This is a genomic window from Muribaculum sp. An289 (assembly GCF_002159555.1).
Taxonomy (GTDB): domain Bacteria; phylum Bacteroidota; class Bacteroidia; order Bacteroidales; family UBA932; genus Merdivivens; species Merdivivens faecigallinarum.
The window spans coordinates 1-57,252 of record NZ_NFIV01000011.1; the positions used below are offsets into that span (position 1 = coordinate 1).

At 49.3% G+C, this 57,252-nt stretch carries 55 protein-coding genes (1 of these 55 only partly in view); 35 read left to right on the forward strand and 20 right to left on the reverse strand.

The features are described from left to right. On the forward strand, positions 1-249 hold a 249-nt coding region (locus B5F83_RS10715; RefSeq protein ID WP_204207366.1), incomplete at its 5' end, for a hypothetical protein. Between the two features lie 70 nt (positions 250-319). On the opposite strand, the gene B5F83_RS08620 is transcribed toward B5F83_RS10715, so the two are convergent. The 3 genes from B5F83_RS08620 to B5F83_RS08630 all read right to left on the reverse strand — a co-directional run bounded on the left by B5F83_RS08620 (position 320) and on the right by B5F83_RS08630 (position 3,511). Beyond that, positions 320-1,687, reverse strand: a complete 1,368-nt coding sequence (locus B5F83_RS08620; protein WP_087277401.1) for an AAA family ATPase — start codon at positions 1,685-1,687, stop codon at positions 320-322. A gap of 552 nt (positions 1,688-2,239) precedes the next feature. Continuing rightward, positions 2,240-2,845, reverse strand: coding sequence for a hypothetical protein (locus tag B5F83_RS08625; RefSeq protein ID WP_143822511.1), 606 nt, complete (start codon positions 2,843-2,845; stop codon positions 2,240-2,242). 60 nt (positions 2,846-2,905) lie between these two features. Then, on the reverse strand, positions 2,906-3,511 hold the full coding sequence (locus B5F83_RS08630; RefSeq protein WP_143822512.1) for a hypothetical protein: 606 nt from the start codon (positions 3,509-3,511) through the stop codon (positions 2,906-2,908). 73 nt (positions 3,512-3,584) lie between these two features. Here B5F83_RS08630 and B5F83_RS08635 point away from each other — a divergent pair, with 73 nt between their 5' ends. Both B5F83_RS08635 and B5F83_RS08640 read left to right on the forward strand, forming a co-directional pair. After that, positions 3,585-5,312: an AraC family transcriptional regulator gene (locus B5F83_RS08635; RefSeq protein ID WP_087279849.1), complete on the forward strand. Its 1,728-nt coding sequence runs from the start codon at positions 3,585-3,587 to the stop codon at positions 5,310-5,312. A gap of 115 nt (positions 5,313-5,427) precedes the next feature. Next, positions 5,428-7,311, forward strand: coding sequence for a BACON domain-containing protein (locus tag B5F83_RS08640; RefSeq protein ID WP_087279846.1), 1,884 nt, complete (start codon positions 5,428-5,430; stop codon positions 7,309-7,311). 109 nt (positions 7,312-7,420) lie between these two features. Here B5F83_RS08640 and B5F83_RS08645 read toward each other — a convergent pair whose 3' ends face one another. Then, positions 7,421-8,059 (reverse strand): 4'-phosphopantetheinyl transferase superfamily protein, encoded by a 639-nt coding sequence (locus tag B5F83_RS08645; protein ID WP_087279843.1) that lies wholly within the window; start codon positions 8,057-8,059, stop codon positions 7,421-7,423. 337 nt (positions 8,060-8,396) lie between these two features. Between B5F83_RS08645 and tyrS the strand changes: the two genes are divergently transcribed. The 12 genes from tyrS (at position 8,397) to B5F83_RS08700 (ending at position 19,586) form a co-directional block, all read left to right on the forward strand. Further along, positions 8,397-9,683, forward strand: a complete 1,287-nt coding sequence (gene tyrS / locus B5F83_RS08650; RefSeq protein ID WP_087279840.1) for a tyrosine--tRNA ligase — start codon at positions 8,397-8,399, stop codon at positions 9,681-9,683. Continuing rightward, the gene (gene rbfA / locus B5F83_RS08655) at positions 9,684-10,040 is read left to right on the forward strand and encodes a 30S ribosome-binding factor RbfA (protein WP_087279837.1); all 357 of its coding nucleotides are present in this window, start codon (positions 9,684-9,686) and stop codon (positions 10,038-10,040) included. Next, a complete protein-coding gene (locus tag B5F83_RS08660; protein ID WP_087279834.1) occupies positions 10,037-11,290 on the forward strand; it encodes an FtsX-like permease family protein in 1,254 nt (417 codons plus the stop codon). The genes rbfA and B5F83_RS08660 overlap by 4 nt, the downstream gene beginning before the upstream one ends. 1,199 nt (positions 11,291-12,489) lie before the next feature. Next, the gene (gene trxA, locus B5F83_RS08665) at positions 12,490-12,804 is read left to right on the forward strand and encodes a thioredoxin (protein ID WP_087279831.1); all 315 of its coding nucleotides are present in this window, start codon (positions 12,490-12,492) and stop codon (positions 12,802-12,804) included. Between the two features lie 85 nt (positions 12,805-12,889). After that, on the forward strand, positions 12,890-13,492 hold the full coding sequence (locus tag B5F83_RS08670; RefSeq protein ID WP_158094202.1) for a porin family protein: 603 nt from the start codon (positions 12,890-12,892) through the stop codon (positions 13,490-13,492). A 21-nt stretch (positions 13,493-13,513) separates the two neighbouring features. Continuing rightward, positions 13,514-13,636, forward strand: coding sequence for a hypothetical protein (locus B5F83_RS10855; RefSeq protein ID WP_255376121.1), 123 nt, complete (start codon positions 13,514-13,516; stop codon positions 13,634-13,636). 57 nt (positions 13,637-13,693) lie between these two features. Continuing rightward, positions 13,694-14,665, forward strand: coding sequence for a polyprenyl synthetase family protein (locus B5F83_RS08675; RefSeq protein WP_087279825.1), 972 nt, complete (start codon positions 13,694-13,696; stop codon positions 14,663-14,665). 13 nt (positions 14,666-14,678) lie between these two features. Continuing rightward, entirely contained in the window at positions 14,679-15,809 is a 1,131-nt protein-coding gene (locus B5F83_RS08680) for a hypothetical protein (RefSeq protein WP_087279822.1), read from the forward strand. A 5-nt stretch (positions 15,810-15,814) separates the two neighbouring features. Continuing rightward, positions 15,815-16,984 carry a regulatory iron-sulfur-containing complex subunit RicT gene (ricT, locus tag B5F83_RS08685; RefSeq protein WP_087279819.1) on the forward strand — a complete coding sequence of 390 codons (1,170 nt, stop codon included), beginning with the start codon at positions 15,815-15,817 and terminating at the stop codon, positions 16,982-16,984. Continuing rightward, positions 16,953-17,435, forward strand: coding sequence for a hypothetical protein (locus B5F83_RS08690; protein WP_143822513.1), 483 nt, complete (start codon positions 16,953-16,955; stop codon positions 17,433-17,435). Before ricT ends, B5F83_RS08690 begins: the two co-directional genes overlap by 32 nt. Next, the gene (gene trmB / locus B5F83_RS08695) at positions 17,405-18,172 is read left to right on the forward strand and encodes a tRNA (guanosine(46)-N7)-methyltransferase TrmB (protein WP_239383849.1); all 768 of its coding nucleotides are present in this window, start codon (positions 17,405-17,407) and stop codon (positions 18,170-18,172) included. Before B5F83_RS08690 ends, trmB begins: the two co-directional genes overlap by 31 nt. A 13-nt stretch (positions 18,173-18,185) precedes the next feature. Next, positions 18,186-19,586 carry a C1 family peptidase gene (locus tag B5F83_RS08700; protein ID WP_087279809.1) on the forward strand — a complete coding sequence of 467 codons (1,401 nt, stop codon included), beginning with the start codon at positions 18,186-18,188 and terminating at the stop codon, positions 19,584-19,586. A 38-nt stretch (positions 19,587-19,624) separates the two neighbouring features. On the opposite strand, the gene B5F83_RS08705 is transcribed toward B5F83_RS08700, so the two are convergent. Both B5F83_RS08705 and B5F83_RS08710 read right to left on the reverse strand, forming a co-directional pair. Next, entirely contained in the window at positions 19,625-21,526 is a 1,902-nt protein-coding gene (locus B5F83_RS08705) for a U32 family peptidase (protein ID WP_158094203.1), read from the reverse strand. 18 nt (positions 21,527-21,544) lie between these two features. Continuing rightward, entirely contained in the window at positions 21,545-22,486 is a 942-nt protein-coding gene (locus B5F83_RS08710; RefSeq protein WP_087279804.1) for a tetratricopeptide repeat protein, read from the reverse strand. A 210-nt stretch (positions 22,487-22,696) separates the two neighbouring features. Here B5F83_RS08710 and B5F83_RS08715 point away from each other — a divergent pair, with 210 nt between their 5' ends. Both B5F83_RS08715 and B5F83_RS08720 read left to right on the forward strand, forming a co-directional pair. Then, on the forward strand, positions 22,697-25,273 hold the full coding sequence (locus B5F83_RS08715; protein WP_087279801.1) for a hypothetical protein: 2,577 nt from the start codon (positions 22,697-22,699) through the stop codon (positions 25,271-25,273). Position 25,274: 1 nt separating this feature from the next. Continuing rightward, complete coding sequence (locus B5F83_RS08720; protein WP_239383850.1) at positions 25,275-25,859, forward strand: DUF3109 family protein; 585 nt, start codon at positions 25,275-25,277, stop codon at positions 25,857-25,859. Here B5F83_RS08720 and B5F83_RS08725 read toward each other — a convergent pair. Beyond that, complete coding sequence (locus B5F83_RS08725) at positions 25,851-26,345, reverse strand: hypothetical protein (protein ID WP_087279797.1); 495 nt, start codon at positions 26,343-26,345, stop codon at positions 25,851-25,853. The two genes, B5F83_RS08720 and B5F83_RS08725, sit on opposite strands and share 9 nt — an antisense overlap. A gap of 84 nt (positions 26,346-26,429) precedes the next feature. On the opposite strand from B5F83_RS08725, the gene B5F83_RS08730 reads away from it, so the two are divergent. Together B5F83_RS08730 and hemW are read left to right on the forward strand one after the other, a co-directional pair. Next, on the forward strand, positions 26,430-27,293 hold the full coding sequence (locus B5F83_RS08730) for a hypothetical protein (RefSeq protein ID WP_087279794.1): 864 nt from the start codon (positions 26,430-26,432) through the stop codon (positions 27,291-27,293). 11 nt (positions 27,294-27,304) lie between these two features. After that, positions 27,305-28,414 carry a radical SAM family heme chaperone HemW gene (hemW, locus tag B5F83_RS08735; RefSeq protein WP_087279791.1) on the forward strand — a complete coding sequence of 370 codons (1,110 nt, stop codon included), beginning with the start codon at positions 27,305-27,307 and terminating at the stop codon, positions 28,412-28,414. An 89-nt stretch (positions 28,415-28,503) separates the two neighbouring features. On the opposite strand, the gene B5F83_RS08740 is transcribed toward hemW, so the two are convergent. Further along, positions 28,504-28,989, reverse strand: a complete 486-nt coding sequence (locus B5F83_RS08740) for a DUF456 domain-containing protein (protein ID WP_158094204.1) — start codon at positions 28,987-28,989, stop codon at positions 28,504-28,506. A gap of 8 nt (positions 28,990-28,997) precedes the next feature. Then, positions 28,998-30,419 (reverse strand): aminopeptidase P family protein, encoded by a 1,422-nt coding sequence (locus B5F83_RS08745; protein WP_087279785.1) that lies wholly within the window; start codon positions 30,417-30,419, stop codon positions 28,998-29,000. Between the two features lie 108 nt (positions 30,420-30,527). Here B5F83_RS08745 and B5F83_RS08750 point away from each other — a divergent pair, with 108 nt between their 5' ends. Next, the gene (locus B5F83_RS08750) at positions 30,528-32,399 is read left to right on the forward strand and encodes a DUF4954 family protein (RefSeq protein WP_087279781.1); all 1,872 of its coding nucleotides are present in this window, start codon (positions 30,528-30,530) and stop codon (positions 32,397-32,399) included. On the opposite strand, the gene murA is transcribed toward B5F83_RS08750, so the two are convergent. Both murA and murB read right to left on the reverse strand, forming a co-directional pair. Then, positions 32,370-33,677, reverse strand: coding sequence for a UDP-N-acetylglucosamine 1-carboxyvinyltransferase (murA, locus tag B5F83_RS08755; RefSeq protein WP_087279777.1), 1,308 nt, complete (start codon positions 33,675-33,677; stop codon positions 32,370-32,372). The genes B5F83_RS08750 and murA overlap by 30 nt on opposite strands. 14 nt (positions 33,678-33,691) lie before the next feature. Next, positions 33,692-34,726, reverse strand: a complete 1,035-nt coding sequence (gene murB, locus B5F83_RS08760; protein WP_087279774.1) for a UDP-N-acetylmuramate dehydrogenase — start codon at positions 34,724-34,726, stop codon at positions 33,692-33,694. A gap of 107 nt (positions 34,727-34,833) precedes the next feature. Between murB and B5F83_RS08765 the strand changes: the two genes are divergently transcribed. The 8 genes from B5F83_RS08765 to rpsC all read left to right on the forward strand — a co-directional run bounded on the left by B5F83_RS08765 (position 34,834) and on the right by rpsC (position 40,978). Next, positions 34,834-36,954: a prolyl oligopeptidase family serine peptidase gene (locus tag B5F83_RS08765; RefSeq protein ID WP_239383851.1), complete on the forward strand. Its 2,121-nt coding sequence runs from the start codon at positions 34,834-34,836 to the stop codon at positions 36,952-36,954. A gap of 119 nt (positions 36,955-37,073) precedes the next feature. After that, positions 37,074-37,697 (forward strand): 50S ribosomal protein L3, encoded by a 624-nt coding sequence (gene rplC / locus B5F83_RS08770; RefSeq protein WP_087279771.1) that lies wholly within the window; start codon positions 37,074-37,076, stop codon positions 37,695-37,697. Between the two features lie 3 nt (positions 37,698-37,700). Continuing rightward, positions 37,701-38,330, forward strand: coding sequence for a 50S ribosomal protein L4 (rplD, locus tag B5F83_RS08775; RefSeq protein ID WP_087279769.1), 630 nt, complete (start codon positions 37,701-37,703; stop codon positions 38,328-38,330). Positions 38,331-38,342: 12 nt separating this feature from the next. Then, complete coding sequence (gene rplW, locus B5F83_RS08780; protein WP_087279766.1) at positions 38,343-38,633, forward strand: 50S ribosomal protein L23; 291 nt, start codon at positions 38,343-38,345, stop codon at positions 38,631-38,633. Positions 38,634-38,638: 5 nt separating this feature from the next. Continuing rightward, a complete protein-coding gene (rplB, locus tag B5F83_RS08785) occupies positions 38,639-39,463 on the forward strand; it encodes a 50S ribosomal protein L2 (protein ID WP_087279763.1) in 825 nt (274 codons plus the stop codon). A gap of 21 nt (positions 39,464-39,484) precedes the next feature. Next, positions 39,485-39,754 (forward strand): 30S ribosomal protein S19, encoded by a 270-nt coding sequence (gene rpsS, locus B5F83_RS08790; protein ID WP_087279760.1) that lies wholly within the window; start codon positions 39,485-39,487, stop codon positions 39,752-39,754. A 20-nt stretch (positions 39,755-39,774) separates the two neighbouring features. Further along, positions 39,775-40,188 carry a 50S ribosomal protein L22 gene (gene rplV / locus B5F83_RS08795; protein ID WP_087279758.1) on the forward strand — a complete coding sequence of 138 codons (414 nt, stop codon included), beginning with the start codon at positions 39,775-39,777 and terminating at the stop codon, positions 40,186-40,188. 4 nt (positions 40,189-40,192) lie between these two features. Then, positions 40,193-40,978, forward strand: a complete 786-nt coding sequence (rpsC, locus tag B5F83_RS08800) for a 30S ribosomal protein S3 (RefSeq protein ID WP_087279754.1) — start codon at positions 40,193-40,195, stop codon at positions 40,976-40,978. 95 nt (positions 40,979-41,073) lie between these two features. Here the strand turns inward: rpsC and B5F83_RS08805 are convergent, their stop codons facing one another. Both B5F83_RS08805 and B5F83_RS08810 read right to left on the reverse strand, forming a co-directional pair. Continuing rightward, complete coding sequence (locus B5F83_RS08805) at positions 41,074-41,754, reverse strand: MIP family channel protein (RefSeq protein ID WP_087279750.1); 681 nt, start codon at positions 41,752-41,754, stop codon at positions 41,074-41,076. Positions 41,755-41,797: 43 nt separating this feature from the next. Further along, positions 41,798-42,679 (reverse strand): LytTR family DNA-binding domain-containing protein, encoded by an 882-nt coding sequence (locus B5F83_RS08810; protein ID WP_087279746.1) that lies wholly within the window; start codon positions 42,677-42,679, stop codon positions 41,798-41,800. 291 nt (positions 42,680-42,970) lie between these two features. Between B5F83_RS08810 and B5F83_RS08815 the strand changes: the two genes are divergently transcribed. Genes B5F83_RS08815 through fabZ form a run of 3 tightly spaced genes read left to right on the forward strand, consistent with a single transcriptional unit; the run spans position 42,971 to position 45,677 of the window. Further along, entirely contained in the window at positions 42,971-43,939 is a 969-nt protein-coding gene (locus B5F83_RS08815; protein WP_087279744.1) for a ketoacyl-ACP synthase III, read from the forward strand. 39 nt (positions 43,940-43,978) lie between these two features. Further along, positions 43,979-45,238 carry a beta-ketoacyl-ACP synthase II gene (fabF, locus tag B5F83_RS08820; protein ID WP_087279742.1) on the forward strand — a complete coding sequence of 420 codons (1,260 nt, stop codon included), beginning with the start codon at positions 43,979-43,981 and terminating at the stop codon, positions 45,236-45,238. Between the two features lie 28 nt (positions 45,239-45,266). Beyond that, complete coding sequence (gene fabZ / locus B5F83_RS08825) at positions 45,267-45,677, forward strand: 3-hydroxyacyl-ACP dehydratase FabZ (RefSeq protein ID WP_087279739.1); 411 nt, start codon at positions 45,267-45,269, stop codon at positions 45,675-45,677. 180 nt (positions 45,678-45,857) lie between these two features. Here fabZ and cysS read toward each other — a convergent pair whose 3' ends face one another. After that, a complete protein-coding gene (gene cysS, locus B5F83_RS08830) occupies positions 45,858-47,333 on the reverse strand; it encodes a cysteine--tRNA ligase (RefSeq protein WP_087279736.1) in 1,476 nt (491 codons plus the stop codon). A gap of 157 nt (positions 47,334-47,490) precedes the next feature. Continuing rightward, entirely contained in the window at positions 47,491-47,832 is a 342-nt protein-coding gene (locus B5F83_RS08835; protein WP_087279734.1) for a single-stranded DNA-binding protein, read from the reverse strand. A 183-nt stretch (positions 47,833-48,015) separates the two neighbouring features. Between B5F83_RS08835 and B5F83_RS08840 the strand changes: the two genes are divergently transcribed. Together B5F83_RS08840 and B5F83_RS08845 are read left to right on the forward strand one after the other, a co-directional pair. Then, complete coding sequence (locus tag B5F83_RS08840; protein WP_087279732.1) at positions 48,016-48,363, forward strand: hypothetical protein; 348 nt, start codon at positions 48,016-48,018, stop codon at positions 48,361-48,363. Then, on the forward strand, positions 48,360-50,426 hold the full coding sequence (locus tag B5F83_RS08845) for a M3 family metallopeptidase (protein ID WP_087279730.1): 2,067 nt from the start codon (positions 48,360-48,362) through the stop codon (positions 50,424-50,426). Before B5F83_RS08840 ends, B5F83_RS08845 begins: the two co-directional genes overlap by 4 nt. A 286-nt stretch (positions 50,427-50,712) precedes the next feature. On the opposite strand, the gene B5F83_RS08850 is transcribed toward B5F83_RS08845, so the two are convergent. From B5F83_RS08850 to B5F83_RS08860, 3 genes are all read right to left on the reverse strand, one after another. Beyond that, complete coding sequence (locus B5F83_RS08850) at positions 50,713-51,111, reverse strand: OsmC family protein (protein WP_239383852.1); 399 nt, start codon at positions 51,109-51,111, stop codon at positions 50,713-50,715. Positions 51,112-51,144: 33 nt separating this feature from the next. Continuing rightward, on the reverse strand, positions 51,145-52,506 hold the full coding sequence (gene miaB, locus B5F83_RS08855; RefSeq protein WP_087279725.1) for a tRNA (N6-isopentenyl adenosine(37)-C2)-methylthiotransferase MiaB: 1,362 nt from the start codon (positions 52,504-52,506) through the stop codon (positions 51,145-51,147). Between the two features lie 116 nt (positions 52,507-52,622). Beyond that, positions 52,623-53,573 (reverse strand): IS30 family transposase, encoded by a 951-nt coding sequence (locus tag B5F83_RS08860; RefSeq protein ID WP_087279722.1) that lies wholly within the window; start codon positions 53,571-53,573, stop codon positions 52,623-52,625. A 778-nt stretch (positions 53,574-54,351) separates the two neighbouring features. On the opposite strand from B5F83_RS08860, the gene B5F83_RS08870 reads away from it, so the two are divergent. After that, on the forward strand, positions 54,352-54,819 hold the full coding sequence (locus B5F83_RS08870) for an LEA type 2 family protein (protein ID WP_087279716.1): 468 nt from the start codon (positions 54,352-54,354) through the stop codon (positions 54,817-54,819). Continuing rightward, entirely contained in the window at positions 54,816-55,517 is a 702-nt protein-coding gene (locus B5F83_RS08875) for an SPOR domain-containing protein (protein WP_087279712.1), read from the forward strand. Before B5F83_RS08870 ends, B5F83_RS08875 begins: the two co-directional genes overlap by 4 nt. On the opposite strand, the gene B5F83_RS08880 is transcribed toward B5F83_RS08875, so the two are convergent. After that, positions 55,477-56,472 carry a GNAT family N-acetyltransferase gene (locus B5F83_RS08880; protein WP_087279708.1) on the reverse strand — a complete coding sequence of 332 codons (996 nt, stop codon included), beginning with the start codon at positions 56,470-56,472 and terminating at the stop codon, positions 55,477-55,479. The genes B5F83_RS08875 and B5F83_RS08880 overlap by 41 nt on opposite strands. Continuing rightward, positions 56,469-57,252 carry the 3' portion of a 1-acyl-sn-glycerol-3-phosphate acyltransferase gene (locus B5F83_RS08885; RefSeq protein ID WP_087279705.1) on the reverse strand. Its footprint extends 47 nt past the window's final position, so 784 of the gene's 831 nt are visible here — the last part of the coding sequence; the start codon falls outside the window, past its right edge — the gene reads right to left on this strand; the stop codon is at positions 56,469-56,471. The genes B5F83_RS08880 and B5F83_RS08885 overlap by 4 nt, the downstream gene beginning before the upstream one ends.

The following is a 57,252-nucleotide window of genomic DNA, read 5'->3' on the forward strand; positions in this document are numbered from 1 at the left end:
TGCATCAGCACTAAGGAACCGCCGTATGCCGAACGGCACGTACGGTGGTGTGAGAGGTCGGAAAACGAAAGTAGGAAGAAAACTACTTCGTTTTCCTCCTACTCGATTGGGAAACATCACGGAGCCCCGTCCGGCTTTCAATCGCATCCTGACGGACTACAGCTCGTTCAGATAAATGTTGTCTGCCTCTTCATGCAAATGAGGCAGGAACTGATAGAAGGGCTTTCAGACTGCTATGAACTATGTTGATATAACGATTAGGATGTTATAACCGCAATACTTTCTGCATCCTTGTCGCTTGCGAGGACGGCATACCTACTCAGACGAGGGAGGACATATATGCCGGCAGGCATAGGACATCTTTGTCTTTCTTCAGGTCTTTCGTGTATATCAGGTAGCGTTGCCGGATTCTGTTTGAGTATTTTTCCTGGAATCTGTCAAGGGACTTATGTGAATTGTATCCTGATGATTTGATTTCGACAGGACATATCTTATTGTCCCTTGATAGCAGGAAGTCAATCTCATAATTGCGAGTAATGCACTCCGTCCCAATGTCGGATTGCTGTTTTGTCTCCTTGAAAGTATAATAGAAAAGCTCGTTCCCGGCACTTTTCAGCATTTGCGCCACGGCGTTTTCATACACATAGCCTAAATCTGTACCGAGTCTGTCGGCCCAAAGCTTTCGGTATATCTCATTTTCAGTATAATCCTTGTCCATGAAGGCTAAAGTTACGAACAGTCCGGTATCTGCGAGGAACATTTTGAAACGATTGTAGTCGGCATGAAGAGCGAGTCCGACATTCGGATCGTTTGCGTGATAGGCAAAGTTCACACACATGGAGTCGGCCATGTCCATTAAAAGTTCGCTTATTCTCGATGCTGTGGCGTTTTCAATAACACTGCCTACCTTGTACCGCATGGCATTGCGCGACAGTTCTGCCGGTATTGAAGAAAACAGGCGTGAAATACGCCCTGACGGATCTATTTTCCGGAAATCATCGATATACAGTTCGAGGATGTTCCGTTTTATGTTGTCGACGGTCGAGAAGTCGTTTGATTCAAGATAGGCGTTCACCGCCTGCGGCATTCCGCCGACAAGCATGTACAGGCGGAATTCCTTCATCATTTCGCGGTTTACAGCTTCACCCAATGCCTTGGAATTTTCGAATGAATGTCTTATCAGGTCGTATGAGTTTGTCTTTCCAATTGCCCATAGAAATTCTTCATAATCCATGGGATACATGGAAATCCGTGTTTCTTCACTCGGTATTAGTATGTTTTTTATGTTTTTCTTGATCGAAAGCAGTGACCCGGTTTCAATATAGTCGTATCTGCGATCTTTTACCAAATGTTTGATGGCCTGACGGGCAAGTGGATAAAGTTGCACTTCATCAAAGATGATTACGGACTTCCGTCGGTGCAAGGAAACTCCGGTCAGTGATTGCAACCGCAGGAAGAAAAAGTCAAGATCCGAAATGTGCAGAAAAAGTTCTTTGACAGCATTGTCCGCAATGGAAAAATCGATGATTATGTATGATTCATATTCTTGCCTGGCAAACGTTTCTGCAATGGTTGATTTTCCTATGCGTCTTGCTCCTTTTATCAGAAGGGCGGTTTGGCCGTCACTTTCATGTTTCCACTTTAGCATCCGCTCATAAATCTTACGTTTGAATATCCTGTTACCCATATATGTTTCGGAATTTTTTGCAATACTACCAATTTTGTCGGAAACGGCAAAGTGTTTTGGATGTTTTTTGTCGGAAACAGCAAAATGTTTTGGGTGTTTTTTGTCGAAAAATGCAAAATTCTGCACCACCTGGACTTTCACCCCCTCCAGCGTGAAGGGGTGGAGTCGGCGCAAGGTTCAGGAATCTCGTGAGATGTGGCATAGACAGGTGGCGGGCTTGGCAATGGGCCAATACCCGTGGTGGATATTGGAACACGGCAGGAAGTCCGATACTATGCCGAGCCATGAATAACGAGAGGCTAAAACTTCAAGGCTACCCTTGCCTTGTGGACTTATATGTCAAATTGCATCAGCACTAAGGAACCGCCGTATGCCGAACGGCACGTACGGTGGTGTGAGAGGTCGGAAAACGAAAGTAGGAAGAAAACTACTTCGTTTTCCTCCTACTCGATTGTCCTGACGTGTCTGAAAGTGTGGCGCGTGGATGGCTTTGGAGAGCGGTGTGACAGCATTCATGGACACTGTTCCAAAAAGCGTGCAGGATTGAACTGCCTACAACTCTTCGAGCCATCCGTATTTTGCTTCTTTCTTCAGCTTCTGGTCGTAGTATGTCAAAAATACATAATAGTACATCTCTCCGCTGCTTGCCGCTTCGTATGAGTACCTCAGCTCGCATGTCATCCCGTTGTTCCCCGTGAAAGTGGTCGAAATCGACAGGTCGTCTTCCCATAGTATATCTTCTGTCATTTCAATGCCTCTCTGTCCGTGATATTTCGACTTCAGGTCTTTTAGCAGGTTGTCGTAAGTGCGCCGTGTGGCTTGCGGTTCTTTTGCCCCGTCATAAAAACGTATTTGGTAAAATGTCTTGTCGTCATTGAAATAGTATTCGCAGTATGCCCATCTTCTCCCTCCGAAAGACATGTTCGAAAAACGTACTTTTTCCTCCTTGTTATTCACCCAGTCATACGCGTGCCGCCTCATCCAATTAAAATTGCGGTATTTGTCGTTGATTACTTTGCGAAGTTCCCGGCAGTTTTTCATCTCATTGTAGCTTGAGCGGATTTCCACTCCGTAGAAACAGTTCTGAATACGTGTCTGCCCTATGGCAGGAATGGCCGTCAAGACAGCCAGTGCCATTGATAAAATAATATTCTTCATGTCCTTAACGATTTATATGATTCATGACTTCACAAGATATGCCCTTGAATTGGCGATGTGTCAGAGTTCTTCCATGTAGGCGTATTTGGCTGCTTCTTTCATTTCGGGATCATAATAGTACAGTAAACAGTAATAGTACATTTTTCCGTTGTTTGCCGCTTCGTATGAGTACTTCAGTTCGCATGTCATCCCGTTGTTCCCCGTGAAAGTGGTCGAAATCGCCAGATCGTCTTCCCATTCGCTGTCTTCGTTTATGTCGATACCCTTTTGCCCGTCGTATTTTTTCAACAGATCTTTTTGAAGGGAGTCATACATGCTACGCGTGGTTTCCGGTTCTGTTTTGCCGCTGTAAAACCTGATTTGGTAGAACTCCATATCATTGTTGAAGTAGTACTCGCAATAATCCCATGTCCTTCCCCCGAAAAGCATTCTTGGAAAACGTAACCGTTCTTTTTCCCCGTCGACCCAGTCGTATGCGTGCCGGTAGCCCCAATTGTCGTACTTGTAGATATCTCTTATGATCTCTCTTAAATCTTCCGATGCTTTCAAATCATCGTAGCACGAGCGTATTTTTACCCCGTAAAACGTATCCTGCACTTTTGTCTGTGCCAATGCACTGATGCTGACTAACAGTGACAATAAAGAAAACAATAAACGCATTTTCATATCAAAACTTTTTTAAAATTGGAAACGCAATATACAAAAATATTAATTTAGTGCCGGATTTTTAAGTGAAAAGATGATAGAAAGAAAGCAGATATTGTTTTACAGGACTCTGATGATTCAGTCCCTTTTTTTATTTGCTGTTTTTATTCCGTTCGAGGCCGAAGCCTTTTCCGGCCGGTGCTACACTGCGGAACTTGACTCTTTCAGGGCGGTATGGAATGAATACAACAAAGAAGGACGGTATACGGATTTGGTAGATGATACGCGGGAGTATTTCCATGCTTCTTTGGATAACAAAGACACTACTGCTTTCCTGTATTCCGGGATTACGATGTCCATGGCTTTTCTGTCTTTGGAAGAGCCTGATTCAGTAAGCAAATATATGGATGCCGTATCCCCGTTCATATCCGTGAATACTGACCCGAGGATGTTGCTTACATACAATTTCGTGCGCGGCACGTATTCGCTCAAGCGCGATTACAATTATCCGTTGGCACTTGACTATTATCAGAAATGCCATGACATAGCTAAGAAATCGGGCGATGTGGACAATTCGATAGCGGCTTTGCTGAACATAGTTCATATATATTATGTGCGGTCAGACAAGCGCGGGCTGGGATACGCCGTGGATGCATTCAATCTTTCGCATTCTCCCGGCACCGACAGCCTTGCGGTATGCATGGCCAATGTCGCCATGGGAGAGATGCTCTTCCTTTCGGACAGCCTTGATTCCGCTTTGGCTTATTCCGAGGAGGCATTGCGGCTTGCGTGGGAGTCCGGCTATGAGTCTGTCTATTCCGATCTCCATCTGTTATTGGCCGACATATATGCTGGGATGGATTCGTCCTCGGTAGGCGGAGCAGCCGCAGACAAGGCGCGGAAACATTATGATGAAGCTATTGCGTATTCAGCCAATGCCGAGGCCGGAACTCTTACCATGCTGTATCTGCATTACGGCCGTTTTGCGGAGCGCAAAGGGATGATGGACAAGGCTATTTCTCTTTATCATAAGGGGCTGGAGATTTCGTTGGAGTCTGGAAACATGGAATTTCGCAGAGAGCTTTACAGGAGGGTGGCAGACCTTTCCTACAGTGAGGGCCGGATGAAGGAAGCTTTGGATTTTTACAAATCATACGCATTCCTGATCGACAGCGTGGCAAGCCAGTCCATGGAGTTCCGTTTCGACAGCCTGTTGCTGGCCAATCAGAACATGGCGCATCGCGAAGACATGAATCTGAAAGAGATAGAACTTCTGAAGGCTAACAGAAACAACCTTATGATTGCCTCAATAATGGTACTGGCTGTTTTTACTGCCTTTTTTATCTGGGTTATGTACAGGAGGCAAAAGAATATGTACAAAGTGCTTTTCGACAGGTACAGGAATTATGCCGCGCGTTTCAATGCAGGGTCTTCGGCGCAGTATGATTCCGGGCAGGTCGTAAAGTCCCTTTTCTCACGACTCGAAGATAAAATGAATGAGGAAAAATTGTATCGCCGGAAAGACATCTCTATTGAAAAGGTGTCTGAAATATTGGGGACTAACCGTACATATCTGTCAAAGGCCGTGAATAAATGCGCCGGGATTTCTTTCCCGGCATATGTCAATTCTTACAGGATAAAAGAAGCTGCCGACATTATTTCACAACATGGAGACCAAGTCCAGTTGAAAGTCCTCGCGGAAGAATTGGGCTTTAACTCAGTGTCCGTATTTATTAAAGTGTTCCAGAAGGAGACTGGGCTGACTCCGGCTAGGTACAAGAAAGAGATGAATTCGTCGAAAATGGGCGGTGAGGATTTGTAAAATTGTTAAAATATCTATTTTTCCCATGTCCGTTCATGTTTCATGCGTTGCCATTTTGCATAAATTTGCAGAAACAGCATTTGAGATTCATTAATTCTTAATCCATTAAATTAATATGATAAAAAGATTCTTTTACCCAAGCCTTTTGTTGTTCTCTTTCATGTTTGCCGGGTGCAGCCCTGAAAAATCCGATCCGGACCCATATCCGGAGCCTCCGACACCGGTTGCTCCGGTAATATCCGTGGACCCCGTACAGTTTCAGGTTCCTGCGGAAGGAGGGGATTTTTCGTTTGCGTATTCAATAGATAACCCTTCGGACACCGCAGAATTGTCCGTTTCATGTGCGGAGGACTGGGTCTCCCTTTCGGACAATGGAGGGACTGTCGGTTTCTCCGTTTCCCCGTGGGAAAGCATGGAAGGTGTAAGGACGGCTGAAATACTTCTGTCTTACACAGGTGCTGAAGACGTGACAGTGTCCGTCGTGCAGTCTCCGGCTGAATTGCCTGCATGTCCTGTTGAAATGTACATAGTACACGAGAGTTATTATTATGCTAGGATAACATGGTTGCCGGAAAATGACGATCTTGCCTATATTAGTTTTATCATGGACAAGGAAACTTTCGATTCGTATGAGAGTGAAGACGCACTGTTTGCGGACGATGTCGCCTTTTATCAGGAAAGGGCCGACGCTTTGGGAGTCTCGCTTGAAGAGTATATCACGGCTTTCGATGTTCTTTATCAAGGAGGGATGACTGAGGATGTAACCGGGCGCACGCCGGGAACAGAGTATGTTGTATATACCTATGCGGCAGTCCTTCAGGATGGCGCTTTGGTTAGAACCAGTGCCATTGGTACTCAGGAGTTCCGTACCAAAGAGCTTGTGATTAAAGAAGCCGACTTTACGATTGAAGCGGAAGAACTCCGTTCCAACAGGATGACATTGAATGTATCCACGGATGATACCGATTTCAGATTTGCCATGACACTATTCAGCGAAAGCGACTTCTCCCAATTCCCGGATGAACAGTCCGCTGCGGAAGAAATGATCAGGCTGTTGGAAATTGCCATATACAATAACGGACTTTCCTGGGAAGATGTGACGTATTCGGGTGAAGGCAGAGCGCATTACGATGATCTGATAGCGGGCGGCAAATATTACGCTGTCGCTTGCGGTGTGGACGATGCCGTCATAATATCAAATGTGGCCATTCGCGAATTTGTCGTACCTATGCCGGAAATAACGGATGCATGCACTTTCAGCGCGGAATTTACCAATGTCACTCAGACCGAGATGGATGTTACGGTCGTTCCATCCGACGGCTCCACAAGATATCTGGCCGTGATTGAGGAATCTTCTGCCTTCACGTCGGTTAATACTCCTGAAGTTTATGTGGCGAGGCTGCTTTACAATCTCGTGTATTTTGATGCAGTGGATTGGAGCAACACTCCGCTTCTGCATTCCGGGACGCATACGTTCAATTCGAATACGGATGTCGTGAATCCGGAATACCTGAAAGCCGACACGGATTATACTTTATTGGTATTCGGCGTTGATGAGTATGGCGAGCGGACTACGCAAATAGCCGAATTCGAGCAAAGGACCCCGTCCGCGCAACAGGAGGATCTGGAAATCGGCATAGAGATCACAAGCGTCGAGGAAAAGGCGATAAACGCGGTATTCACTCCTTCGGCTGACAATGTCAATTACCATTTCGATGCATATCCGTTAGAGGATTATGAGGGCGAGACTCCTGAATCTTTCATGGAATATGTTATCGCCATAAACGGGGAGTACCTTAAATTGTACCAGGGCCGGCAGGAATATTCCTTTACGTACTATTTCCCGCGTCCTGAATATGTCGTGTTCGCTTTCGGTTATAACGGTGAGATTACTTCCGATCTGTATATGAAACGAGTAAACATGTCTACCGGCGAAGTTACGGACATGGGCATAGTCCCTCGCGAAACGGCGCAAAAATATTTTGAGAGTAGGCGTTAAAAGACTGTTTCAATAATAATTGGGGGTGGCTAAAAAGCTTGCAAAAAAGTGAAAGCCATCCCCCTTTTTTCTGTGCGTATGCTGGAATCGGAAGATGATAGTCGCTTGTTCATCCTACCAGCCATACCAGCACATGCCCGTCGAAAGTCATGTACTCCAGCTCGAATTCGTCTTCGTAGCCGTCCTTGTGTATGAAGGTGGCTTCGAGTTCGCCTTCGCCCCTCGGATAGAATTTTTCCACTTCTATCTGTTCCGCGAAATCCACGCGGCTCTGCGACATCCTTTTGTAAATGGCCTCCTTGGCGCACCAGTAGATTGCAAGCTGCTTGTTGCGTTTTTCGTCATCCGCAAGGTCGTCTATCTCTTCTTCGGACAGGGCTTTCTGTTCCACGGCCGAGAAATCGCGGCTCAGGCTTTCGATGTCGATGCCCACGTATTCGTCCGGATGCGTGATTATCGCCACGTATTTCTGCGTGTGGGTTATGCTTATTTCACAAGGGTTGTTTTCAAGGAAAGGCTTTCCGTTGTCATGGTGCTCAAGATAGACCTTCTCCTCGAAGACTTCGTTGAGGAGCGCCCTTACGGCAAGTTTTTCTTTTCTTCTCTGCTCGTTCTGGATGAACATTATTTCCTCCAGTTCGTCATCCGGAACGGAGCATATCTTCAATAGTTCTTCTTCTGTCTCTTCTATCTTCCAGACTGCTATTTCAGCCTTCTTCTGTACTCTCTTTCTAAAATATAGTGCCATTTCTGTCAGATGTTCGAATAGTTATGCCGGACGGATATAATAAAACCTCCTTCCGACACCATGTTGCCGGAGGATGCAGGAACGGTAAAAAATGTTGATAATCTCGGTGCGGCGATTTCCGTACGCAGGTAAAGGGTCATCCTTGCGCGTATGACCCGGGTCTTTTTCAAGATTGCCTATTTCACTGGGAGGTTCCAAATCCTATAATTTTATGTTCAGCGATGCAAATATAATGATTTTTATAAAAACAAATCTTTTTTTCCTATTTTTGTAATCCTTTCCGCTTTTCGCGGAGGCCGAACTGGATAATTTTAGAACTTAATATTTGGACAAATCGATGAAGAATTTCGTTAAAGAACTTGAATGGAGGGGGATGATTCATGACATTATGCCCGGGACAGAAGAAAAACTCATGGAAGGCTGTACGTCCGCTTACGTAGGCATAGACCCGACGGCGGACTCGCTTCATGTCGGACATCTTGTGAGCGTGATGATGCTGAAGCACTTCCAAAACTGCGGGCACAGGCCTGTGGCCCTTGTCGGAGGGGCTACAGGGATGATAGGGGACCCTTCAGGAAAGTCCGCGGAACGTAATCTTCTGGACGAGGAGGCACTGCGCCACAACCAGGAATGCATCAGGAAGCAGCTGGCCCGTTTCCTCGACTTCGATTCCGATGCCCCGAATCGCGCTCTCCTTGTGAACAATTACGACTGGATGAAGGATTTTTCTTTCCTTTCATTCATAAGGGATGTCGGCAAGATGATAACCGTCAATTACATGATGGCCAAGGATTCCGTCAAGAAAAGGCTTAACGGGGAGGCCCGCGAGGGAATGTCTTTCTGTGAGTTCTCTTACCAGCTGATGCAGGGATACGACTATCTGCATCTGTATCAGACCGAGGGTGTCAGGCTCCAGATGGGAGGAAGCGACCAGTGGGGCAACATCACTACCGGTACCGAAATGATACGGAGGGCAATAGGCGGAGAGGCCTTCGCCCTTACCTGCCCTCTGATAACGAAGGCCGACGGCATCAAGTTCGGGAAAACTGAGAAAGGCAACGTGTGGCTCGACCCGGAAAGGACTTCGCCTTATGCATTCTACCAGTTCTGGCTTAACGTTTCCGATGAGGATGCGGAAAGATATATCAAGATATTCACCATGCTCTGCAGGGAGGAAATCGACCAGGCCATTGCGGCCCACAGGGATGCCCCTCATCTCCGCTCGCTCCAGAAGCTTCTTGCAAGGGAAGTTACAGTCATGGTTCACGGGGAGGAGGAGTATCAAAAAGCCGTGGACGCTTCGGCGGTGCTTTTCGGGAACGCTACTTACGAGGCCCTCGCCGCTCTGGACGAGCGCACCTTCCTTCAGGTTTTCGACGGTGTGGAAAGCTACAGCATATCGAAGGACAGGCTTCCTTGCGGCGTAATCGACCTGTTGTCTGTCGAGACCTCCGTTTTCCCTTCCAAAGGGGAGTGCCGCAAGATGCTCCGTGCCGGAGGGGTTTCAGTCAACAAAAGGAAAATGTCCGAAAACGACACTGTTTCTTCCGACATGCTTCTGAACGGAAAATACATCCTCGCCCAGAAGGGGAAGAAAAATTATTATATGATAAAGGTGGAATAAATGAAAAACAATACTGGAGAAGAGAGTACGCGCCAGTTGAAAGTGGCGCGGGAAATACAGCGGGACATGGCGGAAATCATCCGCAGCAAGGGCATGGGCCATTTTGCGCAGTGCATGGTTACCGTGAGCAAGGTCAGGGTGAGCCCGGATCTGTCCTACGCGAAGATTTACATAAGTATTTTCCCGTCATCCAAGGCCCAAGAAGTCATGGATATAGTCAATTCGGAGGCAAAAGTGTACCGCGGGGAGCTCGGCAGGCTTATGGCAAAACAGCTGAGAATCATTCCTGAACTTGCGTTTTTCCTCGATGATTCCCTTGATTACGTGGAACATATCGAAGAGCTTCTGAAAAAATGACCCGGTTGCCGCTTTTCGTAGCCCTGCGCTATCTGTTCGCACGCAAGTCGCATAATGTCATAAACATTATATCGGCCATCAGCGCTACGGGCATGGCGGTGGGTACGGCGGCTCTCATACTCATACTTTCGATTTACAACGGGCTCGATTCCATTGTCCGCTCCGGCGAAGGCATGGTCGAGCCCGATGTACTGATAGAACCCTCCCGCGGCAAGACTTTCGTCTTCTCGGACTCCCTGTTGCAAGCCCTGGAATCCCTTCCTGGAGTGGCTTCGGCGGAGCCGGTCGTCGATGAAATCGTGTTCATCGATTATGAGGGCCGGCAGTCCGTGGCCCGGATGAAAGGGGTGATGCCGGATTATTTCGAAAGCCAGCCTTTGCAGGATGCATTGGTGGAAGGCTCGCTCGACCTCGGCAAGGGTTCCCTTGATTTTTCCATAGTGGGGCGGGGACTTGCCCATTCCCTCGGGCTTTCTTCCCGTTTCGTGGCCGGAATGGATGTGTATTATCCCAAAACGGACAGGGACATATCCCTTACCGACCCCCTGTCGTCCCTCAATTCTGCCAGATTTTTCCCTTCCGGTGTCGTGTCCGTGAATTCTTCTTTCGATGAGAGGTATTTTCTGGCACCTTATGTGGCTGCCGTGCATCTGCTCGGGCTTCCTTACGGATGCTGCTCGTCGATAGAACTGAGGTTCGACATCGCGGTTACCGGCCCTTGGGGGGACCGCAGTTATGACAAGGCGGTATCGTCGGTAAAAAAGGCTGCCGGTAGCATTCTCGGAGACGGATACGATTTTAAAAACAAGGAAGAGCAGAACGAGACTCTGTACAGGATGCTCGAAGCTGAGAAAATAATGATTTTCCTGATTCTGTTCTTCGTGATAATCATAATAGCTTTCAACATTTTCGGCTCGCTTTCTATGTTGATTATGGAAAAATCCGATGACATAGGGACATTTGCCGCCATGGGGGCCGACCGGCGTACCATAAAACGTATTTTCGTATATGAGGGTTGGTCGATTTCGCTTCTCGGGCTTGTCGCGGGACTTGCCGTGGGAGTATGCCTTGTCCTTCTCCAGCAGCATTTCGGCCTTCTGAAAATGCCCGGGAACTACATAGTTACTGCTTATCCTGCCGTGCTGGAACTGCGTGACGTGCTCATCTCCGCCGCGGGGGTCGGCCTCGTGGGCTATATCGTCGCCCTCCTTCCGGTCCGCTCGTATTTCAAGCGGATGAATGTTTTGTGAAAAAACAGAAAAATTTTCGGTTCGCGTGCAACGTTCCGGCATCCCGTTGCATCTTAGAAGCAGGTTTAGGTTTTAGTACACGTTATTCGGGCCGAGCTTGTGAAAGCGAGGCCTTTTTTATTTATGTGTCCGAAGCCGCTGCATTGATGTTGTTGCTTGACATTGCTGCTTTGATGTTGTTGCCTGATGTCGTTGCCTGATGTGTCATATTTTCAATTGTTTGGAGCGAGCAATGGGTTTGTAAATAATAGATTGTCAATTGTTTAAGAAAATAAGGCTCACTTTCGACTATGTTCGCATACTGCCCAAAAGCGAGTTTGATTTTAGTAAATCATTGATTATTAATAACTTAACAAAATACAACTCGCTCCCAACTTTTGTTTTTTACGGCCAGAGAAACAACATCTCTGCATAAGTCTTGACGGCAAGGTGACAAAGGAAGGAAAATTTGATTTTGCTTGCTGATTTTTACCGCATTCCCGTTTTCGTGACCGAAAAACAATTTCCCGGCAAATTTTCCACCTCATAGCCAGCCCTATTTCCTGGGGCCGCTGATAATCAATAATTTACAAAAACAGGGCTGTCTTTGGGTACTTTTTGAGGCACCCAAGCGCAGGGTTAATTGTGGTAACTTATTGATTGTTAATAATTTGTGAAAATACCTACTGGCTATGGGGTGGAAACCGGTGCTTGCAGACGGGCCGGAACAGGTAGCAGGTAACAGGTAACAGGTAACAGGTAACAGATAGCAGGTAGCAGATGTGTGGCCGCAGCTACAAGTCTTCCGCCACGCCCCACTCGTTCCAGCCCCGCCCGTTCCGGTCCGTTCCAGTCCGTCTCGTCCCGCCCGTTCCAGTCCGCCCCGCTCGCCCCAGTCCGTCCCGGCTCGGCACGCCCGCCACTTCCATTCCGCCACGGCCCACCATACAGGTGCGACAGAAACACTGCCCAGCGCCCCGGAATACAATCCGGCAAAGCAGATTGAATGTGCCGTTGATATGCACGTTGATGCACGTATGTGTGATGTTTGGAATTATTTTATTATCTTCGCACCTTGAAAGGTTTGCCGTTTCAGGAAACCGGCTTTCCGGAGCGGAGACAGAGGGCTTTTTGCCCGGAACTGTAGGCCTGTTCGGTTGTAAATGATGAAAATTAATATATAACGAAAATTAATATTATAAAGATAAGGAGACAATATTATGGCAATAGCTGTTAATGAAACTAATTTTAAAGAGATTATTTCTTCCGATAAACTGGTAATGGTGGATTTCTGGGCTACATGGTGCGGTCCGTGCAGGATGCTTTCACCGGTGGTCGACGAGATTTCCGAAGAGATGGCGGACAAGGTGGTCGTTGCGAAATGCAATGTAGACGAGTGCGACTCCATTCCAATGGAATATGGCATCAGGAACATTCCGGCGCTGATATTCTTCAAGGGAGGTACGGCGGTCGACAGGCTCGTAGGCGCCGTTCCGAAAGCCACCATAGTCGAGAAGATAAATTCCCTGTTGTAAAGGCGTTTTTTTGATGGACAGTCCGGCCTCGTTGGCTCCTGTTCGAATGTCGTACACAAGTGTAATACATAAATAAATGCATGTTATGAAAAAGTTTTTGTGCGCCATAGCCGTCGTTTCCGCGATTTTCATTGCGGGCGCCAGCAATGCCTATGCCCAGATAGGACATTTCGGTGTCGTGGGCGGCATGACATTCTCGAAAGCCAATTTCGATGAAGTCAAGAATATGAATTATACGGGTTTCCATGCAGGTGTGACATATCAGCTCAACCTGCCTCTCGGTTTTTCCATACAACCGGAACTCCTTTATCAGCAGCGCGGTACGAAATACAATGATGCTACAAGGGGTGCCGGAAGGACTGCCGTAGGCTTTATCGAGCTGCCTGTCAATGTGCAGTGGGGTCCGGATTTGGTTCTGTTCCGTCCGTATATCGAACTGTCGCCTTATGTCGGTTATGCCGTAATGAACAAGTATACCATAGGAAATACTTCGTTCAATGGCGATTGGGGCGGGATGAACCGCTGGGAGTACGGTATCGGTCTCGGTGTGGGTGTCGAGATATGGAAGTTCCAGCTTTCGGGAAAATACTGCTGGAGTTTCGGAAGCAACCTGCCTGACGGGGTTTCCGACATGTTCAAGGATGCCAAATTCGGAGGCTTCGAACTGTCGTTGGCCGTGCTTTTCTGATAAAACCGCTCTGTGTCCGCGATGACGGTTGCGATGACGGTTGCGATGACGGTTGCAATGCCGCGGAAGCTGCATTCAGAAAAGGCTGATGCCGTCTGGAGCGAGAGCGGAAGCGGAAACGGAAGCAGATTTTCAGACCTATAGTCGCCCTGAAACCCGGGGGCGGCTTTGTTTCGTAATAGCCCATTTGGGATTTAATGTATGGATTTAGACAGAGTTAAGATATTTCTCGGCGACGTATGGCGCTGTTTCGAAAGTAAATTCACGGAGGTGCTCCACAGTGATGTGAAACTGTTGAATTCCGTCAATAAACGTATCTTCGACAATGGCGGGAAACAGTTGAGACCTTTGTTGTGCCTGCTTTCGGGAAAGGCCTGCGGAGAACTTACGGAATTGACCGTGGATTGTGCAGTTACTTCGGAACTTATACATACGGCGACACTGCTGCATGACGATGTTGCGGACAACAGCTCCGTGAGGCGCGGGGCGCCTACTGTAATGTCGCTTTTCGGGCCGAGCGTGTCGGTGCTGATAGGCGATTATTGGCTTTCAAAGGCAATCGCGCTGTTGGTAGGCAATGCCGGGAATGAGATAATCCTCGCCTTTTCAACGGCTCTCGAATCGCTTGCAAGAGGTGAAATGCTCCAGTTGCAGAAAGCTTCGGAATGCGATACGGAAATGGATGATTATCTGAAAATCATATCCTGCAAGACGGCGGCCCTGTTCAGGGCTGCGGTAACGAGCGGCGCATATTCGGTGAAAGCTCCCGGGAAGTATGTAAAAGCCATGTCCGATTATGCCGAATATCTCGGGCTCGCCTTTCAGATGAGGGACGACATATTCGATTATGTCCCGAAGATGGATGTCGGGAAAAAGCTCGGCGTGGACATACTGGAGCAGAAGATAACCCTCCCTCTGATAGAGGCCCTCAGGCATTCGTCGCCTGAGAAGAATGCCAAGATAAGGGGCATGGTCAGGGATATTGCGGAACACAATGAGTATAAGGACTGGATTATGGACTTCGTAAATGCCTCCTCTGGCGTTGCCCGTGCGGAAGAAACACTTGCCGGATACAGTGCCAAAGCGGTTGAATGCCTTGAGGCGCTTCCCGAGTCGGAAGAAAAGTCCATGCTTCGTGAACTGGCCCTGTATGTGGGCGAAAGAAGAGTTTGAAAGGGATTGACGGATGAGATTTGCAGATGTGATAGCAGATGGTGGAATAAAGGCCAGGTTGTCCGAAATGGCCGACAGCGGCATGCTCGGACATGCCCTGATGCTCCATGAAGACGAGGGAGGCGGGGCACTTGCCCTTACCGTAGCCCTTGCCCAATATCTGCTCTGCAAGGACCATAAGGACGGGGATTCCTGCGGGACGTGCAATACGTGCAGCCGGGTGGAGCGCCTGATATATCCTGACCTTCATTTCGTTTTCCCCGTCAATTCGGGGACAAAGCGCGGGACAGACAAAAAACCGACCTCGGATACGTATATGGCCGAGTGGAGGGCTCTGTATGCGGCCAATCCATATTTTTCCGAGCAACAGCTTTACAATGCCCTCGGAATCGAAAACAAGTCCGGAGTAATAGCTGTGGCCGAGTCCAGGAAAATCATAGAAAAACTGACTCTGACCGCATTGGAGGGCTATTATAAGATAATGGTGGTCTGGCTTCCCGAAAGGATGAATGCCGAGGCGGCCAACAAGCTTCTGAAAATTCTTGAAGAGCCATATAACGGTACTCTGTTCGTGCTGATTACCCATGCTCCGGAAAAGGTCATGACTACGATAGCCTCGCGCTGCCGTTGCCTTCGCGTTCCTCCGATGGATACCGGGGAGCTGGCGCGGATATTGGCCGGACGTAACGGCATATCTTCCGAAGAGGCCCTTTCCATTGCCAGGATGGCGGCCGGAAGTTACGGGAAAGCCTGTGACATACTGTACGGACAGACCGATGTTTCCGAATACCTTGATATAATGCGCGCCCTTTTCGATTCGGCGCTTTCCAAAGATCTTTATGGCGTGCTGGAGGCGGGGGAACGGGCTGCCGCCCTGGGCGGGAGGGAGAAGCAGAAGGCTTTCTGTACGGCCATGTCCTCGTATGTAAGGAACCTTTTCCTTGTTTGCAACGGTATGGAAGCCATAGCCGATGCCGACTCTTCCACGATGGATTATTTTCTCAGGATATCGAAAAGGGTGAAGACGGATTTCTTCGACAGGATATTGCCCCGGATTGACAGGGCATATATGCTGATTGACAGAAATGTAAGTGCCAAGACAATATTTTGCGACCTGTCCGACAGGTTTTATGTTTATATGTGATTTTTATGGAGAACAGAGAAGTCGAAAGTAAAAGATATGATTGCTCGCGCGGGTGCGTGGTAGAGAGGGACAGGGAAGGCAGCCTGGTGTGCACCTACCGCCCCGGGTGTTGCAAGCTCGAAGTGTACGACTGGCTTTCGGGCATACACGAGGAGCAGAACGAAGAGTTTTTCGAAGTAAGGTTTAAAAACACCCGTAAAGGGATATACAGGAATGCTTCGGGCCAGTCCTTGAAGACGGGGGACCTGGTGATAGTCGAGGCGGCAAACGGCCATGACCTCGGTATAATAACTCTGGAAGGCCCGATTATCGTGAAACAGATGGTGTCTCGGCGCATCAATCCCGAAACTTACGAGTTTAAGAAGATTTACCGGCGTGCCAAGGTTTTCGATATAGAAAAATGGCAGGAAGCCATAGCGAGGGAGCATGGTGTCATGATACGTGCAAGGCAGATTGCCGCCGATTTGCAGTTGGATATGAAAATCGGGGATGTCGAATTCCAGGGAGACGGTACCAAAGCGATATTCTACTACATAGCGGATGCCCGCGTGGATTTCAGGCAACTAATCAAGGTCTTTGCGGAAGAGTTCCGTATAAGGATAGAAATGAAGCAGATAGGTGCCCGTCAGGAAGCCGGGCTCATCGGTGGGATAGGTGTTTGCGGAAGGGAATTGTGCTGTTCGAATTATATTTCCAACTTCAAATCCATAACCACCCAGACAGCCCGTTGCCAGGATTTGTCACTGAATCCGCAGAAGCTAGCCGGACAGTGCGGAAAACTCAAATGCTGCCTCAATTACGAGGCTCCCGTATATTCCGATGCCCTGACACGCATACCGCGGGTGACCCAGCCTCTTGAACTTGAGGACGGACAGGCTTTCCTGATAAAGACGGATATCCTCGGAGAGACGATGTGGTTCTCTTACGACAGTTCGTCTCTCGCAAACCTCATCCCTGTTCCTGCCTCCAAGGTCGCGGAATATATAAAGATGAACAGGAAGGGTATCAAGCCGGAATCGTTGTTCTCCCATGCCGAGACCAAGGAAGAGGAGACAGGTTTCATTACTGCCGTAGGCGATGACAGCATCACACGTTTCGACGAGGCCAAAAGGAAGAGGAAGAAGAAACGCAAACCGAGGAAAGATGCCAAGGACAATAACCCTAAGCAGCGGTAGATTGCTGGCCGCGGTGCTGTTCTGTGCGGCAGCGGTTTTTCCGGTCTCCTGCAATACCGGGAAAGAGAGTTATTTTTTCGACCTCACTGACGGGGCGGACGATTCCACTTATGTGTTTTCTTTCGGCATGAAAGGTTTTCCGTCCGTCTACGATGTGTCTTTCTACACGCGGCTGGAGGGAAAGAATATGGATTTTTACAATTCGCCGGCGGTATCGATGGATATTCTGCTCGTTTCCCCGTCGGAAAAGGATTACCGTGAACATTTCGTTTTTGTCCCCGGAGATGTGCGCAATGCCTATTCCGGCATACGGGATATCTCCATTCCGTACAGGGAAGGGGTTTCCGTAGACGAGCCGGGGGAATGGAAGATGACGGTCACAGTGGACAGGCCGGACGCTTACATGGCGGGGCTGGGCCTGTGTCTGAAAGAACGGGAGGAGGAGAGATGAGCGGAAAGGACAAATTGAGAAAATTCAGGGAAAACGAGACTTTCCCATGCCTGGTGCAGCCGGCTACGGAAGAGGTCCTCGGCCGTGATTATCATTTGAAAGGCAGGTGGGGGGAGGAGTTTTTCCACAATTCCAATCCTATAGTTATGGAACTCGGTTGCGGAAAAGGCGAATATACCGTCGGACTTGCACTGAAGAATCCTCAGGTGAATTATATCGGGATGGACATAAAGGGCGCCCGCCTTTGGAAAGGGGCCAAGTACGTTACGGAGCATTCTTTGCCAAATGCGGGATTCGTCCGCACGCGCATAGAGTTCATAGACTCGGTTTTCGCTCAGGGAGAGATATCGGAGATATGGATAACTTTTGCCGACCCGCAGATTAACAAGGAGCGCAGAAGACTGACTTCCCCGCTGTTTCTCGAACGTTACAGGAAAATCATGCCTCCCGGAGGCATCGTCCACTTGAAGACGGACAGCGAATACCTGTATTCGTATACGAAGGCCCTCGTTGCGCATAACGGGCTTCCGGTGGTTGCAGATATCGGGGACCTGTATTCCCATGGAGAGCCGGACGGCGAACTTTCGATAAAAACATTTTACGAGTCGCATTATCTCAGGCTGGGAGTGCCGATCAATTATCTGGCCTTCCGTCTGGAAGGCGGTGTCCCGCTATGTTCTCCTCCCGACTGGGACGGGAGCGATGCGGCTGCAAGGCATGTCAGAATAAAATTTTAATAGTTTTTGAGTTATGAATAAAATCTTTTCGTTTTTTGTTTTGTCCGCCCTCGTATTTTCGGGCGGGATGGCTTATGCGCAGAACGGGAATGGCGGGATTACTCCCGAAATGCTTTCACGCATAAGCGAAGGTTATTCAGGAACCCCTGAGCAGAAGGCTGTCAGGAACGCGCTTGCTTCCAATCCGCTGTCGGCCGTGGCTGTAAATGCCGAGAATCTGGCAATGATGGACACCCATTTTTCGGATGTTGTCAAGACAGAAGGAATCACCGACCAGAAAAGTTCCGGCAGATGCTGGCTCTTTACCGGTCTGAACGTACTGAGGGCCAAAATGATAGAAAAATACGACCTCGGGGATTTCTACCTGTCGCAGAACTATCTGTTTTTTTATGACCAGTTGGAAAAATCAAACCTTTTCCTTCAGGCGATAATAGATACCCGCAACCTTCCTTGGGATGACAGGACAGTCGACTGGCTGCTCAGAAACCCGCTCAGCGACGGAGGTCAGTTTACGGGAGTAAGCAACCTGATTATGAAATACGGCATGGTGCCGGCAGAAGTGATGCCGGAGACGTATTCCGCCAACAATACTTCGCAGATGGCAGGCCTCATCAAGCGCAAGCTCCGTGAGTATGCCTTGGAAATCCGTGAAAATGCCGGAATGAAGGAGAAGGCTTTGGGTAACCGCAAGGAAGAAATGCTTTCGGAAATATACCGCATGCTCGTGTATTTTCTCGGGGAACCTCCTGTTTCATTCGAGTGGTCCATGTGGGATAGAAATGGCAATCTATTGAGTACCAAAGAGTATACACCTAAGTCGTTCTATGACGAATATATCGGGGAAGACCTTGAGGACAATTATATCATGGTGATGAACGACCCTTCCCGCGAATATGGAAAGGTGTATGAGATAGAGTACGACCGCCATGTCTATGACGGACATAACTGGCTGTTTGTCAATCTGCCGATAGAGAAGATAAAGGAAATGGCCATAGCTTCCATCAAAGGCGGATGCGCGATGTATTTCTCCTGCGATGTCGGAAAATTCCTCGATTCCCGCCGCGGAACACTCAATCTCGACAACTATGATTATTCTTCCCTTCTCGGGACCGATTTCGGGATGGACAAGGCCGAGAGGATACGCACATACGATTCGGGAAGTACGCATGCCATGACACTCATCGCCGTAGACATAGATGAAAACGGCAATCCGGTAAAATGGATGGTGGAAAACAGCTGGGGCCCGGCAGCCGGTTATCAGGGCAAGCTCATCATGACCGACGAGTGGTTCGACGAATACATGTTCAGAGTAGTGGTCGAGAAGCAGTTCGTGCCGGAGGATGTCATGGAGATGATGAAGCAGCAGCCAATAAAACTGCCGCCTTGGGATCCTATGTTTGTTCCTGAGATGTAATAAGCTGTTCTAAGTCCTTTTCCGGGGGAGTCCCCGGTTCAGGAAGTCACAATCATTTCACAGCGGGTGCAGTCGAAGCTCAGGCGGAGTCTGCGCCCGTTGTTTGTAAGAAAGAGGTCTCCTGTGATATCTGACGGGAGTTTTCCTCCGTGTTTTGGGCATATTCCGAGTTCCCTTTTTATGCAATACCGGGTTCTCATTAGTTCCGCTCCGTCCCTGTGGGTGATTTCGTAAGCCGGTTCGGGCCTGTGCCCCCATGCCTTTCCGTATATGCCGGCGGCCACGGCATTGGAGCAATTGGCCTTGTATTCCATGCCGGCCGCGTATTCCGGGGTGCTCTCCGGATATGCGGGCGCCTGTGTGGATATTCCCCGGCCCTGGTCTTCCGGTGTCCGGGATGTTTCAAGGGAAAGTTTTTCGGCAAGGGCCCTTCTGATGGAGTTTATCGATGATGCCGGTACGAACGGCATATCGCCGGCGCATGCCAGATTTTCGAGGCTGAAACTGTAAATCCCCGAAGTCTTGCGGATTTGCTTGCGGAAATTTTCTTCCATGAGGCTGCGGTTAGCGGCTTTCCCGTATTCCCCTTCCAGTACTGTTGTCGCCGTTTGGCCGTTCTCGCACAGAGCCGTGGCGGTGATTCCGTATTTTCCGTTTTCTTCCGTGCCTCCGCAGGGGCCTCCGGTTATCCTTATCGACGTTTTTACTTTCAAAAGCCTTGGAGGACAATTGTTTTCAATCTCTTTCTCGAAAACGGTGTCGTAGTTCCTGTATATCTCGGTCCCCTTGCGAAGTCCTTCCGTGTATTTTGCGGTTACGAGGTTGCCCTGGCAGACATCAGCCCTGAAACCGGTAACTCCGGATGTTCCGATGAAGCAAAGCCCGTCCCCGTTATGCAGAGGCGTTTTGCCGGCGATGCGTACCTGCATGGAATCTCCCTTCCTCGCGACACTTTCCGCTTTTCCGATTCTTTCTCCGATTGCGGTAGCGTTGTCCATGGAATTCCAGTTGCGGTCCGTTCCCTTGTTCCCCCTGCCCCAGTCCAATGCGAGTTCGGTGTAGCCCCGGTTGAACGTCTTGTCCAGATCGGGGATGAAGCCTCCGGAGACCTTTCCGAAAGACTGCCTGCGGAACCCTTCGTGTGATGATATCATCCTGTCGAGGGCTTCGCTGTAGGCTTTGACAGTATTCCTGACGTAGGATATGTTTTTCAGGCGGCCTTCTATCTTGAAGGATGTGATTCCTGCATCGGCGAGGTCTTCCAGCCTGTCTATCAGCGACAGGTCTTTCAGTGACAGCAGGGCCTTGTCCTTTACTATGATTCTGCCCGTGCTGTCTGTCAGGTCGTACCTTGAGCGGCAGGCCTGGATGCATTCGCCCCTGTTTGCGCTCCTGCCGGCAAGGTGTTCGGAAAGGTAGCAGTTGCCGCTGTAACATACGCAGAGCGCTCCGTGTACGAAAAACTCCAGGTCGGCGGATACGGCCTTGCGTATGGCCCTGATTTCCTCAAGGCTCAGCTCCCTTTCAAGTATGAGACGGCGCAGGCCCATGCTTTCCAGCCATCTGGCCTGCTCCGGAGTCCTTATCGCGCATTGTGTCGAGGCGAAAAGCGGGGGAAAATCCTTCCTTCCGGAAAAATGTGCCGGGATTGCCATGTCCTGTATGATGAAGGCATCGCACCCGGCCTCCCTGCATTGTTCCATAAGGGAGAATGCCTCCTGCAATTCATTGTCGTAAAGTATGGTGTTTACGGTGACGTATACCCTTGCCCCGAATTTATGCGCATGTCTGCATGCAGCCTCGATGTCCTCGACCCCGTTGCCTGCATTCGCCCTGGCCCCGAAGGCCGGCCCGGCCATGTAAACGGCATCGGCACCGCAGTCTATGGCCGCGATGCCGATTTCCTTGTTTCTTGCAGGTGCAAGGAGTTCGAGTTCCACTTGCATCTCAAAAATCCCCTATGCGCACTTGAGCTCGTTTTTCACCATGTGCGTAGCATATTCGCCAAGCTGAGGGTCATCCATGATCATCTTGAAGTAAGTGCATGCCATGTCTTTGTTGCCCATGCTGTTGTACGCCGTGGCGATATAATAGTACATCTGGTTCTTGTTCTTTGCGTTAGGCTGCAATGCCAGATAATTTTCAAAACCGGAAATGGCTTTTTCATACTGTCCGAGTTGCAGTGCCGCTACTCCGATGAGCTGCTGTGCATTGTAATTGTCTTCGTAAGATGCTGAAAGTTCGGCGTTTTCGATTACTCCGGCCCAGTTTTTCGCTTTCTGGTGTTTTACAGCTTCGAGAAGGTAGAGGGTGGACAGCTGCTTGTTCGCTTCTTTGGTCTGGCCAAGCTCTCCGGCTTTAAGGAGGGCATCTACGGCAGCTTCGTTATTGTTGGCTCCCCTGTATGCCAATCCCATCCTCAGCCATGCCGTGGCATTGTCAGGCTGTACTTCTATTACGGCCTTATAAGCTTCTGCCGCTTCGGTATACTGTTTTGAATTAAGCAGTCTGCCGGCGTTCTGCAACAGTATCTGTGGAAGGAGTTCGTTCGCTTCCTGTATGGTTTCGGTCTCGCCGTACTGGCCTGCAAGGGCGATGGTCTTTTCGATTTCAGCCACGGCCATGTCGGTATTCTGTGCTTCTACATAATCCTTTGCTATCTGGAGGTGCAGCTTTGGAATGATGTCCTTGCAATTGCTTATAAGCTCCGTTGCTTCCGGCCCTATGGTCTCTCCCATAGTGAGAGCCTGTTCGAAATAATTCAATGCGCCTTTGTTGTCACCGGTACCGAGCATTGTGGTTCCTGTGTTGTAAAGGTCGATTGCTTCTTCCATTGTCTGCGCCGAAGCTATGCCGGCGGAAAACAGTGCCGCAAAGGCAAGGATAATGATTTTCTTCATCTTCAATAATTTTACTGTCAATTTTCTAAGTTAATGATTAATATGAACGAAATGCAAAATGCAATCCTGCAAATTTCGTGAAAAAATATAAATGCGCAAAAAATATTTTGAAAAATCCCGAAAAATTTGTCTCGGAGGAGTTTCGGCCGTGTCCTCCTTTCCCGTAAAGACAAAAAACAGTATATTTGCCGTCCAATTTGAACGTAAGAGATGGCAAGAATAATACTTTTAATAATCAGCATTATATCCTCGCTGGCCCTTTCAGTCGCGGTTGCTCCTGCGGCAGGAGCGCAAAGGCATTCGGGAGGGCCGGAAACGCTGCCCGATGCTCCCAATCTCAGAAAGGGCGTGCTCGGCAACGGGCTTACCTATTATATAATCACGGACAATTCGGATGCGGGCATGGCCGACTTCATCCTGGTTCAGAAACCGTTCGTCCCTTCAGTCAATCCGGGCGGGCGGCATGGAAGTGTCTTTGCCACCGGGCTTTATTCGTTTCCGGGAAACCTCGGCCCGGCTTTCCTTGCCCGTGCCGGGGCCCCGGTCGGGACTTCGTCGTTCTTTACGGAAGACAGGGATGCCTGCATTTACAGGATAACCGACATGCCCGTAACAGGGATGGCCGAAGCGGATTCGGTGATACTGATGCTTGTAAATATCGCTTCGCGTGATGAGGACCTTCCTCTTTCGCGGCAGGCCCTGATAGTTTCGGGCGACGTGGACCCCGACAGGGTGGAAGAACATGTCTCCCTGCTGGCCATGCACGAGCCTTTACGGAAAACGGACGGCAGTAGGAAAACTGGTGGCAGTACAGGCCGTGGGGCAGGGCGGCCGGAGATGTCCGGTACCGTGCGGATTGAAGATTCCGGGAATTTTTCGGTCGTGACGGTATCGTATCCGCTCAGGCCGTTGCCGGAAAAACTCAGGAATACCGTGATTGTCCCGATTAGCGGACGTATGAACCTGTACATCTCGGAGGCCATCGACCGGAGATTGTCCCTCGCGGCCGAATCCTACGGGCTGAATCTGTTGTGGCACAGTGTATCCGTCCGGGAAAGCGGCCCTGGTTCCGTGCTCGGCATCGGGCTCGGACTGGCTTCTTCCGATACGTGCATTGTTAAGGATATGCTGAAGGCAGTGATGGAGACCGTGGAATCGGAGGGCTTTTCGATGGAAGAATACCGTATGGCCGACCGGGCGTTTTCCGGCGGTACTCTCGGCGTTAGCGCCCGGAATCTCCGGAAAGAGCTGGCCGACAGGGCCGTGAGCAACTTCATATACGGTACGTCCCTGGCTTCTTCCGTTCAGGAGAGGGACTATCTTCTTGCGAGACCTTTGTCCGACACCCTCGGTCTGGACTACCTTAACCGTTACGCATCGGCAATTTTCAAGAGCGGTTGCGCCCGGAGGGACTCCCTTCCGGAAGCCCCGGCGGTCATGAATGATCCCTTTACGGCGGATACGGCCCTTTTGCCTGCTGTCCCGCAAAGGATATCCGCAAGGCTTGTCCGCACCGAGCATCTGACCGGAGCATCCGTCCTTCCGTTTTCAAACGGGCTGAAAGTCTATTATAAGGAAGACCCGGAAGCGGAAGCCGTGTCCTTCTCAATATTTTACAAAGGAGGGTATTCCGAAGATACAGGCATCTCTCCGGGAGCCGGAGCCTTTTATTCCGACATTATGAAACTCGATTCGGTCTCCGGAATGGATTACAGGCGGTTCGAAAGGTTGCTCGAATGCTATGGAATCACTCTCGAATGCGATTTCGCACTGAATCATCTGACTGTTTCGGGAAAATGCCCCGTAACATCGCTGGACGTGTTGTGGAGGGGACTGAACGCTTTTATCAACGAGCGCACTGCCGATTCCGCGGCCTTTGCGGATTATGTGGCCCGGGAGCGCATGCTTTTGCAGTACGGTGACGGTTCCGAATGCAGGGAAATCGCCGATACCATGGACTTCCTTCTGCACCCGTTCTCCGAGTTTTCATCCAGGAAAAGGCTTTCGGCCCTGGATAGTCTCGATTATGCCTCCATACGGGATTTCATATCGGAAAAACTGGACCGGACCGGCAATGCGGTCTTCGCTTTCGTTTCGCCGTTGTCCGTTGAGGGATTCAAGGATGTTTGCCGTGAAAATGCCGGTTGGTTCGAGAAGAAAAAGGCCGTCCGCAACAGGAATTATAGGGATAATCTGAATGTCCTGACGGGGCAGGTTACGTCAAAACTGTCTTTCGGCGGTCATGGGGCGGATGCCGAAGGCGGCGGGAATGGCATTTTGAGGTACGATGCGGTTTACGCCGTTCCTTGCGAGTACGACTCCCGGGATTTTTATACCGCCCGGATAGCTGCCCTTATTATGAAAACGGCGATGGACGGGTCCCTTGCGGCATACGGCACTTCTTCCCGTTCCGGACTGAGGTTCGGATTGCCTCCGGACAGATGCTGTTACCTGTCGTTCTCGGTCGTCCTGCCTGATGACGTGAATGTGTCCGAGGTGGCTTTCGATATGGCCACGGCCATGAAAAAGGCTTCCTGTTTTTCGGACTCGTCATTCGAGAGGGCGAAACGGATTGTCCTGAACGAGGTCCGTTCGCATTATTCGGAGCCAGGCTCCTGGGCTGGACTCATAAGGGAAAGGTATGTTTTCAATAAGAATGTGTTTTCCGGTTACGAGGAAAGAATATCCGGAATCGCTCCCGAAGATGTCGCTGATTTCATCAGGAAATCGCTCGCGGGAGGGTGTGTGGAAGTGTTTTCTGAAATTCCTTTAAAAGACTGTGAATGAGATGGATGACCATAGGATAATTTGCATAGACGACGTGCTGGTTTCGTCTGAAATAATCGAGGAATATTTTTCATGCGATTACGATAAGTGCCGCGGGGCCTGTTGCATAATAGGGGACAGCGGGGCGCCGCTGGAGGCTTCGGAAGCGGAGGCCCTTGAAAAACATTACGGCGATTATTCGGATCTTATGCAGCCTGAGGGGCGTGAGATTGTCGGGAAAACAGGTTTTTTCACAATCGATGAGGACGGGGACATGGTGACTCCGCTCATCGGGGATTCGGAGGAATGCGTTTTTACCCATTTCGCCCCTGACGGCACCTGCTTCTGTTCTCCGGAACGCCGCTGGTGCGAAGGGAAATGCGCTTTCCGCAAGCCCGTGTCCTGCTGGCTTTACCCCATCAGGGTCACTGTCCTTTCGAATGGCATGAAGGCTCTGAACCTGCACCGCTGGCATATATGCGCCGATGCGTTTGAAAAGGGCCGTCGGGAAGGGGTAAAGGTATACCAATTCCTCCGGGAACCTTTGGAGGAGGTCTTCGGAAAGGATTTTTATCAGGCTCTTTGCGAGGCGGAAAAATTACTCTGAAAGGCTGGCGGAATCTTTTTCTTCCTTCTTGTTTTTCAGGAGCGTGTCTATGTCGTAGATGACCCTTATAAGGTTTCTCCGGTGTCCTTCGAGCAGCATTACGCCTCCCGTGACTTCGACGGTAATCCTGTCTTCGTACATCCGCAGGAATCTTGCCGCCCCTCCGTCAGATATGAAGGTAATCATGTTCCCCATGTCGTTTTCGACTTTGAACCTCCTTTCTTTCATTACCGAAATCAGGTCCGGTTTAAGTTCATCCCATCCGCAGTCGAAGCTGATGCTCCTTTTCTGGTAGCCTATGGCGGGATATATGGCAGAAAGGACGGCGAAGATTCCCAACATCATGTAGATGGAACGCTTGCCCTGTATGAACAGGGTGTCTATGTCGAACGAGCCTCCTTGCAGCAATACCAGCAATACTATCAGAATCGCGGCGAGGACAATAATGTATACGAAGTATTTCAGCGCTCTTAAAAAATATCTCATACAATAAAATTTAAAACGGTTTGCAATAGCGTGCAAAGTTATAAATTTTTTCTACTTTTGTTGTCAGAACGTAAATTATGGGTTATGGAGAACAACAATTTGAAGAAAATCATGTATGCTCTTATCGTCGTGGCGGTGATACTCGCCGGTGTCCTCGCTTACGTATGGATAGAGCGCAACGGGCTTGTGAACGACCTCAAGCTCGAAAAGGACCAGCTGACGGCGGAGATGATTCAGCTGCAAAACGATTATGCCAACCTTACATCTGATTACGATACCCTGAACGTCCAGTTGGACGTGGAGCGCGAAAAAGTCGAGCAGCTGATTGTGCGTATTCAGGAGACCGATGCTACCAACCGTGCGAAAATGAGGCAGTACGAGAAGGAACTCGGGACCTTGCGTTCCATCATGAAGCATTACATATATCAGATAGACTCGCTCAACACCCTCAATATCGAGCTCAGGGCCGATGCGGCGAAGGCCCGCGAAGAGGCGGCCGAGAGCCAGCGGAAGTATGAGGAGGTTGTCAAGGTTACTGAAGACCTTACTTCCAAAGTGGAGCAGGGGCAGGTTGTCAAAGGCCGCGGAATAGTTCTGGAAGGCCTTAACAAATCCGGTTCGGTCACTAACAGGAGCAGCCGTGTCGTAAAACTCCGCACTTCATTGAGCCTTGTCGAGAACGAGATTGCCGAAAAAGGCTGGAGGCGTGTTTATGTCAGGGTGAAGGATCCTGACGGGGTGCTGTTGGTGGAAAATGTGGACCAGCAGTTCGACTTCAACGGTACGCCTCTTTACTATTCGTCGTCCCGCGAGGTGGATTACAACGGCGAGGAACTTGACATTATAATTTATTTCAGCGGAGAGACAGAGTACCGCAAAGGAGTGTATACGGTGGAGGTCTATACCGATGAGGCCCTTCTCGGCTCGGCGGACATGCTTCTGAAATAGCATGACGGATTATGGCAGGCATATATGTCCATATACCATTCTGCCGGAGTTTTTGCATTTATTGTGACTTTTATTCGGAACTCTTCTCCCGCAAGGGTTCCGAATCTTTTTTTAAATCGTTTTCGGAAGAATGTGCCCTGCGCTCATCATGGGCGGCTTCTTCGGGCGGAATCGACACTTTGTATTTCGGCGGAGGGACCCCTTCACTTCTCACGTTGGAAATGCTCGGAAGGATGATGGTCTGCCTTGCGGACAATTTCGACCTGTCGGGGCTTGTGGAGACTACGATAGAGGTCAATCCGGATGATGTCTGCTCGAATCCCCGTGATTGGCTGGACGGACTGAAAGGCCTGGGCTTCAACCGTGTCAGTATGGGAGTGCAGTCTTTCGATGACGGGATTCTGAAATGGATGAACCGCCGGCACGATTCGAGAGAGGCTGTCCGGGCTTATTCTTTGTTGAGGGATGCCGGGTTTGACAATATAAGCGTGGACTTGATTTTCGGTTTTGCCGGGCTGGATGATGATATTTGGATGGATACCCTTGCGAAGACGGCCGCACTTCCCGGAGGGGGTCCCGAGCATGTGTCGGCCTATTGCATGTCGCTTGAACCCGGCAGTACGCTGACGGGGCTGTACCGTGAAGGGAAATATGCCGGAATGGATGATGATGCGGCGGCCGGCCAGTATTCCATGTTGCAGAAAGCCCTTGCGGAAGCCGGATACGTGCAGTACGAGGTTTCCAATTTTGCCAGGCCGGGGAAGTATTCGAGGCACAATTCTTCTTATTGGAAAGGTGTACCTTACCTGGGGCTCGGGCCTTCGGCGCATTCGCTTTCCATAACCCCCGACGGCCGCAGGATGCGCTCCTGGAACAGCCCCGATTTGGCCTCGTATGTCGCCGGCAACAGCCTCGGCGGCTATGAACTGCTTACTCCGGAAGAAGAGGAGGAGGAGAGGATAATGCTCGGGCTGAGATGCGTTTCCGGGGCGAGGCTTGAAAAAAGCAAGGCGGCCCCTCTCGTGAATGACGGACTGCTTGTCGGACTTCCGGACGGATTTTACCGGATTCCCGACGACAAACTTTTTATTTCAGAATATATAATAGAAAAACTGCTGTGATGAAAATTTTTCACATATAATATCATTTCCTTTCGGCCGTACTGTCCCTGCCGGTACGCGCTGCGTGAAGGATTTTTGAGGTAATGGGATTATAGGTAGATGATTATATAGACGAGAATCGCAATTGAAACCATGAGTTTCAGTCCGGTTCCGACCATAGTCCCCAAAAATGTACCAAAAGCCGCTGACACGCATCGTGAAAGCGGCTTTTCGGTATAATGCGCTTCTGCGACGAGGGCTCCGAGGAATGTTCCGAGAAGCATTCCTATCGGAGTGAAGATTATCCCTATCAGCAGTCCGGCCATGGCGCCGCGGGCGGCTGCATCCGAGCCTCCTGTGGCTTTTGTCAGTTTTGCCGGAATGATGTAATCGAGAACGGTCACGGCAAGTGTAAGTGCAAGCATGACAAGCAGCAGTGTCAGGGACATTTCATCCCCTTTGCCGTTCGTACCGCCCCAGAAATAGAGGAGCAGCAGTCCGAGCCAGCTTAACGGAGGGCCGGGAATGGCAGGGAGTATGCATCCAGCAATCCCGGCCACTCCGAATATTACCGCTATTATGCTTGCGATTATCATCCTGCGGATTATTTTCCGGACATTTCCCGTTCGACGTCTTCGACGGTGTGAGGAAGCCTTTTGCTTCCGAGGGTCCTGCATCCGTTTTCGGTAATGAGCAGGTCGTCTTCGATTCTGATTCCTCCGAAGCCGTAATATTCCTTTTCAAGGAGGCTGAAGTTTATGAATCCGGCGTTCGTCCCGGCGGCTTTCCAGTTTTCAATCAGGGCCGGGATGAAATATATTCCCGGTTCGTCCGTTATCACATGTCCCGGTTTCAGCCTTCTTGCCATCCTGAGCGAGCCGAGTCCGAGCTGAGGCGAGCGTTTCTGGTCATCATCGTAGCCGACAAGGTCTTCCCCGAGGTCTTCCATGTCATGGACATCGAGTCCCATGTTGTGCCCGAGCCCGTGCGGTTGGAACAGCCCCATGACCCCTTTCTCGACCATTTCGTCAAGGTCTCCCTTCACGATTCCGACGGACGAGAGTCCTTCGAGCATGAGCCTTGCGGTGGCGAGGTGGACGTCTTTATAGGTTATCCCCGGGCGTGCCATTTCAATGGCGAGATTGTTCGCATTGGAGACTATCGTATAGATTTCCTTCTGTTTTTCGGTGAATTTTCCCGATGCCGGAAGTGTCCTTGTGAAATCGGATGCGTAGTGCGTATTGCTTTCCGCCCCTGCATCGATTACGAAAAGACGGCCTTCGGTAAGGTATTGGTGGTGGGTGTGGTTGTGCAGGGTTTCGCCGTTCTGTGACAGTATGATGGCGAAAGAAGGGCCCCAGCCCTTGGATACCGTTATGCCTTCCATCAGCCCTACGAGTTCCTGTTCCTTCATACCGAGCCTTGCGTTCTTCATAGCCGCATAATGCATCTCGTAACCTATGTCGCAGGCCTTGTCGATTTCTTCTATTTCGCAGGCTTCCTTGATGAGTCTCAGGGATATGACGGCCTTTGTCAGTTCAACGGAGGACAGTCCGGCGAGCATCTTCCGCGTGTCGTTCCCGTTTCTGGAGCATGGAACTCCTATCAGTTCCGACAGCAGAAGCATGTTGTAATACCTGTATGGCGGGAGGAAGTGTACCTTGCGCCCTTTGGCAACGGCTTCCCCTACGACTTTGAACAGGTCGGCGAAAGGCCGGCTTTCGTTGATACCGATGCGCTCCGCCTTCGAAGCCACTGTAGGCTGCGGCCCCATCCAGATGATATCGTCTATGCTGACATCGTTCCCGAAAATCATTTCTTCTCCCGAGTCGAAGTCTATTACGGCAGCAAAATCAGGTTCGTCTATTCCGAAAAAATACAGGAACGAGCTGTCCTGACGGAATCTGTACTGGTTGGACAGATAGTTTTCGGGGGCTTCGGAATTTCCAGGGAAGACGGCTATGCCTCCGCTGATCTTTTTCTTCAGCGCTTCGCGGCGGGCTTTGTATACTTCTTTTTCAAACATGGTACTGTTTTTTTATTTTAATATTGTTTTTTGATTTTAATTTCTAATTTTGCAACAAACAAATATAGTCGTTTTTCTTGAATAATCATGAAATTAATTTAGGATAGCATGTCGTACAGGAAACTTTCGGAAGAGGAGAAGGCTTCCCTTCAGCAGGGAGGGAACTTTTGCACGGATTGGGACGGACTTTACGTAAAGGAAGGCTTCGATCCGGCCTATGTCAGAAACTGCCGTTTCTCGGGAACGGTCTATCTGGGCAATTTCAAGTCGCAGCATGAGCTCCCGGGAGGCTTTACCGTCCATTCCGGCATATACAATGCGGCGCTGAACGATGTTACGGTAGGGGACGATGTGCTGATTTACAACGTGAGCGGCTATATTTCGCGCTACGACATAGGGGACAGGGTAATAATCTTCGATTGCGGCAATATCTATACCCGCGAAGGAAGCGTGTTCGGCTGCGGTACCGAGGTGTCCGTGCTGGATGAGACGGGAGGGAAGACCGTGAGGATTTTTCCGGGAATGTCTTCTTCCTATGCGTGGCTGGCCGTTTTCGAGAGGAACGCTGCATTCCAGAATGCCCTCGATTCGATGGTTTCTTCCATTACTGCTTCGGTAAAATCGGACAGGGGAAGGATAGGGGACGATACCCTGCTGGCTTCCGCCATGACCGTCGACAGTGTGGATATCGCCGACAACGTAACCGTGGACGGTGCCGCCAAATTGAGGAACGGCATGATTGAGAGCGGATGTACGATAGGGTACGGAGTCATAATGGAGCATTTCATCCTTTCTAAGCTGAGCAAGGTGAAAGGCGGTTCCAAGGTTATGTCGTCGTTTGTAGGCGAGGCGGCAATCATAGATTCGCATTATTGCGCCAAGGACTCGCTGATTTTCAGCAACTGCCATTTCGAGAACGGAGAGATTTGCGCTGCCTTCGCCGGCCCGCATACGGTCGCCCATCACAAGTCGATACTGCTCATTGGCGGCATGTATTCGTTTTTCAATGCGGGCAGCGGCGCCAACCACAGCAACCATCTCTACCAGCTCGGCCCGCGGCATTACGGAATATTGGAACGGGGTTGCAAGATGGCTTCGGATTCCTACCTGATGCTTCCGGCCCATGTCGGTGAATATTCGTTGATTATCGGGCGCCATCACAGGCACAGGGACTCTTCCCGCTTCCCGTTTTCCTACCTTCTTGAAAGGAGGGGCTGCACTTATTGTATGCCCGGGGCCGTACTTTCCGGAGTAGGCCTGTTCAGGGACGTTTCCAAATGGCCGAAGAGGGACCGCAGGCCCGGAAGGAAGGGCTACGACAAGGTCGTTTATGATTTGTACCTCCCTTCGTTGTGCGATGCCATGATTAATGCGAAGGCGGTTCTTGAAAGGGCCCTTGCGGATATGCCGCAGGTGGACGGCATACGCATAGACGTCATGGACAAGGGCGATTTCGTGATAGACGGCCTCTATATGACCTATGATGCCGTCGTAAATGGTATAAAATATTATTCGACAGCGATTGCCATAGCCCTGGGCGATGCATTCCTGTATTCGCGCAGCCATGATGCGGTTTCGAGGGAATCCATATCCGGTGAGTCGCGCGACTATGACAAATGGCTGGACCTGTCAGGCCTGCCTGTTCCAGAAGATGCGGTAAGGAATATTGTGGAAGAGGTCGTGTCGGGAAAACTTTCCGATGTCTCCGCTATCGACAGGGAGCTGACACGTTTGTATGAAAATTATCCTGCATATAAAAATGCATGGTTCAAACGGAGGATGTTCTATATGAACCTTTCGCCGGAGGAGATAATCGAAAACCGCAACAGGGCGGTAGACGAAATGAACAGGATGATCAAAGGTTCCGCCACACGCGACTATCTCCTTTCGCACATGCTCGACAAGGATGATGTGTCGAAAGGGAATGCCGAAGAATATGAAGGCTATCTTTTATCCTATTCTGATGATGTTCGCCCCTAAGGAGTTGAGCCGTTTGTCTATGTCCTGGTAGCCCCTGTCAATCTGCTCGATGTTGCCTATGGTGCTTGTGCCCTCGGCCCCCATCGCGGCTATGAGCAGGGCTATTCCCGCACGTATGTCCGGCGAGGACATCTTTCTTGCCCTGAGGCGTATCCTGTGGTCATGGCCTATGATTACGGCCCTGTGCGGGTCGCAGAGGATAATCTGGGCGCCCATGTCGATGAGGTTGTCCACGAAGTAGAGCCTGCTCTCGAACATTTTCTGATGTATCAGCACGCTTCCCTGTGCCTGGGTGGCCACCACCAGCATGACACTGAGCAAATCCGGCGTGAGTCCCGGCCACGGGGCGTCCGAAATGGTCATTATGGAGCCGTCGAGGAATGTCTCTATACGGTAGCTGTCATGTTTCGGGATATATATGTCGTCTCCCCTCTGCTCTATGGTTATCCCGAGCCTTCTGAAACTGTCGGGGATGATGCCGAGATTCATGTATGACACGTTCTCGATTGTAACCCCGTCTCCGTTCATTGCTGCCATCCCGATGAAGCTGCCCACCTCTATCATGTCCGGAAGCATTGTGTGCTCGGTCCCGTGCAGGGCTTCGACACCCGTTATCTTCAACAGGTTGGAGCCTATGCCCTCTATTTTCGCTCCCATGCCGACAAGCATTTTGCAGAGTTGCTGGACATAAGGCTCGCACGCGGCGTTGTAAATCGTCGTAGTCCCCTTTGCAAGGACGGCGGCCATGACTATATTGGCCGTGCCCGTGACAGAGGCCTCGTCCAGAAGCATGTAACATCCTTTCAGGCCTCCTGTCTCGAAACAGAAAGTCCCAGTATTTTCATCGTATCTGTAGTCCGCTCCGAGGCTGCACATGCCTGAAAAATGGGTGTCGAGTCTCCGTCTGCCTATCTTGTCCCCTCCCGGTTTTGCGAAATATGCCTTTCCGAAGCGGGCGAGCAGGGGGCCGACTATCATGACGGAGCCTCTCAGGGCCGAACATTTTTTTGCAAATTCCTTGCTCTCGATGTATGAAAAATCTATATTCCCGGCTTCGAAACTGTAGCTTTCCTTTCCCAGTCTCGTTACCTTGACTCCCATTCCGCAAAGGAGCGAGATGAGGTTGTTGATGTCGAGGATGTCCGGGATATTGTTGATTATGACTTCTTCGCTTGTCAGCAGCGTTGCGCAGATTACCTGCAATGCCTCGTTTTTCGCTCCCTGGGGCTTTATCGTCCCGTGCAGCCTGTTGCCGCCTTCTATTACGAATGATGCCATGTCTCTTTCGGTTTTTATATGTATTTCACTTCCGGTTTGAGATCGACTCCGAACCTTGATGCCACGGAAACCTGGATTTCACGGGCGAGTTCTATTATGTCCGAGGCCTTTGCGTTTCCGGTATTCACGATTACAAGAGGCTGTTTTTCATAACATTTCGCCCCTTTGTGCACGGCTCCTTTCCATCCGCATTTGTCGATAAGCCATGCGGCGGAGAGTTTTATGCGGCCGTCAGGCTGAGGATAATTCGGCGCATCCGGAAATTCCTTCGCGATATTTTCATAAACGCTTCTTTCCACATACGGGTTTTTGAAAAAGCTGCCGGCGCTTCCGATTTTTTCCGGGTCCGGAAGTTTCGAACTCCTGATTTCTATGATTGCCTCCCTTATGTCCATTTGGGTCACATACCTTATGTCCACCTGTTCCGGCTTGCGGTGATGGTATCCGGCGATTACCCTGCGAAGTTCCCCGTACTCGATGTTTGGATTGGGATTGTACGACAGGTTGAATGTCGCCGTTACTACGGCCCAGTCGCTGTACTGGCTGGTGAACACGCTCCTGCGGTATCCGAATTTGCATTCGTTGTTGTTGAAGATTTTCCTTTCGCCGGTAGTGAGCGAATAGGCTTCTACGCTGTAGACCACGTCTTTAAGTTCTACCCCGTAGGCCCCGATGTTCTGGACGACGGCTCCTCCGACCTCGCCCGGGATTATCGACAGGTTTTCTATCCCCCAGATGCCTTCCCTTGCGCAGAAGTCGCACAGGGCCTCCCATTTTACCCCGGCCCCGACTTTGAGCATCGCCGCACCGTCCACGCGGTCGATACCCATTATCCTCGACCTCAGCACCGTCCCGTGGAAATCCTGCGTGAACAGGATGTTGCTCCCACCGCCTATGTGCAGCAGCGGTCTCGGCAGAAGCCCCTGTTTCGCCATGTTGATGATTTGCAGCAGCTCCGGCCGCGTGTCGTATTCAATGTAGCAATCGGCTACGACATCCATTCCGAAAGTGTTGTTGTCTTTCAGCGGATAGTGATTGCGTATATTCATGGTATATAAGGTTAATAAGGTTATTGTAATTAACTGTAAGTGCGAATATAGTAAAAAATTCTTACTTTTGTGCCCTGTTTGCCGTAAAACCTTAATAAAATATAATTATGTATAAAAATAAGATTGCATTTCTGATGGCTTGCGTTCTTCTCGCTTCATGCGGCCCGCGTGCGCCCAAGACCTATCCGGCGGCCGGGCGTACCGATGTATGTGACGTTTTTTACGGGGATACTGTCGAAGACCCGTACAGATGGATGGAAAACGATACTTCGGCCGAAGTGGCTTCATGGGTAAGGGAGGAGAATGCCCTGACCCGTTCATATCTCGATGCCATACCTTTCAGGGCGGCTTTGAAGGAAAGGCTTACAGACCTTTACAATTACGAAAAGGCCGGGGCTCCGATGAAGCGTAACGGCAAATATTATTTTTTCCGCAACGACGGTTTGCAGAACCAGAGCGTGCTTTACCGGGCGGACAGCCTTTCGGACAGGAAAGGTACCGTCCTGCTCGACCCGAATACATTTTCGGACGAGGGTACCGTCGCCCTTACCGGGATATATTTTTCCAAGGACGGAAAATACATGGCCTACACCATTTCGCGCAACGGTTCCGACTGGTCGGAGATTTTCGTAATGGATCCCGCTACGGGAGAGATGCTTCCCGACCATATCGAATGGTGCAAGTTCTCCGGGGCCGAGTGGTACGGTGACGGTTTCTTTTACAGCGCCTACGGCATCCCTGAAGAAGGGAAGGAGTTTACGGCAATCAATGAGGGCCACAAGGTCTATTACCACAAGTTAGGAACCCCTCAGTCCGAGGACAAGGTCTTTTATGAAAACAAGGATTATCCTAAACGCTTCTACACCGTCACCGTCTCGGATGACGAAAGGATGCTCTTCCTCTATTCCGACGGCATGGGTTCCGGCAACCTGCTCAGCGTGATGGATTTGAATCATAAGGAAAGAGGTTTCGTCCCGATGGTGGACGATTACAGCAACTGGTATTATCTCATTGCTACGGACGGCGGGAAAATTTATCTGTATACCAATTACGGTGCCCCTCGCTATCGTGTAATGGAGGCCTCGCTTTCGGCCCCTTCCGTGAAAAACTGGAAGGAAGTAGTGCCGGAGCAGGAGTGGGTGCTTTCGTCAGCTTCGATCCTGGATGGCAAGCTGTTCCTCGTGTATGACAAGGATGTGGCCAATCATGTTTACGTTGCGGGACTCGACGGAAAGGGGATGAAGGAAATCACATTGCCGGGAGCCGGGTCGGTATCCCTCTCGGGTTCGAAGGACAGCGATGAAATCTTCTATACCTTTACATCGTTTACCGTTCCCGGGGCTATTTACCGCTATGACCCTCAGACGGATTCCTCAAGCCTCTATCATTCTCCCGAAATCGATTTCGACGGTTCCTTGTATGAAACGAAACAGGTGTTCTTCACATCGAAGGACGGCACTCCGGTACCTATGTATCTCGTGTACAGGAAAGGACTGGAGCTCGACGGGAACAATCCTGTGATAATGACCGGATACGGCGGCTTCGGAATTTCCCTTTACCCGTCGTTCTCCACGAATTACATTCCTTTCATGGAAAACGGTGGAGTTTACGTCCAGGTGAATATGCGCGGCGGCAATGAATACGGGCAGGCATGGCACGAGGCGGGGACGAAACTCAACAAACAGAATGTTTTCGATGATTTCATCTCGGCTGCCGAATATCTGATTGCGAACGGGTATACGCAGAAGCGGATGATAGGCATCATGGGCGGTTCCAACGGAGGCCTGCTGATAGGCGCGTGCGTGAACCAGGCTCCGGAACTTTTCGGGGCGGCGGTTCCGCGTGTCGGTGTCATGGACATGCTGAGATACCATCTTTTCACAATTGGCTGGAACTGGGCTCCAGACTACGGTACGGTGAACGACAGCGAGGAAATGTTCCGGTATCTCAGGGGTTATTCGCCTCTTCACAACATAAGCAATGACGGGACCGAGTACCCGGCAATCCTCGTGACTACCGCGGACCATGACGACCGTGTCGTGCCGGCGCATTCGTTCAAATATGCGGCCCAGCTGCAATGGTCGGATACCGGCGGGGCGCCTAAGCTCATAAGGATAGACTCGAATGCCGGACACGGCGGAGGAAAACCGGTTTCCAAGACGATAGACGAGATGGCGGACATTTATTCGTTCATGATGTATAACATCGGCATGTCTCCGAAATTCTGAGAAATTTTTATAAAAATTATTATAATTTCTTGTAAATTAAAATATTAGTCGTAACTTTGCAACCCGCATAAAATGCGGAGTGTATTTATATTATTGATTAACAAATAATTAACAAACCAATGCCTGGATTAATTGGAAAGAAAATCGGAATGACTTCCGTTTTCGGTGCCGATGGAAAAAATATTCCATGCACCGTTATTGAGGCTGGTCCGTGCGTTGTTACGCAGTTGCGCACAATGGAAACAGACGGTTATACCGCAGTGCAGCTTGCCTATGACGAAAAGAAAGAAAAGCACACCACCAAGGCACTTAAAGGTCACTTTGACAAGGCAGGCGTTTCTCCTAAGAAGAAACTTGTCGAGTTCAAGGCGGACTTTGCACAGGATCTCAAACTCGGCGACCAGCTTACGGTTGCGGACATTTTCACCGAAGGAATGTTCGTCGATGTTGTGGGAACCTCCAAGGGCAAAGGCTTCCAGGGCGTAGTAAAACGTCATGGATTCCAAGGAGTAGGCGGCCGTACACACGGTCAGCACAACAGGCTCCGTCACCCTGGTTCACTCGGCGCATCTTCATGGCCTTCAAGGGTATTCAAAGGTATGCGCATGGCAGGTCACACCGGAAACGAGCGTGTGAAGATTCTTAACCTGCAAGTAATCAAAGTTATCCCGGAGAACAATCTCATTGTCGTAAAAGGCTCGGTTCCCGGTGCAAGAAATTCTTATGTAATCGTGGAGGACTAATCGATGGAATTGTCAGTTTACAAAATCGACGGAACAGAGTCGGGAAAGAAAGTGGTTCTCGATGAGAGGATATTCGGCATCGAACCTAATGACCATGCCATTTACCTTGATGTGAAACAGTTCCTCGGAAACCAGAGGCAGGGTACCCACAAGGTGAAGAACCGTCATGAGAATGCCCACAGCACGAAGAAGATTATCCGCCAGAAAGGCTCGGGCGGCGCACGCCACGGCAGCTTGAAGTCGAATATCTTCGTAGGCGGCGGCCGTGTTTTCGGACCGGTTCCGCGCAGCTATCGCACCAAACTTAACAAGAAGCTGAAACAGCTTGCAAGATTCTCGGCTTTGACATACAAGGCGAGGGAGAATGCCATAACGATGCTGGAGCCTTTCGAAATGGAAGCTCCTAAGACCAAGGAATTCCTCCGTATCCTCGAAAATATCAAAGCCAATGGAAGGAAGGTGCTCATGGTACTTCCTGAAAACTCTAAGAATATTTATTTGTCATCACGAAACCTTCAGGAAATAAAGGTTATTTCTGTGGATGAGATCAATACTTACACGATAATGAACGCTTATTCTCTTGTGCTTATTGACGGTGTCCAGGATATCCTTTCATCACGTGTAAGGTGCTAAAATTCGCAGACAATGGAAATCATAATAAGGCCAATTGTAACAGAGAAGATGACGGTTCTGGGCGAAAAGTTGAACCGTTACGGTTTTATCGTCGATCGCAAGGCGAATAAAATAGAGATCAAGAATGCCGTGGAAAAACTGTATGGGGTTACCGTAAAGGATGTCAACACCATCAATTATCATGGCAAGAAGAAGTCCCGCTATACCAAGGACGGGCTTATACGGGGCCGTGCCAATCACTACAAGAAAGCTTACGTGACTTTGGCAGGTGAAGATAAAATAGATTTCTACAGTAACATTTAAGAGCGATGGCAGTAAGAAAATTCAAACCGGTTACTCCCGGTCAGAGAAATAAAGTAATCAGTGCATTCGACGATATCACATGCACTACTCCTTACAAACCGCTGTTGAGGCCTCTCCGCAAGACCGGAGGTAGGAACAACCAGGGTAAGATGACAATGCGTTACATCGGCGGCGGTCACAAAAGGATGTACCGTGTAATCGATTTCGCCCGTAAAAAGGACGACTGCACGGCTACCGTAAGGACTATAGAGTACGACCCGAACCGCAGCGCACGTATCGCGCTTGTAGAATATGAAGACGGTGTAAAGACTTACATCGTAGCTCCTAACGGACTTAAGGTTGGACAGGTAATTGCTTCCGGCCCCGGCGTTGCTCCGGAAATGGGAAACACCCTGCCTCTTTCTGAAATTCCGCTCGGTACACTAATCCACAATATCGAATTGCATCCGGGCAGGGGTGCCGCAATGGCCCGTTCTGCCGGAACTTTCGCCCAGCTGGCCGCACGTGAAGGCAAGTATGCAGTGCTTCGTCTTCCTTCAGGTGAAACGAGGATGGTCCTCGTGACATGCCGTGCGACAGTCGGAGTAGTGTCTAATCCTGACCACAATCTGGAGTCCCACGGAAAAGCCGGCCGCAAGAGATGGCTGGGCCGCAGGCCTCGTAACCGTGGTGTTGTAATGAACCCTGTCGATCACCCTATGGGTGGTGGTGAAGGACGTGCTTCCGGAGGACATCCTCGTTCACGCAAGGGTATTCCAGCCAAAGGTTATAAGACTCGCAATCCTAAGAAGACTTCAAATAGGTTTATTATTGAAAGAAGGAAAAAATAACGGAATAAAAGTATAGAGATTATGAGTCGTTCATTAAGAAAAGGTCCATATATTCAGGAAGCCCTTGAAAAAAGAATTCTTGCCATGAATGATGGGAGCAAGAAGAAAGAGGTTATCAAGACTTGGTCGAGAGCAAGTATGATTTCTCCTGATTTTGTGGGACATACCATAGCAGTTCATAACGGAAATAAATTTATTCCGGTATATGTTACTGAGAACATGGTTGGCCACAAACTCGGTGAATTTGCCCCAACACGCACATTCAAAGGCCATTCGGGCAATCGTAAATAATCTAAAATGCAACTAAAATTATGGGAGCTCGTAAAAGATTAATGGCCGAAAGGCTTAAAGAAATAAAAAAGAAAACAGCCATAGCAAAGCTGAATGATGTTCCTACCTCGCCCCGCAAAATGCGCCTTGTCGCAGATTTGATCAGGGGAGTCGAGGTTAACCGTGCCCTTGACATACTCAAGTTTTCCAAGAAGGAAGCTTCTAACAGGTTGGAAAAACTCATCCGCAGTGCGATTGCAAACTGGGAAGCCAAGAATGAAGAGAACCGCAAGGAACTTGACAACGGTAATGTTTATGTCAAGACAATCATGGTGGACGAAGGCCGTACTCTGAAAAGAATCCGTACGGCGCCTCAGGGACGTGCGGCACGTATCCGCAAACGTTCCAACCATGTGACCGTGATACTTGATGTTAAAAAACCTGTGGAGGAATAAGATTATGGGACAGAAAACAAACCCTATAAGCAATAGGATCGGTATAATCCGTGGATGGGATTCCAATTGGATTGGAAAGAGCAGCATCAAGAACGATACTGCAATGAAAATCGAGGAAGACTATAAAATCCGCAGGTACCTCAATGAACGTCTTGCGAAGGCAAGTGTTTCCAAGATAGTCATTGAAAGGACATTGAAGCTGATTACGGTGAGCATTCACACGGCACGTCCGGGTGCCATCATAGGCAAGTCCGGTTCGGATGTCGAAATCCTCAAGAATGAACTTAAGGTCATCACAAACAAGGATGTGCAGATATACATCCTCGAAGTGAAGAAACCCGATACCGATGCAAGAATCGTAGCGGAGAACATTGCCCGCCAGGTGGAAGGCCGTGTTTCTTACAGAAGGGCCATCAAGATGGCTATCGCTTCTACGATGAAAGCCGGTGCCGAAGGTATCAAGGTTCAGATCAGCGGACGTCTCGGCGGAGCCGAAATGGCAAGGACAGAAATGTTGAAGGAAGGCCGTACTCCTCTTCATACTTTCCGTGCAGATATAGACTATGCTTTGGCAGAGGCTCACACGAAAGTGGGTGTCCTTGGAATCAAGGTGTGGATTTGCAACGGCGAGGTTTATGGAAAGAGGGATCTTTCACCGAATGTAGGCGTAGTTGCAGCCCAGCCTAACAACGGACGTCAGCGCCGTGACGGTGACCGCCGTCGTGGAGGCCGTGGCGACCGTCGTCGCGGAGGCCGCGGTGACAGGCAGGAACGCCGTCGTGAAGAATAGGAATAAAGTTGATTCATAAATAAGAGAGAGGGTGGCAAATCGATTAAGCCACCCTCTCTTTTTTAATTATCGTCCGTTGCCGTTATTGTCATTCTCTATTCGTTTTTTGCTTTTCCTCCTATCAGTTTCCATACGCCGGCCGAAAGCAGTGCGCCGATAAACGGAGCCACGATGAATATCCAGAGCTCGGACAATGCTTTCCCGCCTTCGAAAATGGCAGGCCCTATGCTCCTTGCAGGGTTCACGGATGTTCCGGTAATAGGGATGCATACGATGTGTATGAGTATGAGTGACAATCCTATTGCCAGTCCTGCAAAGTTCCCGGCCCCTTTCTTGCTGTCAGTCGTTCCCAAAACGACCAGGACGAATACGAAGGTGAAGAATACTTCGGCCAGGAAACCTCCCAGAACGCCTACACCAGGATTGCATGCGTTGGCTCCCGTCCTGGTTGCATATTCGAAATCTATGACCGAAGTCAGGAGATAAAGTAATGCGGATGCTATTATGGCTCCGATGACCTGGAAGAGCATGTACATCAGCCCCTCTTTGACTTTCATCCTGCCGGAGGCCATGCAGCCCAAAGTGATTGCAGGATTGATATGGCAGCCGGAAACGCCTCCGATAGTATAGGCCATAGCGACTACCGACAGACCGAATGCGGCTGCGACCATCAGGACTTGTGCCGGGGTTCCGCAACCTCCGTTGAAAATGGCACTTCCGCATCCCATCAATACAAGGACGAAGGTGCCGAACATTTCTGCTAAATACTTTCTCATGATGCTGTTATTTAGAAATAATGTCCCAATATAATAAAATATGTCATTCGCTCTTCAAAAACGATCTGAAAGACTCAAAATATTTTTTCGAAACGGGAATCGGGTCGGTGCCGTTTTCGTCGAGAATTATTGAATAATTGTTCATGTCCTTCCGCATTTCCTTGATTTTATTCGGATTCACGACATACGACCTGTGGCAGCGGATCAGCCGGCCGCTGCCCGAGAATTTTTCTTCGATAGTCTTTATCTTGCATCTTACCAGATGGCTGCGGAGCTTGCCCTGGGTCGTATAATGTACCTTGATATAATTGTCTTCGGATTCGATATAAAGCAGATTGCTTATGTTGACGGAAATCTTCAGGTTGCCGTTGTAGTCCGTTATGTCGATGAGGTCCTTGTTTTTCCGTACCGGTTGCGCCGTTGCGGCGGCTTCTTCGGCTTTTATCCTTGCTATGTTCCTGTCCCTCGCCGCTGCCATTGCCGCTGTGGCGGCGTATGGTATCCCGATGGCGATGCCCGTTACAAGGAAGGCTTTCGGGTATGTCCTCAAAAAACATGAAATCCAGTGAGGAAAATATGTCCCGGTCCAGGAGTCCTGGCAGGCGATGAAAGCCGCGATGCCTGTGTACATGGCGGCAATCAGGAATATTTCCAGAAAAATCCATACGGCGAACAGTGCCGTGGACAGCGGTTTTTTCCTGTGCCTGTAGAAAAGCGCCGTATTGCTTATTATCAGCAGCAACTCTGAAGCCGAGATGAATCCGGCCGTAAACAGGAAACGGGACTCGTCGTGCAAGTCGAACCATGTCGTCTGCGAGAAGAACGCGTATACGGCTATGAATATGACAGCGAATACGGTTGTCAATATAATGTTGAGGACAAGGTTGCCTGAATCGGCGATATAGTCAGGTATTGTGTTTCTCATGGCGCAAAAATACCGTTTATTGGCAAATTATTCATTTTAAGGGACCATATTTCACCCCAAAATATATTTTTTTACCACAAATACATTAATTTAACATATATTTGCCTGCGGCAGAAATACTGTAGCGCCTCGGTAAAGCAAATTGAACAAGTTCATTTGCATTGCTCTCGGCTTCTGCGTATATTTGCGCTTTGAAATGCCTGATATGTTTTGCAAGTATCGCGGAATGGAAATAAATTCGCATAGATAATGCAAACTATCGTATAGAGTTTAAATTTTAGATTTTTTTATATGAGGATTATAGGAACAGGAAGTTCTTTGCCAAAGAAAGAAGTTACGAACGAGATGCTTTCGACCTTTTTGGATACATCGGACGAATGGATTGTCACGAGGACCGGCATATCTTCAAGGAAGGTGATTTCCGATGAAAAACTTGAGGATATGGCAGTGGATGCCGCAAGGAAAGCGGTTGAGAATGCCGGTATCGGCCTCGATGACATAGATTTGATTGTTTGTTCCAATGTTGTGAACGAATTCGTTACTCCCGGCCTGAGTTGCGTGATTCAGCGTGATTTGGGGACAAAGGTACCGACAATGGATATAAATGCCGCCTGTGCCGGCTTCATATATGGTTTGGACTTTGTACACGGATATTCTCTGGCGCATAAGGATGTGAGATACATATTGCTGGTATGTGCCGAGGAGCCTACGAGGATGATGAACTGGGCGGACAGGAACGTATGTGTCCTTTTCGGCGACGGTGCTGCCGCCGTAATACTTGACTGTACGGACAAGGACAGCGACTGCATAAAGGAAGTAAAGCTTTCCGGCGTTCCGGCCGTGGAGTCACTGTATTACAAGAGGGTTCTGGAGCCTACTCCGTATATAACAAAAGAGAAGGAGCCTGTGCCTCTGACCATGAACGGAAGAGATATTTTCAGGATGGCTACGCGTGCCGGTGTGGCGGACATTTCGGCTGTTCTTGAAAAGACGGGGATGAAGGCCGATGATGTCGATTATTATCTGCTTCATCAGGCGAATCTGAGGATAATCGATTCCATACAGAAACATTTTGACATATCCCACGACAAGTTTGTGCATAACATAGAGCATCTCGGGAATACGTCTTCCGCTTCAGTGCCTATCCTGCTCGACGATATGAACAGGAGCGGACGTCTTTCAAAGGGACAGAAGCTGATTATGAGTGCATTCGGTGCCGGTTTCGTTTCCGGAGCGGCCCTCGTAGTCTGGGATAAGTAAATTATTTGATAATCATAAGTTGTAAAATATTTTTGTGATATGGCAAAAAGAGTAGTTATTACTGGTATGGGAGTCGTCTCTCCTGTCGGGAATGATATTCCAACTATGTGGGACAATATCAGGAACGGACATTGCGGAGTGGACATCCTTACAAAACTGGATTCTCCCTACGATGTTGAATTGTCGACATTGCCAGTCAAGGTGGTGGCCAAGGTAAAAGACTTTGACCCTGCATCCTATGGAATAAGTGTCGCAACTATCAGAAGGAGCGACAAATATACCCAATATGCTTTGGCGGCTGCAAAACAGGCCATGCTTGATTCCGACCTTGAAGGGAAAATAGAGCCGGGCCGTCTCGGAGTATATGTAGGCTCGGGAATTGGCGGAATACACACCAATATGGAGCAGATGCACAATCTGTTTTTCGACGGGGCAAGGAGGGTCTCTCCCCTGATGGTGCCTATGATGATTTCAAATATGGCATCCGGTACCATAGCCATCGAGTTTCATGCCCAGGGCCCGTGTCTGCCGGTAGTGACAGCCTGTGCGACTGGAACGCATGCGGTAGGAGAGGCATACAGGGCCATCAAGCACGGATATGCGGATGCAATTATAGCCGGAGGTGCAGAAGCCCCTATAAACTCGTTTGCAATAGCAGGTTTCGCCAACAGCAAGGCCCTTTCAAAATCTGAAGACCCGAACGCGGCATCACTGCCTTTCGACAAGCGCAGGGCCGGTTTCGTCATGGGAGAAGGCGCCGGTGTCCTGATTCTTGAAGAATACGAGCATGCCGTTGCGAGAGGCGCAAGGATTTATGCAGAAGTCTGCGGTTATGGAAATACCTGCGACGCCCATCATATAACGGCTCCTGAGCCTTCCGGAGAAGTTCCGGCAACGGCCATGAGGGAAGCTCTGGAAGAAGCCGGGTACAATCCGGACAAGGATACCTTGTATATAAATGCCCACGGAACGGGGACTCCTCTGAACGATGTTTCAGAGACCAATGCAATCAAGAAGGCTTTGGGCGATACTGCATACAAGGTTCATATAAGTTCTACGAAATCGATGACCGGCCACATGTTGGGTGCAGCCGGTGCTGTAGAGCTGATTATTTCGGCTCTGGCGATGAAAGACTCGCTCATACCTCCGACGGCCAACCTTGAAACCCCTGACCCTGAATGCGATTTGAATTACACTCCGGGTAAGGCGGAAGAATGCAATATAGACGTTGCCATTTCGAATTCGCTCGGTTTCGGAGGCCATAACGGCACTGTCGCACTGAGAAAACTCGGAAAATAAAAATAAACTATACTAAAACCTAATTATTATGGACAGAGAGGAATTAAAAAAGTATTTGCCTCACCGTGAACCGATGTTGCTCATCGATGAGATTTACTTGGAGGATGACGGTACGGTCCGCGCTTACTATAATGTAAGAGGAGACGAGTTCTTCCTGCAAGGGCACTATCCCGGACATCCGGTAGTTCCTGGAGTCATACAGTGCGAGATTATGGGGCAGGCCAGTTCCTTGTTGGTGCTTAGCGCCCTTGAAGGACGTACCCCGTTCTACACCGGAATCGATTTCGCAAGGTTCAAGCACCAGATAGTCCCTGGAGACAGGATGGAAATCAGGACGAAACTTGTGAAAAGCCGCGGTATGATGTTTTTCACGGAGGCTTCCATCTATGTAGGTGAAACGCTTTGCTCGAAGGCATCGCTTTCATTTATGCTTAAATAATTTTTTTGTAACTCCTGCTGGGATTTTTAAGAATCTTTTGAAGAATTATTTTAAGAATCTTTTGAAGAATTGAAAATATTGAAGAGGCTGTGCCGGAAAAACCATCCTGTCGCAGCCTCTTTTCTATCTCGGTGATATTTCTGTCTAAGTGATATTTCTATCTCAGTGGCACTTCTTCATCTATTCGAAACTCCATTCCGTACCCTCTTTCGTATCCTTTATCAGTATCCCGGACTGTTTGAGCTCGTCCCTTATACGGTCGCTCGTCGTCCAGTCCTTGTTTTCCTTGGCTTTTTTCCTGACTTCGAGTACCATGTTCACGAGGCTGTCTACGACACCCTGGTGCCCGTCACCGTTTTCCTCGTCGCAGATGCCGAGAATCCCACCCAGGATGTCCGTAAAGACGGTATTCAGCTTTTCTATGTCTTTCGCATTCAGACTGATTTGCCTGTCTTTCGCGGAATTTACTATTTTCACGGCATCGAAGATATATGAAAGTGCCACCGGAGTATTCAGATCATCGCAGAGCGCCTCGTAAATCTTCTCGACTATGCTGTCCATTTCAGGATTATCCGGAGCGTTGGTGTCGGCGGTGAGTCTGGAGGAGTCCTTTTGGGCCTGCATGATTCTCCTGAGCCCTTTTTCCGAAGCCTGCAAGGCCTCGTTGCTGAAATCCAGTGTGCCTCTGTAATGCGCCTGAAGGATGAAGAACCTCACTGTCATAGGCGAGTATGCCTGTTTGAGTACGGAATTGGCCCCGCTGAAAAGTTCATTCAATGTAATGAAATTGCCGAGCGATTTTCCCATCTTCTGTCCTTTGATGGTAATCATGTTGTTGTGCATCCAGTAGTTTACTCCGCTGGTTCCGCGGGATGCCATGTTCTGTGCAAATTCGCATTCATGATGAGGGAACAGCAGGTCCATCCCGCCGCCGTGTATGTCGAATTGTGACCCGAGATATTTCTCGCTCATTGCCGAGCACTCGAGATGCCATCCAGGAAAACCTTCGCTCCATGGGGACGGCCATTTCATTATGTGTTCCGGAGCGGCCTTTTTCCACAATGCAAAATCATAAGGTGAATGCTTGTCTCCCTGTCCGTCGAGTTCGCGTGTGTTCGATATCATTTCATCAAGAACCCTTCCTGACAATATGCCGTATTTGTGGTCTTTGTCATAGGCCTTTACGTCGAAATATACCGAGCCGTTGCTGACATACGCGTATCCGGCCTTGAGGATTTTCTCGACAAGGCTTATCTGCTCTATGATATGCCCCGAGGCCCGTGGTTCTATGCTTGGCGGAGCCACGTTGAGCTTGCGCATGGCATCATGGTAACGGATGGTATATTCCTGGGCGATTTCCATCGGTTCCAGTTCCTCGATGCGTGCTTTCTTCGCAATCTTGTCTTCTCCGGAATCAGAGTCGTTCTCCAGGTGTCCTACGTCCGTGATATTCCTTACATACCTTACCTTGTATCCCAAATGTCTGAAAAGCCTGACGAGAACATCGTATGTGATGCCTGGCCTGGCATGCCCCAGATGCGGATCTCCATATACTGTCGGGCCACATACGTACAATCCTACATGTCCGGGTGTAACCGGCTTGAACAACTCTTTCTTGCGGCTGAGTGTGTTATAAATGTAAATGTCTCTCATAATTCCAAAATAGAAGTCTTGCGCAAAGTTAAGAAGTTGTTTTGATTTTTTTCAAAAAGAAGGACGGGAATCTGGGATAATGCAGGTGTGGTCTGATTTTAATTAAACTTCAATTATGGATTGCCGTCCCTCTTTTTGTTCATGTCTTCCGTCCTTTTGTCTATGCGAAATCCTCGGGATTCGCTATCTGCAATCTGTTGGCGACTACTTCATAAATCCTTTTCTCTTCTCCATCGTTGTTGGTAAACTTGGATATGCGCAGCCTTCCGCATACATAGATGAAAGTTCCCTTTTTTATAGAGGCGAAATCGGGCATGCCGCGCCCTTCCCATGCTACGACATTGTGCCATGTCGTCTCTATTACGGGTTTTCCGTCCTTGTCACGGTAAGAATAGTTTGTCGCGATTTTGAAGCGCGCTACGCAGTTGTCTCCGAATCTGTTGATTTTGGCATCTTCGCCAACGTTTCCTCTCAGTTCGATTCTGTTCAATGTATAATCCATGATTCAAAAATTTTGTTGGGGCAAAGTACGGAAGCAAAGTCCGGCGTATTCGGTTATTAAGTATTTATTTTCGTTTGTAAACGGATACCGGCGGATATTGATTTGCAAAATTTTGAAAATTTTCGTTTCTCTTTCAAGATTTCGGTTTAATTTTTCTAAATTGCATTGATAAATTTTAAGGCTATGGAGAAGAAGGATTGTGCTGCCGGGGCCAATTGTTGTTTGGAATGCGGCGAACCGTTGTCGGGCAGATGCGACAAGAAATTTTGCGGAGACTATTGCAGGAATGCATATAACAACCGTCTGCATGTTTCCGAAAGGCGGCTTATGGAGGGCGTGAACAGGAAACTTGCGAAAAACCACAAGGTTTTGGAAAAGGCGGCCGGCCCATGGTCCAGGCTGTCAGAACTGGAAAAGGAAGGTTTTGCAAAAAGTTTCTTTACAGGTTGCCGGGGATACGGTATTTGCCGTACATACGAGTGTTACGATATAAGATACAGGATTGCATTCGGATATTTGATGAAACTATGACAGATATTATTGATATGACAGGTGTTGTAGGGAATCCCCTTTTTGAAGATTCGGCCTTGCTTTACGGAGCTCCGGCTTTCGACAGAATCCGTGAGGAGCATTTTGTGCCGGCGTTCGAGGCCGCAATAGCCGCTGCGAAAAAAGAAGTGGACTCGATTGCCGATAATGGAGCAGAGCCCGATTTTGAAAATACCATTGCCGCCCTGGACCGTTGCGGAAAGGCCCTTGACAGGGTCGCCGGTGTCTTTTATTGCCTGAATTCGGCCTGCACAAGCCCCGGGATACGTGAAATCGCCGAAAAAATCACACCGATGATGACGGGCTATTCTTTGTACATATTCCTGAACGGCCGCCTGTTATCAAAAGTGAAGCATGTGTATGACAGGAAAGAGGCATTGTCCCTGTCCGATGAGGAAGCGATGTTGCTTGAAAAGACTTATAAGGCTTTTGTGAGAAACGGGGCGGGCCTGGACGAAGACGGGAAAAAGCTTTTCAGCCGTTTGTCTGAAGAACTGTCCCTGGCCCGTCTGGCTTTCGAGAAAAACCTTCTTGACGCCACGAATGATTATGTGCTGCACGTGACAGATGAATCCGGGCTCGGTGGGCTTCCCGATTATGTCAAGGAGGCGGCAGCCGAGGAGGCCCGTACAAAGAATATGTCAGGGTGGGTGTTTACTCTGGCGCGTGCCAGCATGGGCCCGTTCCTGAAATTCAGTACTGACAGGGATGCGAGGAGACGGATTTGGACGGCCTTCAACACAAGGGCTTATGGAGGAAAATACGACAATTGCCGGGTTATAAATAGAATCGTTTCTCTTAAAAATGAAATTGCGCACCTGTTGGGATACGGGAGTTATGCGGATTATGTACTCGAAGAGAGGATGGCCAAAAACAGGGAGAACGTGAACGGATTTCTCGGCGATTTGGTGGAAAAGACCCTGCCTTTTGCCCGCAGGGATGTCTCTGAAGTGGCAGAATATGCGCGCTCATGCGGATTTTCCGAAAAAATGATGCCGTGGGATTTTTCATTTTGGTCAGAAAAATACCGCGAATCGCGTTTTTCATTGAAGGAAGAGGAATTGAAACCTTATTTCGAATTGGACGGAGTGGTGAAAGCGGCTTTCTCTTTGGCCGGCAGGTTATACGGGCTGACATTCGAGGAACTTCCGGATTTTCCCGTATATCATGAGGATGTCAGGGTCTATGATGTCAAAGATGCGGACGGGACACACCTTTCTCTGATATATATGGATTTCTTTCCGCGGGAAAACAAAAATGCGGGGGCATGGATGGATGCTTTTTACGGCCAGTATGTTATCGGAGGCAAGGACCATAGGCCGTGTATCAGTATCGTGACAAATTTTACAAAACCGACGTCTTCCATGCCGTCTTTGCTCACGCATGACGAAGTCACGACCCTTCTGCACGAATTCGGGCATGCTTTGCATGAGACGTTTTCGAAATGCACATATTCTTCGGTGTCAGGGACTAACGTGCCGTGGGACTTTGTCGAGTTCCCTTCGCAGATAATGGAAAACTGGGCATTCGAGCCGGAGTTTCTGAATACTTTTGCCCGTCATTATGTTACGGGGAATATGATACCGGAAGAGTTGGTAAAGAGGTTAATCGACTCTAAAAATTATCTTGCAGGTTATGCGCAGTTGCGTCAGTTGCAGTTCGGCGTGCTTGATATGGCCTGGTATTCTTCCGACCGTTCCGATGTCATGGACGTGGAGGCTTTCGAGCGCGAAGTGCTGGGTAGCATTTCCGTGCTTCCTGTCATTGACGGAACGGCATTTTCGCCATCATTTTCGCATATTTTCGGTGGAGGCTATTCAGCCGGATATTATTCGTACAAGTGGGCGGAAGTGCTTGAGGCCGATGCGTTTTCGCTGTTTGAGGAGAAAGGTGTCTTCAACAGGGAAGTGGCTTCCTCGCTGCGGCGGAACATCCTTTCAAAAGGCGGAACCGAGGATGCTGCGGAAATGTACCGGCGATTCAGGGGCCGCGACCCGGAATCCGATGCCCTTATGAAGAAACAGGGCCTGGTCGCCGGGAAGTGAGGCAGGTCTTAGCCATTTGCCGTTTGTCATCGGAGTCCCGTTTGTCGTCGGCATCCCGTTTGCCATTGGAATTTACCAGAGGGCACACTGTGAAAATGATGAATAGGAGCTATAGTGTTGAAAATTAGTATATTGCATAAGATTGAGATAAAAGGAGCTGTGGATTTCAAAGGGTTTTCAAGCCCTTGAAATCCACAGCAGTTTTTAAGTAGGACTGTAATAAATTATTAATAATTAACACTTTGAAGTGGCCACGCCCGTAAAGGGGTGTGCTTCAAAGTTTTTTTCAATAGTGATAAACTATGTTTTTGACAATTTCCGGATTGAGGCTGTTCGATACCGGGCAGCCGTTCACTGCCGCCTCGATGAAGCGTTTTTCCTTGTCCGAATAACTGGAGCCTTCAGGAAAATAGATGTCTATGTCTATTTCGATTACACGGCGGGGATTGGTTCCCATTTTCTTCTCTATTTCGATGCGGGTCCCGTCTATGTTGAAGCCGTGCGCTTCGGCGGACTGTCCCATTATGGTAAGCATGCAGCTCGCAAGTGATGAGGCGAAAAGGTCGGTCGGCGAAAAAAATTCCCCTTTTCCGTGATTGTCGAGTGGGGCGTCCGTTATTACCTTGTTCCCTGATTGGAGGTGTTCGATTTCAGTGCGGAAACCTCCGATATAAGTGCTTCTCATTTTTGTCATTGTTTTTCCTCCTTATAATTTTATTTATAATGTTTTTGCTATCAGTGTGGCTGATGTGCAGCCGGTAACTTCGACTTCCGCATATTCTCCTGTTTTATATCCGTTAGCCGGGAATACGCAGACTTTATTGCTGGATGCCCGCCCGAAAAGCTCGCTTTCGCTGCGTTTCGAAACTCCTTCTATAAGTACTGACATCCGTTTTCCGATTTCTTTCCTGTTCCTTTCGAGGGAAATCCGGTTCTGAAGCTGTATGATTTCGTTCAGTCTGCGGGTTTTGGTCTCCTCCGGCACATCGTCTTGGTAGTGCCTTGCGGCAAGGGTTCCTGGCCTCTCGGAGTATTGGAACATGAAGGCTCCGTCGAAACCGACTTCTTCCATGAGCGATAACGTATCCCTGTGATCTTCTTCGGTTTCGGTACAGAATCCGGCGATTATGTCGGTGGTTATGGCGCATTCCGGCATGATTTCCCGTATTTTCCTGATTCTTTCGAGGTACCACTCCCTGTCGTATTTGCGCCTCATCAGTTCGAGCATCCTGCTGCTGCCGGACTGTACGGGAAGATGTATGTGCTTGCAGATGTTGTCGTATGCCGCCATTGTGTCAAGCACTTCGTTGCTTATGTCCTTGGGGTGGGATGTGGAAAATCGGAAACGTATTTCCGGCAGGAGCTCAGCGGCCATTTTAAGCAGTGCCGCAAAGTTTATCGTCTGTCCGTCCCCTTTCCAGAGATATGAATCCACGTTCTGCCCCAACAGGTTGATTTCCTTGTATCCGTTTGCTGCCAGTTCTTCCGCTTCGCGGAGAATCGAGCGGTAATCACGGCTCCTTTCGACCCCTCTCGTGTAGGGTACAACGCAATAGGAGCATACGTTATTGCAACCGCGCATTATCGAGATATATGCGGAAACACCGTTTTTGTCCATCCTTACTGGAGATATGTCTGCGTAGGTTTCCTCGCTGGAGAGGATAACGTTTATCTGCTTGCCGTTGCCGGCTTCGGAAAGGTTTCTTATGAGTGCCGGCAGTTCCCGGTACGAGTCCGGGCCAGCCACTATGTCAACTGCCGGATGCTCCAGAAGTTTGTCTTTGAGCCTTTCGGCCATGCACCCTACTATGCATACGGTGACAGGATGTTTTTTCTTCAGTTGTCTGAAAACATCAAGCCTTCCCCAGATTCTCTGCTCGGCATTGTCCCTTATGGCGCAGGTATTTATTACGATGATATCGGCCCTGTCCATGTCTTCGCACAAGGCATATCCCTGACCTTCGAGTATGGACAGTATGACTTCGCTGTCATTGACATTCATCTGACAGCCGTAGGTTTCTATGTATAGCCCAGGCCTTTTTTCGTCGATTATGGGCCTGACCGATTTGAAGTCTTTCATCCGTTATTAAAATGCTTAAATCATGCAAATATACGCAGAAGCCGAGAGCAATGCAAATTCATTTGCATTGGCATGTTTCGGGCAGAGTCAACGAGCAAGTGCAACACGAGACAAAATTATAACAAAAGTCTAAAGAACTCGTCCTTGGGTGTAGAAAAGTTCAACTTTTCCCTTGGTCTTCGGTTGATTTTCAGCTGTACGGAGTGGATGAATTCATCCGTAAGTTCCTTGAAATCCGTCCCTTTCGGGAGGTATTGCCTGACCAGCTTGTTCATGTTCTCAATCCTGCCCTTCTGCCAGGAAGCGTAGCTGTCCGCGAAGTAAACCGTGGCTTTCAGAGCTTCCGTTATTTTCCTATGGGAACGGAACTCAAACCCGTTGTCCGTGGTTATCGTCAGCACGTTCTTCCTGTACGGATAGAGCAGCCTGATGACGGCATCCGCGACCTTCTCGTGATCCATACCGTGCGGTAGCCTCTCCATTATCAGGTAGTTCCTGCTCCGCTCGCACAGGGTCAGTATCGCACTTTTCTGCCCTTTCCCTACTATCGTGTCCATCTCCCAGTCCCCGAACCTCCTGCCGTCCGCCTCCGCCGGCCTCTCATGGATGCTCACCCTCTCCGGTATGTTCGTCGCCACCGTCGGACGCCTCCGCTTCTTGCGTCTCCGGTACTTCATCCTGTGACGGCAATGACTCTTCAACTCTCCACTTTCATCGTTCCGGATCATCTCATATATTCTCTCGTGCGATATCCTGACGTCCTTCTTCATCAGGTAACCCGATATCTGCTTCGGTGACCACTCCTCTGCCAGCAGAAGCCTCATCGCCTCCCGGAGAACATCTGCCGGTGTCTCCCTGTTCCTTACCGTCCTCTCACGCCTGTCCAGTGCCCGCTCGTGCGCTATCGACCACCAATACCTCCCATGGCGGTTGCTGTTCCTGCGGATTTCCCTGCTTACCGTACTCCTGTTGACACCTATCTGCCGAGCAATGGCTGCCTGTGTCTTTTTTTCTTGTATTCCCAGATAGATTGCGTATCTTTGCTCCCGGGTCAGTTGATTATACATAGAGCAACACAAATTTAATTGATCCCTGGGGAACTTCGGTTCCCCTTTTTCATTTTTATGTGTTGCACTTCGGTGTTGAATCTTCATTGGCATGTTTCGTCCGGAGGAGACGGGAGGCCTTGGACTCACGGATACAGCTGGCGGAACATGTAATGCAAGCCGTCGAGCTTGTATTGCCGAGGCGTGAACAGTATTTCCGGCATAGCCGAATATCGCAGAAGCCGAGAGCAGAGCAAACGAATTTATTCAAATTGCTATGGTCGCGGCCCCATATTCGTTCCGGAATACAGCATTGCGCTTGACAATTTTCAACCCCATGTCCATCCAATCGTTTAATAAGTAACTGATAATTAGTAAATTAGTAAAATTGGACCTGCGCTTGGGTATGTCGTGAAGTACCCAAATCCAGCCTGTTTTTTGTAAGTTGTTGATTATCAATTATTTCAAAAGGAACCAGATGGCTGTGGGGTGAAAAATATGCGGGACACCGATTGGAGCGAGTTAAATTTTGCTAAGTTATTAATAATCAGTTGTTTGTTGAAATTTAACTCGCTTTTGAGGGACGTGCGGACATGGTCGAAAGCGAGTTGTATTTTCTTAAATAATTGACAATTAGATATTTGTAAATATTCTACTCGCTCCAAGCAGTCGTTCCTCCCGGGATTTTCTATTCTGCGATGGTTTGTGGGATATTTTTTCCCGCGGCCGGGTGTCCTCGGTCAAAATGTACGGAATTTGTACTAAATTTGCAGATTATGGTTGTTTTGACAATACGCAGATGAGAAAATACGCATTATTGATATTGGCCCTGCTTGCCGTGGCGGTGTCCTGTACGAAAATGAGGGACATAAGGATTACGGATTATAGCATAGCCGAATTGGAAAACATAGGTTTTACGGGGGTGCGGGCGACTGTACGCCTTTCGATAGACAATCCCGCGAAGGATTTTACCGTAACCTCGATTTCGGGGACGGTAAAGAGGGACGGGCGCGATTTTGCGGAGTTCGATTTGGATTCGCCGGTGTCCGTGCCTCATGGAAATACGTCGGATTGCATGTTTCCGATGACCCTGTCGTTGTCCGCTTCCATATCGCCCTTTGAAATGTTGGGGGTAGTTTCTTCCATTGCAAGGGCAGAGGGCATAACGGTGGATGCGACGGTTAAATTGAAAATGAAACAAGGCATAAGGCACACTGTAAGGGTGCGGGATGTGAAGTTTGACGAAATAATGGATTTTGTAAGATGAGACTCAAAGACATTCTGATTGTTCCTGCCGTATTTTCCACCCTTCTTCTTGGCAGTTTTGTCACATGTCCTCCGACGGACTCCATCCGCACCGATGCGGACAAACCGGATGTTTTATCGGGTGGCGGGTCCCATGCGGATACATCCCTGCTTGCGGACACAACCCTGCTGGCAGATACTACGCTGTTGATAGATACTTCCCTGTTCACTTTCAAGGATACGGTCATGTATGTGCAGTATCCTCTGGCTGATACACTTCTGGAGGGGAAAAACATATTTGAATTGCTGCCCGGGGTGGAACTCGGCCAGAGCCTTACGGTGCGTACTGCCATGGCGCAGCACGTCAGGCTCAACCATGAGAGAAAGATTCCGGGTTACCGCATAAGGATTTTTTTCGACAACAGGCAGAATGCGAGGGCCGAATCCGAGAGGATTGAGAAGGAATTCCGTTTCCTTTTCCCTGAAATGCAGACCTACCGCAGCTATGCAAACCCTTATTTTAAGGTGACGGTGGGCGATTTCCGCACCCGTTCCGAAGCCATGTCGCGGCTTGCAAAGATTAAAAACATCTATCCTGCCGCCTTCTTGGTGAAGGAAGATATTTCGTATCCCCCTGTCGACAGGAACAATCCTGTATATCTGGATACCGTCACTCTGATTATTCCGAAAGAGGAGCCTTCCGAGAACGTCTTTTTTTGATGGTGCTCGCGACTTTCCACCATCTGTACCTCAGCCGCTGGCTCCACTGTTGCAGCGGTGAGGTGTAACGGCTCAGTTTTTCCGGGAAAATATCCGGAATTGTAACCAGTATGGCCGTTTCTTCCACGTTTCCGAACAGGTCGTTCACGGCGGTTCCGAATGTCCTCATCGTCGGCGACAGATTCATGTATGAATTGAAAAGGGGAGGTATGTGCTCGCCTTTCTCCTTGATTTCGTGCGAAAGTCTTTTGTATGCTTCGTTATATTCGAGCCCGTCGAAAATTTCCGAATACAGAGGGTTGCCCTCGTCTATGTCGATCGGGGCTATAGGGCGCACCAGCCCGTCCGGGTCGTTGAAATATTTATGTGCAAAATTCAGGAGCAGGTTGCGGGCTTCGACATTGTATTTTTTGTACATGGTCACCTTCCCGAAAAAATATTTGCAGTCTGAATATTTCATAATCAGGGCCCCGAGTCCGTCCCACAGATTGTCCAATGCGAACAGTCCCTTGCGGGTCCTGGTTCCCTGATAGTTGGGCTGTATGAATGAGCGGCCCAGTTCAATCATGTATGGCAGATAGTCCTTTATGAAGCTGTCTGAAAAAGTGAACAGCTCCGAGGTAGCCAGGTCTGAAACCTCTATGCCCTTTCCGAAAATATACCTGTATCCGCCGATTATTTCGCATTCATGCGGATCCCAGACAATCAGCTGGCGATAAGGGTGCGACGGGTCTGTGTCGTAACGGTCTATGTCGGCTTCCTCTCCCGTGCCGCCTCCGGCATCCCTGAACGTGATTTCGCGCAGCCTGCCTATTTCCCTCATTACGTTAGGAGAGTCGGCGGCCGTCACTTCGTACAACTCGTTTTCCCCTTTCCTGGTATATCTTATCAGTTTGTCTTTAGTGAGTTCCTCTATGAGGATTTTTTTGTCTACCGGGCTAATTATCGGTTTCATTTTGTTGGTTTAAGTTTGTAAGTAGCGTTACGGATTGTTTCGACCCATTCGTTCATGCTTTTGCTCGAATCGATGGATGAAATGGGAATCGGTTCCCCGAAATAAAGCTCGAAGCTGTTCCCCCTTTGCCTGAACATTTCGTCCGGAAGGAACATCATTTCGATATTGAACTTGATACCCAATGCCTTGCGTAATTTTGCGAGCCTGTAGAAAAATGCGGAGTTCCTGCCGTTGAAAAAGACCGGGACTATATCCCTTCCGTATTCCTTGGCTTTCTTCAGAAAGGTGCTTTTCCATGGAAGGTCGCAGATTCCGTCCTTCTGTTTTCTGGAGCAGAGACCGGCCGGAAAATACAGTATCTGGGCATCCCCCGCAAATGCTTCGTTGATTGCCCTGGCGCTTTCATTCCCTGTCCTGCCGAATTTGTTCACGGGGACGAAAATCGGTGCCAGCGGTTTGAGAAACATGAGCAGGTCGTTCACCACGAAGCGGACCTCCTTGAATCTTTTCCCGATGCAGGCTATCAGCACCATGCCGTCGAGCCCTCCGAGCGGATGGTTCGATACGAAGACATAGCGTTTCGATGTGTCTAACCTGTCAATACCGTGCGGCGTATATGTGGCTTCAAGGGTGTGCCGGACTATGTTGTCCGCGAAATCGACACTTTCGCATTTTCCGAAACGGGCCAGTGCGGTATTGATTTCATCCTGATGGATGATGCGCGCCAGCCACGATGTTACGAATCCCGGAACGAACCGGGCCTTGTCCGGTGCCTTTTTT

Excerpts from the sequence above, each read along its gene's own strand:
- fabF (WP_087279742.1), top strand. The coding sequence starts at position 43,979 with ATGGCAAAAAGAGTAGTTATTACTGGTATGGGAGTCGTCTCTCCTGTC.
- rplW (WP_087279766.1), top strand. The coding sequence starts at position 38,343 with ATGGAAATCATAATAAGGCCAATTGTAACAGAGAAGATGACGGTTCTG.
- B5F83_RS10855 (WP_255376121.1), top strand. The coding sequence starts at position 13,514 with ATGACGGTTGCGATGACGGTTGCGATGACGGTTGCAATGCCGCGGAAG.
- B5F83_RS08815 (WP_087279744.1), top strand. The coding sequence starts at position 42,971 with ATGAGGATTATAGGAACAGGAAGTTCTTTGCCAAAGAAAGAAGTTACG.
- B5F83_RS08710 (WP_087279804.1), bottom strand. The coding sequence starts at position 22,486 with ATGAAGAAAATCATTATCCTTGCCTTTGCGGCACTGTTTTCCGCCGGC.
- B5F83_RS08730 (WP_087279794.1), top strand. The coding sequence starts at position 26,430 with ATGGAGAACAACAATTTGAAGAAAATCATGTATGCTCTTATCGTCGTG.
- rpsS (WP_087279760.1), top strand. The coding sequence starts at position 39,485 with ATGAGTCGTTCATTAAGAAAAGGTCCATATATTCAGGAAGCCCTTGAA.
- trxA (WP_087279831.1), top strand. The coding sequence starts at position 12,490 with ATGGCAATAGCTGTTAATGAAACTAATTTTAAAGAGATTATTTCTTCC.
- B5F83_RS08635 (WP_087279849.1), top strand. The coding sequence starts at position 3,585 with ATGATAGAAAGAAAGCAGATATTGTTTTACAGGACTCTGATGATTCAG.
- B5F83_RS08740 (WP_158094204.1), bottom strand. The coding sequence starts at position 28,989 with ATGATAATCGCAAGCATAATAGCGGTAATATTCGGAGTGGCCGGGATT.
- fabZ (WP_087279739.1), top strand. The coding sequence starts at position 45,267 with ATGGACAGAGAGGAATTAAAAAAGTATTTGCCTCACCGTGAACCGATG.
- B5F83_RS08625 (WP_143822511.1), bottom strand. The coding sequence starts at position 2,845 with ATGAAGAATATTATTTTATCAATGGCACTGGCTGTCTTGACGGCCATT.
- B5F83_RS08630 (WP_143822512.1), bottom strand. The coding sequence starts at position 3,511 with ATGAAAATGCGTTTATTGTTTTCTTTATTGTCACTGTTAGTCAGCATC.
- B5F83_RS08715 (WP_087279801.1), top strand. The coding sequence starts at position 22,697 with ATGGCAAGAATAATACTTTTAATAATCAGCATTATATCCTCGCTGGCC.
- B5F83_RS08725 (WP_087279797.1), bottom strand. The coding sequence starts at position 26,345 with ATGAGATATTTTTTAAGAGCGCTGAAATACTTCGTATACATTATTGTC.
- B5F83_RS08860 (WP_087279722.1), bottom strand. The coding sequence starts at position 53,573 with ATGTATAATCAACTGACCCGGGAGCAAAGATACGCAATCTATCTGGGA.
- rplD (WP_087279769.1), top strand. The coding sequence starts at position 37,701 with ATGGAATTGTCAGTTTACAAAATCGACGGAACAGAGTCGGGAAAGAAA.
- B5F83_RS08845 (WP_087279730.1), top strand. The coding sequence starts at position 48,360 with ATGACAGATATTATTGATATGACAGGTGTTGTAGGGAATCCCCTTTTT.
- rplB (WP_087279763.1), top strand. The coding sequence starts at position 38,639 with ATGGCAGTAAGAAAATTCAAACCGGTTACTCCCGGTCAGAGAAATAAA.
- B5F83_RS08640 (WP_087279846.1), top strand. The coding sequence starts at position 5,428 with ATGATAAAAAGATTCTTTTACCCAAGCCTTTTGTTGTTCTCTTTCATG.
- B5F83_RS08880 (WP_087279708.1), bottom strand. The coding sequence starts at position 56,472 with ATGAAACCGATAATTAGCCCGGTAGACAAAAAAATCCTCATAGAGGAA.
- B5F83_RS08690 (WP_143822513.1), top strand. The coding sequence starts at position 16,953 with ATGCCAAGGACAATAACCCTAAGCAGCGGTAGATTGCTGGCCGCGGTG.
- B5F83_RS08840 (WP_087279732.1), top strand. The coding sequence starts at position 48,016 with ATGGAGAAGAAGGATTGTGCTGCCGGGGCCAATTGTTGTTTGGAATGC.
- B5F83_RS08620 (WP_087277401.1), bottom strand. The coding sequence starts at position 1,687 with ATGGGTAACAGGATATTCAAACGTAAGATTTATGAGCGGATGCTAAAG.
- murA (WP_087279777.1), bottom strand. The coding sequence starts at position 33,677 with ATGGCATCATTCGTAATAGAAGGCGGCAACAGGCTGCACGGGACGATA.
- B5F83_RS08810 (WP_087279746.1), bottom strand. The coding sequence starts at position 42,679 with ATGAGAAACACAATACCTGACTATATCGCCGATTCAGGCAACCTTGTC.
- B5F83_RS08765 (WP_239383851.1), top strand. The coding sequence starts at position 34,834 with ATGTATAAAAATAAGATTGCATTTCTGATGGCTTGCGTTCTTCTCGCT.
- B5F83_RS08870 (WP_087279716.1), top strand. The coding sequence starts at position 54,352 with ATGAGAAAATACGCATTATTGATATTGGCCCTGCTTGCCGTGGCGGTG.
- tyrS (WP_087279840.1), top strand. The coding sequence starts at position 8,397 with ATGAAGAATTTCGTTAAAGAACTTGAATGGAGGGGGATGATTCATGAC.
- B5F83_RS08850 (WP_239383852.1), bottom strand. The coding sequence starts at position 51,111 with ATGAGAAGCACTTATATCGGAGGTTTCCGCACTGAAATCGAACACCTC.
- B5F83_RS08700 (WP_087279809.1), top strand. The coding sequence starts at position 18,186 with ATGAATAAAATCTTTTCGTTTTTTGTTTTGTCCGCCCTCGTATTTTCG.
- B5F83_RS08750 (WP_087279781.1), top strand. The coding sequence starts at position 30,528 with ATGTCGTACAGGAAACTTTCGGAAGAGGAGAAGGCTTCCCTTCAGCAG.
- B5F83_RS08680 (WP_087279822.1), top strand. The coding sequence starts at position 14,679 with ATGAGATTTGCAGATGTGATAGCAGATGGTGGAATAAAGGCCAGGTTG.
- rplC (WP_087279771.1), top strand. The coding sequence starts at position 37,074 with ATGCCTGGATTAATTGGAAAGAAAATCGGAATGACTTCCGTTTTCGGT.
- B5F83_RS08720 (WP_239383850.1), top strand. The coding sequence starts at position 25,275 with ATGGATGACCATAGGATAATTTGCATAGACGACGTGCTGGTTTCGTCT.
- murB (WP_087279774.1), bottom strand. The coding sequence starts at position 34,726 with ATGAATATACGCAATCACTATCCGCTGAAAGACAACAACACTTTCGGA.
- B5F83_RS08645 (WP_087279843.1), bottom strand. The coding sequence starts at position 8,059 with ATGGCACTATATTTTAGAAAGAGAGTACAGAAGAAGGCTGAAATAGCA.
- B5F83_RS08660 (WP_087279834.1), top strand. The coding sequence starts at position 10,037 with ATGACCCGGTTGCCGCTTTTCGTAGCCCTGCGCTATCTGTTCGCACGC.
- hemW (WP_087279791.1), top strand. The coding sequence starts at position 27,305 with ATGGCAGGCATATATGTCCATATACCATTCTGCCGGAGTTTTTGCATT.
- rpsC (WP_087279754.1), top strand. The coding sequence starts at position 40,193 with ATGGGACAGAAAACAAACCCTATAAGCAATAGGATCGGTATAATCCGT.
- rplV (WP_087279758.1), top strand. The coding sequence starts at position 39,775 with ATGGGAGCTCGTAAAAGATTAATGGCCGAAAGGCTTAAAGAAATAAAA.
- miaB (WP_087279725.1), bottom strand. The coding sequence starts at position 52,506 with ATGAAAGACTTCAAATCGGTCAGGCCCATAATCGACGAAAAAAGGCCT.
- B5F83_RS08675 (WP_087279825.1), top strand. The coding sequence starts at position 13,694 with ATGGATTTAGACAGAGTTAAGATATTTCTCGGCGACGTATGGCGCTGT.
- B5F83_RS08835 (WP_087279734.1), bottom strand. The coding sequence starts at position 47,832 with ATGGATTATACATTGAACAGAATCGAACTGAGAGGAAACGTTGGCGAA.
- B5F83_RS08745 (WP_087279785.1), bottom strand. The coding sequence starts at position 30,419 with ATGTTTGAAAAAGAAGTATACAAAGCCCGCCGCGAAGCGCTGAAGAAA.
- B5F83_RS08875 (WP_087279712.1), top strand. The coding sequence starts at position 54,816 with ATGAGACTCAAAGACATTCTGATTGTTCCTGCCGTATTTTCCACCCTT.
- B5F83_RS08670 (WP_158094202.1), top strand. The coding sequence starts at position 12,890 with ATGAAAAAGTTTTTGTGCGCCATAGCCGTCGTTTCCGCGATTTTCATT.
- ricT (WP_087279819.1), top strand. The coding sequence starts at position 15,815 with ATGGAGAACAGAGAAGTCGAAAGTAAAAGATATGATTGCTCGCGCGGG.
- rbfA (WP_087279837.1), top strand. The coding sequence starts at position 9,684 with ATGAAAAACAATACTGGAGAAGAGAGTACGCGCCAGTTGAAAGTGGCG.
- B5F83_RS08805 (WP_087279750.1), bottom strand. The coding sequence starts at position 41,754 with ATGAGAAAGTATTTAGCAGAAATGTTCGGCACCTTCGTCCTTGTATTG.